General features: G+C 40.7%; 58 protein-coding genes. 41 read left to right on the forward strand and 17 right to left on the reverse strand.

Going from position 1 to position 57,671, the window contains the following annotated elements; translation table 11 throughout:
- Positions 1 to 217: 217 nt before the first annotated feature.
- Positions 218 to 937, reverse strand: coding sequence for a glutamine amidotransferase (locus ACE01U_RS13460; protein WP_395579696.1), 720 nt, complete (start codon positions 935 to 937; stop codon positions 218 to 220).
- A gap of 106 nt (positions 938 to 1,043) precedes the next feature.
- Positions 1,044 to 1,616 carry a TetR/AcrR family transcriptional regulator gene (locus ACE01U_RS13465; RefSeq protein ID WP_086210176.1) on the reverse strand — a complete coding sequence of 191 codons (573 nt, stop codon included), beginning with the start codon at positions 1,614 to 1,616 and terminating at the stop codon, positions 1,044 to 1,046.
- Between the two features lie 94 nt (positions 1,617 to 1,710).
- On the opposite strand from ACE01U_RS13465, the gene ACE01U_RS13470 reads away from it, so the two are divergent.
- Both ACE01U_RS13470 and ACE01U_RS13475 read left to right on the forward strand, forming a co-directional pair.
- Complete coding sequence (locus tag ACE01U_RS13470) at positions 1,711 to 2,478, forward strand: SDR family oxidoreductase (protein ID WP_151707437.1); 768 nt, start codon at positions 1,711 to 1,713, stop codon at positions 2,476 to 2,478.
- Between the two features lie 11 nt (positions 2,479 to 2,489).
- Positions 2,490 to 3,080 (forward strand): 2-hydroxychromene-2-carboxylate isomerase, encoded by a 591-nt coding sequence (locus ACE01U_RS13475; protein ID WP_086210242.1) that lies wholly within the window; start codon positions 2,490 to 2,492, stop codon positions 3,078 to 3,080.
- 49 nt (positions 3,081 to 3,129) lie between these two features.
- Here the strand turns inward: ACE01U_RS13475 and eutC are convergent, their stop codons facing one another.
- The 4 genes from eutC to exaC form a co-directional block, all read right to left on the reverse strand.
- Positions 3,130 to 3,945: an ethanolamine ammonia-lyase subunit EutC gene (eutC, locus tag ACE01U_RS13480; protein WP_395579698.1), complete on the reverse strand. Its 816-nt coding sequence runs from the start codon at positions 3,943 to 3,945 to the stop codon at positions 3,130 to 3,132.
- 10 nt (positions 3,946 to 3,955) lie between these two features.
- Positions 3,956 to 5,341, reverse strand: coding sequence for an ethanolamine ammonia-lyase subunit EutB (locus ACE01U_RS13485; protein WP_110975885.1), 1,386 nt, complete (start codon positions 5,339 to 5,341; stop codon positions 3,956 to 3,958).
- Positions 5,342 to 5,355: 14 nt separating this feature from the next.
- Complete coding sequence (eat, locus tag ACE01U_RS13490; RefSeq protein ID WP_395579700.1) at positions 5,356 to 6,798, reverse strand: ethanolamine permease; 1,443 nt, start codon at positions 6,796 to 6,798, stop codon at positions 5,356 to 5,358.
- Between the two features lie 211 nt (positions 6,799 to 7,009).
- Positions 7,010 to 8,521 carry an acetaldehyde dehydrogenase ExaC gene (gene exaC, locus ACE01U_RS13495; RefSeq protein WP_395579701.1) on the reverse strand — a complete coding sequence of 504 codons (1,512 nt, stop codon included), beginning with the start codon at positions 8,519 to 8,521 and terminating at the stop codon, positions 7,010 to 7,012.
- Between the two features lie 198 nt (positions 8,522 to 8,719).
- Between exaC and ACE01U_RS13500 the strand changes: the two genes are divergently transcribed.
- Positions 8,720 to 9,895, forward strand: coding sequence for a helix-turn-helix domain-containing protein (locus tag ACE01U_RS13500; RefSeq protein ID WP_086210169.1), 1,176 nt, complete (start codon positions 8,720 to 8,722; stop codon positions 9,893 to 9,895).
- Between the two features lie 45 nt (positions 9,896 to 9,940).
- On the opposite strand, the gene ACE01U_RS13505 is transcribed toward ACE01U_RS13500, so the two are convergent.
- Positions 9,941 to 10,912, reverse strand: a complete 972-nt coding sequence (locus ACE01U_RS13505) for an alpha/beta hydrolase (protein WP_395579702.1) — start codon at positions 10,910 to 10,912, stop codon at positions 9,941 to 9,943.
- A 192-nt stretch (positions 10,913 to 11,104) separates the two neighbouring features.
- Entirely contained in the window at positions 11,105 to 12,316 is a 1,212-nt protein-coding gene (gene mdh, locus ACE01U_RS13510; protein WP_086210167.1) for an iron-dependent methanol dehydrogenase, read from the reverse strand.
- A gap of 238 nt (positions 12,317 to 12,554) precedes the next feature.
- On the opposite strand from mdh, the gene ACE01U_RS13515 reads away from it, so the two are divergent.
- The 3 genes from ACE01U_RS13515 (at position 12,555) to ACE01U_RS13525 (ending at position 17,445) form a co-directional block, all read left to right on the forward strand.
- Positions 12,555 to 14,528 (forward strand): hypothetical protein, encoded by a 1,974-nt coding sequence (locus ACE01U_RS13515; RefSeq protein ID WP_395579705.1) that lies wholly within the window; start codon positions 12,555 to 12,557, stop codon positions 14,526 to 14,528.
- 116 nt (positions 14,529 to 14,644) lie between these two features.
- Positions 14,645 to 16,360, forward strand: a complete 1,716-nt coding sequence (locus ACE01U_RS13520) for an AAA family ATPase (RefSeq protein WP_395579707.1) — start codon at positions 14,645 to 14,647, stop codon at positions 16,358 to 16,360.
- Between the two features lie 101 nt (positions 16,361 to 16,461).
- Complete coding sequence (locus ACE01U_RS13525; protein ID WP_395579708.1) at positions 16,462 to 17,445, forward strand: ion transporter; 984 nt, start codon at positions 16,462 to 16,464, stop codon at positions 17,443 to 17,445.
- A gap of 87 nt (positions 17,446 to 17,532) precedes the next feature.
- On the opposite strand, the gene ACE01U_RS13530 is transcribed toward ACE01U_RS13525, so the two are convergent.
- Entirely contained in the window at positions 17,533 to 18,753 is a 1,221-nt protein-coding gene (locus ACE01U_RS13530) for an MFS transporter (protein WP_395579710.1), read from the reverse strand.
- A gap of 248 nt (positions 18,754 to 19,001) precedes the next feature.
- Positions 19,002 to 19,460, reverse strand: coding sequence for a DUF441 domain-containing protein (locus tag ACE01U_RS13535; RefSeq protein WP_086210162.1), 459 nt, complete (start codon positions 19,458 to 19,460; stop codon positions 19,002 to 19,004).
- Positions 19,461 to 19,595: 135 nt separating this feature from the next.
- On the opposite strand from ACE01U_RS13535, the gene ACE01U_RS13540 reads away from it, so the two are divergent.
- The gene (locus tag ACE01U_RS13540) at positions 19,596 to 20,333 is read left to right on the forward strand and encodes a pseudouridine synthase (protein ID WP_395579712.1); all 738 of its coding nucleotides are present in this window, start codon (positions 19,596 to 19,598) and stop codon (positions 20,331 to 20,333) included.
- A gap of 8 nt (positions 20,334 to 20,341) precedes the next feature.
- Here ACE01U_RS13540 and ACE01U_RS13545 read toward each other — a convergent pair whose 3' ends face one another.
- From ACE01U_RS13545 to ACE01U_RS13555, 3 genes are all read right to left on the reverse strand, one after another.
- Positions 20,342 to 20,782: a GNAT family N-acetyltransferase gene (locus tag ACE01U_RS13545; RefSeq protein ID WP_086210160.1), complete on the reverse strand. Its 441-nt coding sequence runs from the start codon at positions 20,780 to 20,782 to the stop codon at positions 20,342 to 20,344.
- Between the two features lie 94 nt (positions 20,783 to 20,876).
- On the reverse strand, positions 20,877 to 21,212 hold the full coding sequence (locus tag ACE01U_RS13550; protein ID WP_086210159.1) for a type II toxin-antitoxin system RelB/DinJ family antitoxin: 336 nt from the start codon (positions 21,210 to 21,212) through the stop codon (positions 20,877 to 20,879).
- A 113-nt stretch (positions 21,213 to 21,325) separates the two neighbouring features.
- Positions 21,326 to 22,240: an RluA family pseudouridine synthase gene (locus ACE01U_RS13555; RefSeq protein WP_395579714.1), complete on the reverse strand. Its 915-nt coding sequence runs from the start codon at positions 22,238 to 22,240 to the stop codon at positions 21,326 to 21,328.
- Between the two features lie 123 nt (positions 22,241 to 22,363).
- Here ACE01U_RS13555 and tsaE point away from each other — a divergent pair, with 123 nt between their 5' ends.
- The 4 genes from tsaE to hfq all read left to right on the forward strand — a co-directional run bounded on the left by tsaE (position 22,364) and on the right by hfq (position 26,330).
- Positions 22,364 to 22,840, forward strand: coding sequence for a tRNA (adenosine(37)-N6)-threonylcarbamoyltransferase complex ATPase subunit type 1 TsaE (gene tsaE, locus ACE01U_RS13560; RefSeq protein WP_395579716.1), 477 nt, complete (start codon positions 22,364 to 22,366; stop codon positions 22,838 to 22,840).
- Entirely contained in the window at positions 22,833 to 24,773 is a 1,941-nt protein-coding gene (mutL, locus tag ACE01U_RS13565; protein ID WP_395579717.1) for a DNA mismatch repair endonuclease MutL, read from the forward strand. The genes tsaE and mutL overlap by 8 nt, the downstream gene beginning before the upstream one ends.
- Before the next feature lie 6 nt (positions 24,774 to 24,779).
- Entirely contained in the window at positions 24,780 to 25,724 is a 945-nt protein-coding gene (gene miaA / locus ACE01U_RS13570; RefSeq protein WP_110973924.1) for a tRNA (adenosine(37)-N6)-dimethylallyltransferase MiaA, read from the forward strand.
- Between the two features lie 93 nt (positions 25,725 to 25,817).
- Entirely contained in the window at positions 25,818 to 26,330 is a 513-nt protein-coding gene (gene hfq, locus ACE01U_RS13575; RefSeq protein WP_086210155.1) for an RNA chaperone Hfq, read from the forward strand.
- 63 nt (positions 26,331 to 26,393) lie between these two features.
- Here the strand turns inward: hfq and ACE01U_RS13580 are convergent, their stop codons facing one another.
- Together ACE01U_RS13580 and ACE01U_RS13585 are read right to left on the reverse strand one after the other, a co-directional pair.
- Positions 26,394 to 27,698, reverse strand: coding sequence for a peptidylprolyl isomerase (locus tag ACE01U_RS13580; protein ID WP_086210154.1), 1,305 nt, complete (start codon positions 27,696 to 27,698; stop codon positions 26,394 to 26,396).
- Positions 27,698 to 30,157, reverse strand: coding sequence for an LPS-assembly protein LptD (locus ACE01U_RS13585; protein WP_110973926.1), 2,460 nt, complete (start codon positions 30,155 to 30,157; stop codon positions 27,698 to 27,700). The genes ACE01U_RS13580 and ACE01U_RS13585 overlap by 1 nt, the downstream gene beginning before the upstream one ends.
- Before the next feature lie 120 nt (positions 30,158 to 30,277).
- Here ACE01U_RS13585 and ACE01U_RS13590 point away from each other — a divergent pair, with 120 nt between their 5' ends.
- From ACE01U_RS13590 to pyrF, 28 genes are all read left to right on the forward strand, one after another.
- Positions 30,278 to 31,291, forward strand: a complete 1,014-nt coding sequence (locus ACE01U_RS13590) for an aminoglycoside phosphotransferase family protein (protein ID WP_395579720.1) — start codon at positions 30,278 to 30,280, stop codon at positions 31,289 to 31,291.
- Positions 31,288 to 31,977, forward strand: a complete 690-nt coding sequence (gene murU, locus ACE01U_RS13595; protein ID WP_119063419.1) for an N-acetylmuramate alpha-1-phosphate uridylyltransferase MurU — start codon at positions 31,288 to 31,290, stop codon at positions 31,975 to 31,977. The genes ACE01U_RS13590 and murU overlap by 4 nt, the downstream gene beginning before the upstream one ends.
- A gap of 84 nt (positions 31,978 to 32,061) precedes the next feature.
- Positions 32,062 to 32,694, forward strand: a complete 633-nt coding sequence (gene rsmG, locus ACE01U_RS13600) for a 16S rRNA (guanine(527)-N(7))-methyltransferase RsmG (RefSeq protein ID WP_119063420.1) — start codon at positions 32,062 to 32,064, stop codon at positions 32,692 to 32,694.
- 24 nt (positions 32,695 to 32,718) lie between these two features.
- Positions 32,719 to 33,501 carry a ParA family protein gene (locus tag ACE01U_RS13605; RefSeq protein WP_086210149.1) on the forward strand — a complete coding sequence of 261 codons (783 nt, stop codon included), beginning with the start codon at positions 32,719 to 32,721 and terminating at the stop codon, positions 33,499 to 33,501.
- On the forward strand, positions 33,498 to 34,385 hold the full coding sequence (locus tag ACE01U_RS13610) for a ParB/RepB/Spo0J family partition protein (RefSeq protein ID WP_086210148.1): 888 nt from the start codon (positions 33,498 to 33,500) through the stop codon (positions 34,383 to 34,385). Before ACE01U_RS13605 ends, ACE01U_RS13610 begins: the two co-directional genes overlap by 4 nt.
- A gap of 36 nt (positions 34,386 to 34,421) precedes the next feature.
- Positions 34,422 to 35,072, forward strand: coding sequence for a MotA/TolQ/ExbB proton channel family protein (locus ACE01U_RS13615; RefSeq protein WP_395579723.1), 651 nt, complete (start codon positions 34,422 to 34,424; stop codon positions 35,070 to 35,072).
- Positions 35,073 to 35,080: 8 nt separating this feature from the next.
- Positions 35,081 to 35,503, forward strand: a complete 423-nt coding sequence (locus tag ACE01U_RS13620; protein ID WP_086210146.1) for an ExbD/TolR family protein — start codon at positions 35,081 to 35,083, stop codon at positions 35,501 to 35,503.
- Positions 35,503 to 37,230, forward strand: a complete 1,728-nt coding sequence (msbA, locus tag ACE01U_RS13625; protein ID WP_395579725.1) for a lipid A export permease/ATP-binding protein MsbA — start codon at positions 35,503 to 35,505, stop codon at positions 37,228 to 37,230. The genes ACE01U_RS13620 and msbA overlap by 1 nt, the downstream gene beginning before the upstream one ends.
- A 3-nt stretch (positions 37,231 to 37,233) precedes the next feature.
- The gene (gene lpxK, locus ACE01U_RS13630; protein WP_086210144.1) at positions 37,234 to 38,238 is read left to right on the forward strand and encodes a tetraacyldisaccharide 4'-kinase; all 1,005 of its coding nucleotides are present in this window, start codon (positions 37,234 to 37,236) and stop codon (positions 38,236 to 38,238) included.
- 8 nt (positions 38,239 to 38,246) lie between these two features.
- Entirely contained in the window at positions 38,247 to 39,008 is a 762-nt protein-coding gene (gene kdsB, locus ACE01U_RS13635; RefSeq protein WP_110973932.1) for a 3-deoxy-manno-octulosonate cytidylyltransferase, read from the forward strand.
- A gap of 19 nt (positions 39,009 to 39,027) precedes the next feature.
- The gene (locus ACE01U_RS13640; protein ID WP_395579728.1) at positions 39,028 to 40,011 is read left to right on the forward strand and encodes a DNA polymerase III subunit delta'; all 984 of its coding nucleotides are present in this window, start codon (positions 39,028 to 39,030) and stop codon (positions 40,009 to 40,011) included.
- Between the two features lie 14 nt (positions 40,012 to 40,025).
- Positions 40,026 to 40,367: a PilZ domain-containing protein gene (locus ACE01U_RS13645; protein ID WP_086210141.1), complete on the forward strand. Its 342-nt coding sequence runs from the start codon at positions 40,026 to 40,028 to the stop codon at positions 40,365 to 40,367.
- Positions 40,368 to 40,393: 26 nt separating this feature from the next.
- Entirely contained in the window at positions 40,394 to 41,167 is a 774-nt protein-coding gene (locus ACE01U_RS13650; RefSeq protein ID WP_110973935.1) for a TatD family hydrolase, read from the forward strand.
- A 46-nt stretch (positions 41,168 to 41,213) separates the two neighbouring features.
- Positions 41,214 to 41,828, forward strand: coding sequence for a TetR/AcrR family transcriptional regulator (locus tag ACE01U_RS13655; protein WP_086210139.1), 615 nt, complete (start codon positions 41,214 to 41,216; stop codon positions 41,826 to 41,828).
- Positions 41,829 to 41,840: 12 nt separating this feature from the next.
- Positions 41,841 to 42,410 (forward strand): type II secretion system protein, encoded by a 570-nt coding sequence (locus tag ACE01U_RS13660; protein WP_395579730.1) that lies wholly within the window; start codon positions 41,841 to 41,843, stop codon positions 42,408 to 42,410.
- A 49-nt stretch (positions 42,411 to 42,459) separates the two neighbouring features.
- Entirely contained in the window at positions 42,460 to 42,921 is a 462-nt protein-coding gene (gspI, locus tag ACE01U_RS13665) for a type II secretion system minor pseudopilin GspI (protein WP_395579732.1), read from the forward strand.
- Complete coding sequence (gspJ, locus tag ACE01U_RS13670; protein WP_395579733.1) at positions 42,918 to 43,538, forward strand: type II secretion system minor pseudopilin GspJ; 621 nt, start codon at positions 42,918 to 42,920, stop codon at positions 43,536 to 43,538. Before gspI ends, gspJ begins: the two co-directional genes overlap by 4 nt.
- Positions 43,539 to 43,616: 78 nt before the next feature.
- Positions 43,617 to 44,567, forward strand: coding sequence for a type II secretion system minor pseudopilin GspK (gene gspK, locus ACE01U_RS13675; RefSeq protein ID WP_151706391.1), 951 nt, complete (start codon positions 43,617 to 43,619; stop codon positions 44,565 to 44,567).
- A 122-nt stretch (positions 44,568 to 44,689) separates the two neighbouring features.
- Positions 44,690 to 45,286 (forward strand): 6-pyruvoyl trahydropterin synthase family protein, encoded by a 597-nt coding sequence (locus ACE01U_RS13680; RefSeq protein WP_086210135.1) that lies wholly within the window; start codon positions 44,690 to 44,692, stop codon positions 45,284 to 45,286.
- 41 nt (positions 45,287 to 45,327) lie between these two features.
- Positions 45,328 to 46,041, forward strand: coding sequence for a uracil-DNA glycosylase (gene ung, locus ACE01U_RS13685; RefSeq protein ID WP_395579735.1), 714 nt, complete (start codon positions 45,328 to 45,330; stop codon positions 46,039 to 46,041).
- Positions 46,038 to 47,159, forward strand: a complete 1,122-nt coding sequence (locus tag ACE01U_RS13690) for an enoyl-CoA hydratase/isomerase family protein (RefSeq protein ID WP_086210133.1) — start codon at positions 46,038 to 46,040, stop codon at positions 47,157 to 47,159. The genes ung and ACE01U_RS13690 overlap by 4 nt, the downstream gene beginning before the upstream one ends.
- A gap of 4 nt (positions 47,160 to 47,163) precedes the next feature.
- Entirely contained in the window at positions 47,164 to 47,661 is a 498-nt protein-coding gene (gene tadA, locus ACE01U_RS13695) for a tRNA adenosine(34) deaminase TadA (RefSeq protein WP_086210132.1), read from the forward strand.
- Between the two features lie 79 nt (positions 47,662 to 47,740).
- The gene (locus tag ACE01U_RS13700; protein WP_110973944.1) at positions 47,741 to 48,172 is read left to right on the forward strand and encodes an SRPBCC family protein; all 432 of its coding nucleotides are present in this window, start codon (positions 47,741 to 47,743) and stop codon (positions 48,170 to 48,172) included.
- A gap of 17 nt (positions 48,173 to 48,189) precedes the next feature.
- The gene (cmk, locus tag ACE01U_RS13705) at positions 48,190 to 48,873 is read left to right on the forward strand and encodes a (d)CMP kinase (RefSeq protein WP_086210130.1); all 684 of its coding nucleotides are present in this window, start codon (positions 48,190 to 48,192) and stop codon (positions 48,871 to 48,873) included.
- 112 nt (positions 48,874 to 48,985) lie between these two features.
- Positions 48,986 to 50,662: a 30S ribosomal protein S1 gene (gene rpsA, locus ACE01U_RS13710; protein ID WP_086210129.1), complete on the forward strand. Its 1,677-nt coding sequence runs from the start codon at positions 48,986 to 48,988 to the stop codon at positions 50,660 to 50,662.
- A 161-nt stretch (positions 50,663 to 50,823) separates the two neighbouring features.
- Positions 50,824 to 51,126, forward strand: coding sequence for an integration host factor subunit beta (locus ACE01U_RS13715; RefSeq protein ID WP_086210128.1), 303 nt, complete (start codon positions 50,824 to 50,826; stop codon positions 51,124 to 51,126).
- A gap of 20 nt (positions 51,127 to 51,146) precedes the next feature.
- On the forward strand, positions 51,147 to 51,512 hold the full coding sequence (locus ACE01U_RS13720; protein WP_086210127.1) for a lipopolysaccharide assembly protein LapA domain-containing protein: 366 nt from the start codon (positions 51,147 to 51,149) through the stop codon (positions 51,510 to 51,512).
- Positions 51,513 to 51,751: 239 nt separating this feature from the next.
- Positions 51,752 to 52,432, forward strand: coding sequence for an orotidine-5'-phosphate decarboxylase (gene pyrF, locus ACE01U_RS13725; protein WP_086210126.1), 681 nt, complete (start codon positions 51,752 to 51,754; stop codon positions 52,430 to 52,432).
- A gap of 354 nt (positions 52,433 to 52,786) precedes the next feature.
- Here the strand turns inward: pyrF and ACE01U_RS13730 are convergent, their stop codons facing one another.
- Positions 52,787 to 53,695 (reverse strand): LysO family transporter, encoded by a 909-nt coding sequence (locus tag ACE01U_RS13730; protein ID WP_395579738.1) that lies wholly within the window; start codon positions 53,693 to 53,695, stop codon positions 52,787 to 52,789.
- Positions 53,696 to 53,740: 45 nt separating this feature from the next.
- On the reverse strand, positions 53,741 to 55,252 hold the full coding sequence (locus ACE01U_RS13735; RefSeq protein WP_395579739.1) for a flavin-containing monooxygenase: 1,512 nt from the start codon (positions 55,250 to 55,252) through the stop codon (positions 53,741 to 53,743).
- A gap of 149 nt (positions 55,253 to 55,401) precedes the next feature.
- Here ACE01U_RS13735 and ACE01U_RS13740 point away from each other — a divergent pair, with 149 nt between their 5' ends.
- Both ACE01U_RS13740 and zapE read left to right on the forward strand, forming a co-directional pair.
- Positions 55,402 to 56,409 carry an AraC family transcriptional regulator gene (locus tag ACE01U_RS13740; protein WP_395579740.1) on the forward strand — a complete coding sequence of 336 codons (1,008 nt, stop codon included), beginning with the start codon at positions 55,402 to 55,404 and terminating at the stop codon, positions 56,407 to 56,409.
- 85 nt (positions 56,410 to 56,494) lie between these two features.
- Complete coding sequence (gene zapE, locus ACE01U_RS13745; protein ID WP_086210121.1) at positions 56,495 to 57,646, forward strand: cell division protein ZapE; 1,152 nt, start codon at positions 56,495 to 56,497, stop codon at positions 57,644 to 57,646.
- Positions 57,647 to 57,671: the final 25 nt, after the last annotated feature.

The raw sequence follows: 57,671 nt of genomic DNA on the forward strand, positions 1-57,671 counted from the left end.
CAGTATTCTGATGTGACAAAACCTGAATCCTTGTAGTTGAAGTGTTTGTTCGCACTTATATTTTAACTACTTTGGACTCAGGTTTTTTTATTTAACTCTAACTATGGGACAGCAGTGATTCAGAGGTGCTTTTTTATAGCATGTCAGATAAGCAATACTAAAAGAATGTGTAACGTATCACTATACTCTATAAAGTTTTAACTCATTTTCATTTGTATTAAGAAGCAGTTTTCACTTCAACCAGCTGTTGCATGTACGTTGCTATAACCTGACCTGAGACTTGCTCTAAGGGTGCTGCAAAACGTAGATTGTCTGCACGTAGGGCTGGAATATTAATCCGTGCTTGGCGCAGCTCTGCGGTATGCCCGATCAACCATTTTTCTAAACCATCGGCGGCGACTTCAGGGTGGAACTGTAAACCGAGAATGTTTTTGCCTACACGAAACGCTTGGTTAGGATAAACCTCTGAGCTGGCTAAAAGTTCAGCCTGCGCAGGGAGGTCAAACGTATCCCCATGCCAATGCAGGACTTCAGTTCCTTCAAGTGCTTGTAATGGATTATGCTCAAGAGTATGGAGCTGTAACTGACTCCAGCCAATTTCTTTATTATGACCTGCATACACTTTTGCACCCAAAGCATGTGCGATTAACTGTGCACCGAGGCAAATGCCTAAAGTGGGTAAATTTTTTTCTAAACGCACTTTCAGTAGGTCTATTTCTTGTTGTAGAAATGGGTAGTCTTCGGTTTCATATACCCCGATAGGGCCACCTAAGATGACGGTTAAACCGTCATAACTTAATGCTTTAGCTAAGTCATCTTTACCTGCTTCAAAATATCGTACCCGATAACCCAATTGATATAACACATCTTCCCATGCGCCTAGATCTTCAAACGCAAGATGCTGAATGGCGTAAATAGTATCAGGTAATACAGTCATGACAGGCTCGTTTATTGGTACTAAGGAGCCTAAAAATGTACAGGGAAATGAGCCGAAGTTGAAGTCAAGAACGAAGAAAATATGTAGAAAAACACGACAAATGAAATCATTCACTTTGTTTAAGTTGCAACATATTTTTAATCATCCATTTACTTGAGTTTAAGATCTCATGTTGTAAATGTTCATCAGCCATGCTGCGTGCCATGACAATAGCTCCGACCAGTTGGCACAGTACAGCCCAAGCTTGTGTTTCACTGCCCAGATGCTGTGTAAATAAAGCATGACCACGAAGCATTTCCTGTTGAAAGCATTGTTTTGTGCTTTCGCTACTACGTGCAACTTCTGTTGCCAAGGCGGGAATGACACAACCATGATCTGGGCGCAGGACATGAGAGAAAGCTAAATAGCGATCTAGTTCAAAATCAATCCAGTCAGATAGTTTTTCATGAGGATTGGCTTGCCATGCCTGAAAACTGTGTTGTAGCTCTGACTCAATGAGTGCTTCAAATAATTCGTGTTTTGACGAAAAATGTGAATAAAAAGCGCCGCTGGTCATTTGAGCGGCTTGCATAAAGCTATCGACACCAGTACTGGCAAAACCTTGTTTTTTGGCCAGTTGGCCACTGATTTTAAGTAACTCTTTACGTTTTTCTTCTTTATAGCCTGTTTTGTAGCGCATAGTGATTTCATCAAAATATTATTGACTGATTTTGAAAACTATAACATAGTGATCGTTATAATAACGATCGTTATTTTATAAAAGGAAAATATTTATGGATAGAACACAGCAAGAACAACAGTCGCAATTGACCGAAGCTAAAAAGAAAGTGGCATTGGTGATTGGTGCAGGCGATGCAACAGGGGGGGAAATTGCCAAACGTTTTGCCCGTGGCGGTTATATCAGCTGTATGACGCGAAGAAATGCCGAAAAGCTCCAGCCCTTAATTGCGGACATAGAGGCTGAAGGGGGGATTGCGTATGGTTTTGCTTCCGATGCACGTAAAGAAGATCAAGTCATTGCTTTGGTGGAAGAAATTGAAGCCAATATTGGTGAAATTGATGTTTTGGTGTTTAACATTGGGGCGAATGTGCCGTGTAGCATTTTAGAAGAAACTGCACGTAAGTATTTTAAAATTTGGGAGATGGCATGCTTCGGTGCATTTTTGACAGGGCGTGAAGTAGCGAAGCGAATGGTACTACGGGAACGAGGGAGCATTATCTTCACAGGGGCAACCGCAGGAATAAGAGGTGCAGCAAACTTTGCCGCTTTTGCAGGTGCAAAGCATGCATTACGTGCCTTAGCCCAAAGTATGGCGCGTGAATTGGGACCTAAAAATATTCATGTAGCCCATGTGGTGGTTGATGGTGCAATTGATACAGACTTCATCAAAGACACTTTCCCAGAGTTGTATGCACGTAAAGAGCAGGATGGCATTTTAAACCCTGTACATATTGCAGAAAATTATTGGCATTTGTCGCAACAACCGCGTGATGCATGGACGCATGAGTTGGATTTAAGACCTTGGATGGAAACGTGGTAAAAGGACAAAGCATGAAAACCGTAGAATTTTATTTTGACTTGGGCAGCCCGTATAGTTATTTGGCCTACTATCGGTTACGGCAAATGGCCGAGCAACAAAGTTTTCAAATCATATATAAACCTATTTTATTGGGTGGCGTATTTAAGGAGACAGGGAATAGAAGTCCGATAGAGATTCCGAGTAAAGGTATTTATTCCATGTTAGATATGCAGCGTTGGGCGGATTATTACGGCATTCCCATGCAAATGAACCCACATTTTCCCATGAATACTTTAACCTTGATGCGTATTTTGACAGGCGTTCAATTGTTGCATTTAGAAAAGTTTGAGCAAGTTTTAAAACTTTTATTCGATGCGATGTTTGGTACACCCAAAAACCTTAATGAACCTGCTGTCTTAGCAGAGGTGTTAAAACCAAGTGGCTTTTCTGTAGATGACATCATGAGTATGGTTCAGTCGGATGTGGTGAAGCAAAAACTGATCACTGAAACGGAACTGGCCATTCAACGGGGCATTTTCGGTGCACCGACATTCTTTGTGCGGGATGAGATGTACTGGGGACAAGATCGCTTACATTTTGTTGAGCAAGCACTGCAAAAGTAAGTTAGATAGAGAGCAGATTAGCCAAAGTAATTGCTAATCTGCTTCAGAATTAAAATAAACGTTTAGGGGCATGCGCAGTGTCCAGACTCACCATTTCGTGTTCGTCTTTTAGCTCAACCCCAGAATAGCCAAGTTTTTTTGAACCACGCATGAGCGACATTAGTCGTTGTGTTGCAATTAGAATACTTAAACCCGCAGGACGAACATTAGAAATACAGTTTCTTTTTGCGTCTAGGGTACCAGTACTAGCTTTCCATGTGTAATAAATCCCCATGCTGTCTGGTGAGCTGAGACCAGGGCGTTCTCCAATCAGCATGACCAACATTGTAGCGTGTAGGCATTCGGCAACTTGGTCACCCAAAGCAACTCGGCTGCCTGTTGCAATAACGATAGGAGCAATAGACCAATGCTCAGCTTGCAAATGCGGGATGAGGTGCTGAATAAACGGTACGGCATTTTCTTCAATTGCACGTGCAGAAAGACCATCCCCAATCACAATACAAACATCATAAGCTTGTGGGTTACTTGCTTTAAACATTTGTAAGCCACGATAGGATTCACTATTAAGCAAACGCCCTAGATCTGGACGTTTTAGATATTCCTGCTTGTCTTCGGCTTGGCTATGTACGGTTAAACTATCCAAACTTTGGGTTTTAAAACTAGAGACCAATAGATCGACATCTAAAGCTTGATGTACTGCATCCTGTGCTTCAGCATGGGCCAGTTGGAATTTCAGCATTTCATGCGTAGGAATACTACAACCTGCACGTCCGATTGCAATTCGTGCATCGGTAAATTTTTTAAGATTTTCCCAAACATCCTGATGCTGTTCGGATTGATAGTTTTCGAGAGGAACAAGTGACATAGGTTGCTCCTTATATATGTAAAAGTTTTTCAAACTGAGGTGGCATGTGTTCAGGCCACTGAATGTATTGTTGCTGTTGTTTAAAAATTCCTTGTTCGGCGAGCCACGTATCAAATTCAGGTGCGGCTTTTAGACCCAGAAGCTGTCTTAAATACAAGGCATCATGAAACGATGTGGTTTGATAGTTCAGCATGACATCGTCTGAACCTGGAATGCCCATAATAAAGTTCAACCCTGCTGCACCAAAGAGGGTGAGTAATACATCCATGTCATTTTGGTCAGCATCGGCATGGTTGGTATAGCAAATGTCACATCCCATTGGTAAGCCGAGAAGCTTGCCACAAAAATGATCTTCTAAACCTGCTCGGATAATTTGTTTGCCATTATATAAATATTCTGGACCAATAAATCCAACCACGGTATTGACCAACAGTGGGTTAAATTTACGTGCGACTGCATAAGCGCGAACTTCTATGGTTTGTTGATCAACGCCGTGATGGGCATTGCTGGATAAAGCACTGCCTTGACCCGTTTCAAAGTACATCACGTTTTGTCCCACAGTGCCGCGTTTCAAAGCGAGTGTCGCTTCATAACCTTCACGGAGTAACTCAAGATTAATCCCGAAGCCGTCGTTGGCAAGTTGAGTTCCTGCAATAGATTGAAACATCAGATCAATCGGCACATTTCTTTCAGCCAGTTGAATGCCTGAACTGATATGGGTTAGCACACAAGATTGGGTTGGAATTTGATGCTCTTGAATAATATGATCAAGGAGTTTTAAGAGCTCTGATAAATTTTGGAGGTTATCCGTTGCGGGGTTAATCCCTATTACTGCATCACCATTGCCATACATCAGTCCGTCCAAAATACTGGCCGATATCCCCAAGAGATCATCTGTAGGGTGATTGGGTTGCAAACGAGTGGAAAGATGCCCTTTTAAACCGATGGTGTTGCGAAATTGGGTGATGACTTCACATTTGCTGGCCACCAAAATCAAGTCTTGATTACGCATAATTTTACTGACAGCGGCTACCATTTCAGGTGTTAAGCCTAAGGCAAGTTGCTGTAACTTTTCTGTACTTGCATCTGCACTGAGCAACCAGTTGCGAAAGTCACCTACAGTGAAATGTGAAATAGGGGCAAATAAATCACTACGGTGCTCATCAATGATTAAGCGTGTGATTTCATCTTGTTCATAGTCAATTAATGCCTCAGTTAAAAATTGTTTGAGTGGAACCTCTGCCAAAGCCATTTGTGCAGCAACACGTTCCGTTGCATGTTCAGCTGCAACACCTGCCAATTGATCTCCCGATCGCAATGGTGTTGCCTTTGCCATAAGCGTTTTTAAGTCATTAAAAACATAATGTTGATGTCCAATCAAAGTTTTATAAGCCATTTTGAAAGGTCCTCTTATAATTCTTGCTCAGCCTTGCGAATATTTTCAAACTCTTCTTCAGGTGTTCCTTGCACCAGTTTATGCCGACTATAAAAGATGAAGTAAGCAATAAATACCACATAGATACCAGCCGCCATAAACCAAACTTTAGGGTCAACCACAAAGCCTGCAATTACTGCGATACTGGCTAAAATTAAGGCAATAGATGAAGTCGCAATGCCACCTGGTGTTTTGTATGGGCGTGGTAGTTCAGGGCGACTGATGCGGAGTTTGATGTGGGACAGCATCATTAAAACATAGGATATAGTCGCACCAAACACGGCCATTAAAATGAGTAGATCACCTTCACCAGTTAGCGACAGTAAAAAGCCAATGATGCCAGGGATGATAATGGCTAAATAAGGTGCTTTATTTTTATTTGTGAGTGATAGGGATGTCGGTAAATAACCTGCACGAGATAAGGCAAAAATTTGGCGTGAATAGGCGTAGATAATAGAGAAGAAACTTGCAATTAAGCCGGCCAAACCCACAAAATTGACAAAACTAGCAAGCCACGTATTTGGTCCATAGACTGCAACAAGTGCATCGACCAATGGGGCACCTGATTCTTTTAATTGATCTGCACCAGCTGCTCCAACACCAAGGAACAAAATGAGCATGGCAAATGCAGCAAGGATAAGCATAGAACCGATTAAACCACGCGGGAGTGATTTAGATGGATCTTTAGCTTCTTCTGCTGCAAGTGGTACACCCTCAACGGCTAAGAAGAACCAAATTGCATAAGGCACGGCAGCCCATATCCCAATATAGCCCATAGGTAAGAAATTGCTTGCCCCAATATTTTCAGTTTGAGCAATATTAAACAGATTGGCACTGTTGAAATAGGGTGCCATTGCGACGAAAAATACAAATAAGGCCACAGCAGCAACTGCGGTAATCACAAAGATGATTTTCAGTGCCTCACCCGCACCTTTGAGATGAATGCCCATAAAAATCAGATAGCAGATCAAATAGATGATCCATCCACCGATACCAAATAATGATTCACAATAAGCACCAATAAAGCACGCAATAGCAGCAGGTGCGATGGCATACTCGATTAAAATTGCAGTACCTGTGAGATAACCGCCTAAGGGGCCGAAAGCGGTGCGGGCGAAACTATAACCTCCACCAGCCGTGGGAAGCATGGTCGCCATTTCAGACATGGCAAGGCACATACATAGATACATAATGGCAACTACGACTGTTGCAATGAACATACCGCCCCAGCCACCTTGAGCTAAACCGAAGTTCCAGCCTGCAAAGTCACCAGAAATGACATAAGCCACGCCTAAACCGACTAAAAGTAGCCAGCCGACAGCACCTTGTTTAAGTTGTCTTTTTTCAAAATAATCGTCAGAAGTTTGCACTGTTTGTGTTGATAAAGATATTGAATCTTTAAGCGGAGAGTCTGTCATAGGAAGCTCCATATCTTAAGTTTTTATAGATGGCTTGGTTCATACAATGTTTAAGCAATTTCAGTACCAAGCAATCAGACATCCTGTCTAATTTTGTGTGTAACGCAGAGATAAATTATTATTTTTGAAGGTTGAAGGTTGAAGGTTGAAGGTTGAAGGTGTTTAGGGTAACGAATCACCCTAAACACATCATGCACAAATATATTTATGCTTAGAAGAAGCCCATTGGCTTAGTGGCATAGCTTACAAGCAAGTTTTTAGTTTGTTGGTAATGATCAAGCATCATTTTGTGGTTTTCACGACCAATGCCAGATTTTTTGTAACCACCAAATGCCGCATGCGCAGGGTAGATATGATAACAGTTGGTCCAAACACGACCCGCTTCAATTGCACGACCCGCGCGATAAGACGTATGAGCAGAACGTGACCATACTCCTGCACCTAGACCGTAAATGGTGTCATTTGCAATTTTAATCGCATCATCAAAGTCTTTGAACGTTGTAACCGAAAGCACTGGTCCAAAAATTTCCTCTTGGAAAATTTTCATGTCGTTTGTGCCTTTGAAAATGGTTGGTTCGATATAGAAACCTGTACCCACTTCATTACGTTCACTACCACCCGTCAGTAATTGAGCACCTTCATTACGTCCTGTTGCGATACAGCCTAAAATTTTCTCTTGTTGTTCTAAAGAAGCTTGTGCACCAATCATCGTTTCAGTGTCTAGTGGGTGACCTGTTTTGATGCGTTTGACACGTTCAATTGCTTTTTCCAAGAATTTATCGGCTATGCTTTCTTGAACTAATGCACGTGAAGGGCAAGTACAAATCTCACCTTGGTTCAACGCAAACATAGCAAAGCCTTCAAGCGCTTTGTCAAGATAATCATCGTCTTGATCCATAATATCTTCAAAGAAGATGTTAGGAGATTTACCACCAAGCTCTAAAGTTACTGGAATAATATTTTCAGTTGCATACTGCATAATCATTTGCCCAACAGCGGTTGAGCCTGTGAATGCAATTTTTGCAATACGTGGGTTAGTTGCAAGTGGACGGCCTACTTCAACTCCATAACCATTTACAATGTTTAAAATGCCTGGTGGGAGTAAGTCTTGAATCAGTTCAACCAAGACTAAAATACTTACAGGCGTTTGCTCAGCTGGTTTAAGAACAATACAGTTACCTGCTGCAAGGGCTGGAGCAATTTTCCATGTTGCCATTAAAATTGGGAAGTTCCATGGAATAATTTGTCCCACAACACCTAATGGCTCGTGGAAGTGATAGGCAATAGTGTCTTCATCAATTTCAGAAATACCACCTTCTTGTGCACGAATACAACCTGCAAAATATCGGAAATGATCAATTGCAAGTGGAATATCTGCAGCTAAGGTTTCACGTACTGGTTTACCGTTATCCCAAGTTTCAGCTACAGCCAATTTCTCTAGATTTTCCTCTAGACGATCAGCAATTTTAAGGAGTAAATTAGAACGTGTAGTTGGAGAAGATTTATTCCATTGTGCTTTAGCTTTGTGTGCAGCATCGAGAGCAAGCTCAATATCTTCAGCAGATGAACGTGGGATTTTAGTAAAGGCTTTACCGTCGACAGGAGAGATATTTTCAAAGTATTCACCTTTTATTGGAGCAACCCACTCGCCACCAATAAAGTTTTCATACTGTGCTTTAAATTCTACTTTTGAACCAGGTTGGTTAGGGTCTACGTAGCGCATATTGAAGTTCCTTTGCTTATTGATTTTTTAAAAGCATCTACAGCTTTGGTATAAGGTACATCAGTACAATATTTAAGTAGCATACCTAATATAAGGTTGGAAAAAGGTTGGAAGGATGCAGGTTTACAAGCTTCCGACAAATGTTTACAACCATGCAATACAGTGGATGTGTATCAGGAATTGTTTTGAGAATAAGGAATGATGGCAATGCAACATTTAATACAGAAAAGACAAGAAATAGAAAAGCTTAGAACCAGCAGCAGTATTTCGACGGTACAAGCTGAACAGCTCGGAAAAAGCATTGCAAGTTCGTGGCAGCGTTCTAATTCGGCAGAGATTCCTAAGGATCGTTTTGCAGCGCCCATTTCTGAAGGTTCGATGTCACAAGGTTCAGCATTACAACATGCTTTAAGTTACTGCGCGGATGAGCTCAAGCATATTGCACAGCAGTCCTCAATGGTCGTTGCTGTGGGTGATATTGGTAGTACGATTATTTGGAGTGCTTCAAGTAAGCAAATGCGTAATGCTGCGGAAAGTGTACATTTTGTAGAAGGCGGGCAGTGGAGAGAGGAGTTGGTGGGGACTAATGCATTGGCATTGTCACTTAAAACCCAACAATCGAGTTGTGTGTTTTCTAATGAACATTATATGAGTTCCATCCATGATTGGGTTTGCTATGCAGCACCAATCATCGACCCTTATTCAAAACATGTTTTGGGGGTAATTGATTTATCGACCACATGGAAAAATCATAATAGCCTTGGTTTACTGGCAGCAGAGCGCTGTGCATCTATCATTCAAACAGCATTATTGGAATACCAGCGTCAACAACTGTATATTCGTGCTTTTGGTGTGCCACAAGTGCTTTTTAATGGCAAAGTGATGGTGCTCACACCACGTCAAATTGAAATTCTGACTATTTTAGCGCTATGTCCACAAGGTATGACTTTAGATACCTTACATCAGGCTTTATATGGTGAGCGAAAAGTGAGTATAGGCACACTTAAAGCAGAAATGTCGCAATTAAGGGATCTGTTGGGGGGAATGTTGGGATCTCGTCCTTACCGAATTTTGGCGCATATAGAAGCAGATTTCCTACAAGCAGAGCAGGCATTAGATGCTGCATATATCGAGACGGCTTTAAAGCTTTGCTCAGGTGTATTATTGCCTAAAACAGAAAGTCCGTTTCTTTGCGCATGGCGCGACTGTTTGGAGTCACGTTTAAGTAGCGCGATTTTTAAAGCCAATGAAACTGATATGCTCTTTAAGCATGTAGCACGCTACCCAGAAGCAATTGATGCTGTTGAACGACTTATTGAGCTGACACCGAGTGGACACCCGGCGCATCAGCTACTTGAGAAATACAAAATTTAATAGTTTTGATTTGAGTTATGGAATAGGTTAATAAAAATTCTGCGATTAAATATTCTTTTGTTCTAGCCACTGAAATAGCTTGGTATAGACTTCGGCACGAACATCTGGTGCAGATAAGACTAAGTCGTGTAAACCATTTTGAATGGTCTCGACACAGATGTCACCTTGTAGATTTTTCGCCTGTTTTTCAATGTCTTTGACATCTAAAATTACATCACTGGTTTGTGCAGCTACGCCCCATTTTTTGGGGTTGAGTGTTTGATGTGAATGCATAATCAGTGCAGGAACAGAAAGCTTTAAACCGCCACGATGAATTTCTTTTTGCGCTTCATGGATTGCACGGACAAAACTGATGCGAACCATAGAATAACTTGGTTGTTTCCACTGCAAATCAAAGTTCCACTCGCCGTGTTCACTTTGATGTAGGCTTGGTACATACCACTTATTCAGTTCACTTGGAAATTTTAAGTCTGGGAAATGCTTTGCAAGTCGGCTGAGTTGTGGCACGCCAAGTTTGCGTTTAATTGGATGCATATTAAAATCATAAAAAGGACTGTTGGCCCATAGCGCTTTGATTAGAGGGTGTTGTGGATGGTGCGCTACATATAGTGTGGTAATCAAACCACCAGTCGAGTGTCCTGCCAGTACAACAGAAAGATGACCTTCAGCACCAATAATCTCAAGAGCTTGAGTAATTTCATCGTCATATTCGCGCAGATCACGGACATTGTAGTAGTTTTGGTGGCTTAAACGGGAGCGACCATATTTTCTTAAATCAAGTGCGTAAAAGTCGTAACCATGCTGATTGAACTGTTCAGCCATTTCTGTTTGGAAGAAGTAGTCAATAAATCCATGAATATACAGCACTGCTTTGGTTGTGGTTTGCGTGGCTTTTTTACGAATGAGAGTTGCGCAAACTTCACCTTCGTAGTCATTAGCAAAACTGAGTTTGAGTTGTTCGTAGTCTTCACCAAGGACATCTGGTTGATACGCAAGCGGGTTTTGTAGTGCTGACATAGTTCACTCTGGTTGTTATTGTCATGAGTTCCCTTATCCTTGATGAAGTCAGAATTTTTGTCAACCACAAATAAAAAAAGACAATTTAAGTGCAAAGGTAAGCAAGGATTAGGCTTACCCGAATGAAACAGTATGGACGTCTGTTTCATTCCACTTAAATTGTCAAAGCAAACAAAGTGTTAAGGAGAGAACTTAGACAGCCGCTTTAAAATCTACTACTGAAGCACTTGATTTGAGCGCCGCTTTAAAGATGTCAACCACTTGAGCATGGGTTGCTTTACGAGGGTTAGTCAGCATGCAGGCATCTTTTTGCGCGTTTTCAGACATAATGCCCAAATCTTGTTCTTTTACACCCAGTTCAGACAAGCTTGATGGAATACCAATAGATGCAGATAATTCACGAATCGCATCAATGGCAGCATAGCCAGCTTCTGTCACAGTTAAACCTGCGGTGTTGACTCCCATCAGTTCTGCAATACGTGCATAACGATCAGGGCAGGCAATTAAGTTGAACTCACATACATGTGGCAGTAAAACTGCGTTACATACACCGTGTGGTAGGTTATAGAAGCCACCAAGTTGGTGTGCCATTGCATGAACATAACCTAGAGATGCATTGTTAAATGCCATACCTGCTAAGTATTGTGCATAACTCATGGCATCACGTGCTTCAAGGTTCTCACCGTTTGCAACGGCTGGGCTTAACCACTCACTGATCATCGAAATGGCTTTCTCGGCACAAGCATCGGTAATTGGGTTAGCAGCTGTTGATACATAAGCCTCTACCGCATGGGTTAATGCATCCATACCTGTTGCTGCTGTTAAGCTTGCAGGTTTTGCAATCATCAGTTTAGGATCATCAATTGCAATAAGAGGAGTACAGCGCCAGTCTACAATCGCCATTTTTACATGAGTATCTGTATTGGTAATAATACAGAAGCGCGTCATTTCTGAAGCTGTACCTGCTGTTGTGTTGATTGCAATCAGAGGAGTCATTGGAACGGTGCTTTTATCAATCCCTTCGTAGTCACGAATATGACCACCACCAGCAGTGACAAGCCCAATACCTTTTGCGCAGTCATGAGATGAACCACCGCCTAAAGACACGATAAAGTCACAACCTTGCTCATTATAAGCAGTTACACCGTTATGTACGTTAATGTCAGTTGGGTTTGGTTCCGCACCTGGGAAGATATGACTATCAACACCAGCATCTTTGAGATATCCTGCGATGGTGTCTGCTACGCCAAATTTGAATAAGCCAGCATCGGTTACGATCAGTGCTTTCTTCGCACCGAGGTTTTGTGCTTTACCACCAATTTCTTTGGCACAGCCTGGGCCAAACAGTGAAACACAAGGGATATAAAAACCGTTCGTTTGATCTGCAATATTTTTAAAAGCCATGGTGCGATTCCTTCTACCATATTTATGTTGTTATCGGTGCTCATTACCGTTTTTAGAGTATCGAATGATTCAAAAAACTTGTGTACCTACCAAATACCTACCATGCGTAAGGAAATGGAAAATACTGATTCTAAATCGAAAAAATAGCTATGATGAAAAGGCGTAGCCTGCATGTGTGGAATTGTTTATATTGGTTTTGAAGCGGGATGAACGTCGCCAAATTCGATGAGGATTCACTGTGGACAGAAACGCTAGGATTAAGCAATATCAAAACTTTGCCGTCGTGTTAAGACAAGTTGTTCCGAGTGTTCAGCAACTTTATCATGAGCAGTCTATGTTTCTCTCCACGCTCAGTGTGCACAATGTTTTGGGGATTGATGCACAGCAACGCCAGATTCAAATTTTAAACCATTGCTTTCATATTCAGTTCTATCCACCGACCGAAAACAAAACGATTTGTGTCCCACAGTTTATGTATAAGGGGCACTACGCTGAATCACTTGAAGAGTTTTGTTTACATGACATTGTCTTCTGGGTGGGTGAGCAGACTCCACAGCATTCTTTGTATTTACGTAATAAAGTAAAACAGTTACGCCAGTTGTTATTGCAACAGGTTTTTGTTGTGGTTGGGGGGCTAAGCCGGATCCAAACGATTTTGACTGAAATAGAGCAAAGCCATGCAGAGCTCTTTCAGCAACTGTGTCAATATGTGGGCAGAATAGAACTTTCAGCAACGGATAACAATTTGCTGACTTTACTTGAGCAGTTATGTTACTTAGATGCAGATCAAGCAGAGGATATTCTGCCTATTCAGTCCTTGATGCATAGTTATGATGAGCTGTGTTTTAGTGCCAAGCAATTTCTAGAACCACATGTTTATCGCATCGTAGAAACAGCATTTCCTGAACGTTTTTGTTTACAAGAGCTGATTGATCATGGGCATGATATTTATTTATTGTATCCGCATGCGAAAGAGCAGCCTGAACTGCTGGGTTTTGCACGTTTAATGAATCGTGATCTTTGGTCATTGCCTGATTTGCTGGCAAAGCAACATTTTTTAGAGGTGCAGACCAAAGTTTGGCAAAAAAAAGTTGCTAAACTCCCTATTTTCGATGAAAAACGTACAGTGAATTGGCTATTCAAACAAAAAGCTGTCGTGACAGACTGGGTTAGCCACAACATTCAACATAGTAGTGTACGTGTTGCTGTGACTGCTTTGAGTTATTTGGATACACAGTCTTATCATCCTGAAATTATTTTAGTAACTTTAAGGTACTTTCAGCATGTTGCAGCACGTTTGTTTATCCAAAGCTGTTATGAACATGCTATAGAACAGCAATGGTTTGAGTTGGAAGCCAACCAGCATGTCGTCTTAAAAAATAGACGCCAAGATATGGATGATCAGCGTATAGCAATCAGCCCGTCGATTTTGTATTTGGATGAATGGTTAGAACTACTGCACCGTGTAGTACAGCAGCAACCCGAATGGGGTAAAAAAGTTTATACAAAATTGAGTCGAGTCATGCAGGCTTACATTCAGCATTTAGATAAAATTGCACAAAAACTACCTGTTGAATTAGCGATTTATTTTAGTGAAGAAAACCAACAACATCGTGATTTTTATCGCCAATTGCAGCAGTACAAACTGCCTATCGAAAGCTTTAGACAACTTTTTTATCTGAATCATCCGCCATTGCGGGTTTCGGTGTTTGATGCTTATGTCCGGGATTATTTACCTGAACATTTCGAGACGCAAAAGGATGTTTTAAAAAATGTCACATGGAATGGCCTATTTCATCAGGCTGTGCAATGGCATGATCAATTACATAGCCAAGAGTTACTTGCTGAACTGAAACGGAAAGTCGGTCATGTGTCATGGCAACCGATCAGTCATGAAGCTTATTATTTTATTGAAAGTTGGGTATTTGAGGAGCTTAAAGATATTGATCGCATCATCGCAGAGTCTCGTCGGTTTAGACATTGTTTAGCGGCAAGCTTTGCTGAACGAATTATTGTCAATGAATACGTGGCCTTTCATATGAGTCATACTGATGCACAGCGCCACTTAACACTTGGCTGCTATTATATCGCGGGGCAGTTGTTATTTGATCAGTTGGAATATCCAAACAACCAAAAGGCACTTCCTGACGATGTGTTAGTGGCAGAGCAGTTTATTGCGATGCTCAACCAAGAACGACAAAAGGGCTGTTAAAATTTCAACAACACTCGACTTAATTTGTCGCACAAGAACTTCTATATGACGAGATCTGCTTAACTTTTTAGCAAAAACTCGGTAGGCTATAGCCGTTCATCAATGGTATAGGTCTTATGAAGCAAGAAACTGCACTCAAACTTCTAAAAGCGGGCGAAAATGTCTTTTTAACTGGTTCCGCTGGTGCAGGAAAAACCTATACATTGAACCAATACATTAATTACTTAAAAGCCCGTAAAGTGCCTGTGGCGATCACAGCCTCTACAGGTATAGCTGCAACACATATGAATGGTATGACGATTCATACTTGGGCTGGTATAGGTATTAAAGATGCGTTAGGGGAAGATGAACTCAAACGCATGAAAGAACGTAAATATTTAAAAGAGCATTTAGAAAATGCCCAAGTGTTAATTATTGATGAAATTTCGATGCTACATGCGAAACAGCTCAATTTGGTCAATAAAGTTTTAAAATTCTTTAAAGAAAGTGAAGAACCATTTGGTGGAATTCAGGTCATTGTTGCAGGGGATTTTTTCCAGTTACCACCCGTGGGGAAAAATGAAGAACGCAATCGCGATAAGTTCTGTTTTATGTCTGATGCTTGGGTGGAAGCCAAGTTTCGTGTGTGCTATTTGACCGAACAGCACCGTCAGGGCAATGACTACCTCAACGATATTTTAAATGCTATCCGTAGCCAAACGATCCGCTCCGAGCATTTGCAAGCTTTACAAGCCACACGTCAGCAGGATATTGGTGAAATATTCACACGTTTATACACCCATAATATGGACGTGGACACCATCAACTTCAAACATTTGAATGAAATTGAAAATGAAGGTCGTCAGTTTGAGGCGGTGTGTGATGGCAATGACAAGCTTATTGAAACGTTAAAGTCGTCTGTACGCGCACCTGAAAACCTCACTCTCAAGAAAAATGCCAAAGTGATGTTTGTAAAGAACAACTTTGACGTGGGGTATATTAACGGTAGTTTGGGTGAGGTGGTTGGCTTTGAAGAAGATGATGATTTCGGAGTCTTACCAAAAGTAAAACTGACTGATGGTACAGTACTGGTGGTTGAGCCTGAAACATGGTCGGTGGACAATGATGCAGGTAAAACCATTGCCAGTTTTCAGCAGATTCCATTGCGCTTAGCGTGGGCCATCACCATTCACAAATCTCAAGGCATGACTTTAGCAGCAGCAGAAATTAACCTGAGCCATACTTTTGAAAAAGGACAGGGCTATGTGGCTTTGTCACGGTTAAAGACTTTGGATGGTTTAAGACTACTGGGTTTTAATGAACAAGCCTTAGAGCTAGACAGTCTTGCCATTAAAGCAGATCGCCGTTTCCAAGAACTTTCCGATGAAGCCGAAACACACTTTGAGGTCATTGATCTAGAGCCACAACACAAGGCCTTTATTCGTCACTGTGGCGGAACGCTCAATGAAGTTGAGATTGAGCGTAATGAAAAGAAAATTGCCCGTAATGCAGGTAAAGCCAACTATGCTTCTGCAACACTCGATGAAACACGTGAACTTTTTGAAGGTGGTTATGAAATTGCCGATATCGCCCAAGAGCGAGGGTTGACGGCTGCAACGATTATCAACCATTTGGCGAAGCTACATAAAGAACAGGGCTTAGACATTTCTGTAGCTCATCCAGGCGAAGAAGTGGTAGAGCAAGTGCGAAAAATTTATAAACGTCTCATGAAACGTCAGCAAGCTGAACACTTTAGTGAAGATGGCGCAATTAAACTACGTCCGATTGTAGAGTTAACCAATCCGCGTATGGGCTATGACCAAGTGCGCTTGGCCTTACTCTATATTGAATAATGCTGCCGCAGTTGTACGATTCGTACCGAAATTTCTTACTTACTTTGCTGTTAAGTTCGGTTAAACTGAATTTTAAGGGATAAGAATAACGTAAAATCGTAATGAAATTGACAGCTTGGTACATGTTACGCAAATTTGTTTATAACAATTTGCATAATGAAGACTATGAGACACCCTTAAGCCGAGGGCTGAACTATTTCCTCATTGTACTGATTATGAGTAATGCTGCTGCTGTGCTGTTGGAGTCGGTACAGAAGTACTATGTGTTGTATCAAGACTTTTTCTATTATTTTGAAATCTTCTCGATCATCGTTTTTACGATTGAATATCTCTTACGTTTTTGGTCAATTACTGAAGCTAATAGTTTTGAGTCGGATTGGAAAAACCGCCTAAATTGGGTCAAAAGTGGCGGGGCAATTATCGACCTCTTGGCGATTTTACCTGCATATTTAAACTTCTTTGTTCAGTTCGATTTACGTTTTTTAAGAATCGTTCGTTTGCTCCGACTTCTCAAGTTAACCCGCTACTTTGTCTCTCTACAAATTCTATTGCGGGTCATTGAGCGCGAAAAAGGCTCATTTCAAGCGGTTATTTTCATTTTAATGATTATGATCATTATGGCGGCTGCGGGGGTATATTTAATTGAAAGTCAGGCACAACCTGAGGTTTTTAGTTCTATTCCAGCTTCCATGTGGTGGGCTGTGGTTACACTGACCACCGTAGGGTATGGCGATGTGACACCTATTACACCGCTAGGACGTTTCTTGGGTGCGATCATTACTATTTTAGGTGTAGGTTTAGCAGCATTACCCGCAGGTATCTTGGCAAATGGTTTGGCCAATGAACTAGAGCAGCGCAAAGAACAACTAGAACTCAGATTTCGAGAGTTAATCCAGAATAGCGACATTGACTTTGTCCTAGAAACAGAAAAAATTGAGGAAGTTCGTAAAGAGGTTGGACTGACCAAAGAACAAACACAAGATATTATTTTGCAGCTTATACGTGAGCAAAAAGAAGAGTCATTAAAACAAGAGCGTGATCAGTATGCGTATTGTCCACATTGTGGGAAGAAGCTACCTGAATAAATCGGTGTAAAGAGGCATGTGTATCAACGTTCAAATCGAATGTTGATACACATGCCTTACTTTATCTGAATAGAAATCTAGATTGGTCTAACAGGTTTGATTTACATCATCTTTAGATATAGACATTGACTTTTTTTCATGCTGAAAGGCGAGTAGCAAGATGATTAGACCGCCTAGACTTAATAAGGTACCTACCCAAATCGGTGCTAACCAGCCCAGATTTTGGCTAATGAGCCAGCCACCAATAAAAGCACCAAAAGCATTGGCAATATTAAAGGCAGAGTGATTGAGTGAAGCAGCTAGACCTTGGGCATGACCAGCAACATCCATTAAGCGGGTTTGCAGTAAAGGTCCTAGACCAGCAATACTGAAACTCACTAAAAATAGCGCAATAAGAGCCGTCGCAAGATGATCCATTGATAATGCACAAAGCACATAAGAACAGGCATTGGATATCAATACCCAAATGATGGCTTTGTTTAGGTTTTTATCGGCAAAGTGTCCTGCAACAGCACCTCCAATTACTAAACCTAGCCCGATACATGCCAGTGCAAAAGGAACAACTTGAATGCTGGCATGGGTATATTCAGTCAAAATGGGTGATACATAACTATAAACCGAAAAGAGTCCACCAAAACCAATTGCCCCTACAGCAAGAGTCATCCACATTTGTGTATTTTTAAGTCCGCGGAGCTCATTTTGAATGCTTGCAGTGTGATCACGTTGCATTTGGGGTAGGCCAAAACAAATCGCGACAACAGTTAAAAATGCGATAGATGCCGAAAACTCAAAACCTGCCCGCCAACCATAGAGTTGTCCGAGCCAAGTTGCAAGAGGTACGCCAATCACGGTCGCGACATTTAGGCCCATCATCAGCATTGCAACAGCAAAAGCACGCTTTTGTTTACCAGCAAACTCTGCAACCACGAGAGCAGCAATACCAAAGTATGCGCCGTGTGGAAAGCCTGCGATAAAACGAGAAATAAGCATAGACTCATAACTATTTGCAAGTGCGGTGCTTGCATTGGCAATGCCATAAAACAACATGAGTCCAATTAAGAGTATTTTTCGTGGCACTTTTGCAGCCAAAATGGCAATGACAGGCGCGCCAATTGTCACGCCCAAAGCATAAGCACTAATAAAATGCCCTGTGATAGGGATACTAAGCTTGAAACTCTGCGATATCTCTTGGATGAGTCCCATCGCAACGAATTCAGTCGTACCAATACAAAAACCACCGAGTGCCAAGGCTAAAATAATGACAGATAAGTGACCTGTTGATGGGCTGCTATTTTTTTGAATGGACATAAATAGAGAGTGAAATGAAAAATATTATACGTTCTTTATCACATAAAAATTAGGTTGTTCAAAAATATTATAAGTTAATTCAATAACACTAAAATCTATGCGATGCCTGAGTATTCTTAAATACAGTATCTATTGGTTTGTCTACATTTAATTGATTATTCCATAAAGTCATGCCTAATTTAGATAAAGCAAAAATAGCGCCAACTCAGTGAATATTTGAAATGTGACTTCAGCTACGATACATGTATTTAAGATTGTCCCGTCCCAATTAATAAGGTCAGTAGACCTGCGGCAATTAATGGGCCCACAGGTACACCACGCAGTAATGCAACCCCTGCTACAGTTCCAACCAACAGACCTGCAACTACATCTGGTTGATTCGACATGAGTTTCACACCGCGTCCACCTAACCATGCAACTAAAACGCCAATCGCAATCGCTAGTAATGATTTAAGGCTTAAGAAAGATTTAAAAATACTTTCACCGCTAATTTTACCACTGGCAATAGGAACTAAAACGGCAATCGTTAAAATAATAATGCCGATATTTAATCCATGTTGTTGGATTAGCGGGAAGTATTCGCTCAGTGGCGTCATGCGTAAAATAATGAGTACAGCCGCAGCAATGGTTACCGCAGAATTGTGACTGAAAATACCGCAAGCCAGCAGGATGAGGAGGACGATCAGGTTCAAATCTAAGTTCGGCATAGGGGGGAGACTGGTCAAAAAAACATGTGCATTGTAACGTTTTTTTAGCCAGTCTGCCGAATGATACGAGTCCTTTGATTGATGTTCCTGTATTTCAGTATAAAATGAGCCTTTATTTGAAAAAGTGGTGTGCTGATGCTGTTGGAAAAAATGTTGCAGTCGCAAGGATTCGGTTCGCGGAAGCATTGCCAACAGTTGATTAAAAATGCAACCATCGAAATTGATGGGCAGATCATTACAGACCCTAAACATAAACTCAAATTAGATGGTTTGCACTTTAAAGTACATGATGAGAGTTTTGAATATCGTGAAAAAGTCTATATTGCCTTAAATAAACCTCAGGGTTATGAGTGTTCACATCAGGCAACACACCACTTTAGTGTTTTTGATTTGTTTGATGATGTGCTCTTGAATCGTGGTATTCAGTGTGTTGGACGTCTGGATCAAGACACGACTGGCTTGTTGTTGCTTACTGATGATGGTCAGTTTTTACAGGCATTGACACATCCTAAAAAGCATGTGGCCAAAGTGTATCGCATGCAAACGGCTGATCCTATTACAGATGAACAAATCCAGCAGTTAGAACAAGGCGTTGAGTTACGTAATGAAAAAGGGATATTTGCAGCAACAGGGGTAAAACGATTAGCTGAATGTGAACTGCAAATGACGGTGCATCAGGGAGTGTATCATCAAGTAAAGCGTATGCTTGCAGCTGTCGGCAATAAGGTGGAATGTTTGCATCGTCAGCAAATTGGAGAACTCGACTTAATCACATTGTCTGATTTAGTCGAGGGAAGATGGGTGTATTTAAATGAGGAACAAGTCGCTTTAGCCAAGACTCGTCTTAGCAGCCCTCATGAAAACGGCATATAAATCAGTAGCTATAAGAAGCAGTGATAGGTTTTGAATTCGCTATCCGCTACAAAACCCATAGCCTCATATAGGCTGTGGGACTGGTAGTTATTTTTTTGCGTTTCAAGTGTTATGCGAATCGCTTTTTCATGACGAGCAAACAAAATTGCGGTATCAATGAGTTGTTTTGCAGAGCCATGACGACGATGTGGCGGTGAGACATAGACATCATCTAAAATATAATACGTTGCACAAGCCACGGAAGAAAAGCCTAAGTATAATAAGACAAAACCAGTAATCACATCGTCTTTGACATGAATAAAAATCACGCTTTGTTCATTTTCAAGACGAAGTTTGAGGAACTTTTGGGAAAGGCTTAAGTTGGAAGATGCGCCATAGAATTGGCGATATTCATCGAATAATACAGCAAGTTTTTCTAAGTCTTCTAAGGTGGCACGTCTTACAATCATGTATTACTCCATGCTGTTTTTTATAATGTTTACATGAAGCATACCGAAGTTTTGAACAGGATATTTCTAAAATTTGTTTAGAAATGCAACACTGTTAAGTTTTGTCACTTTCACCCAAAATTGCAGCTAATTCTTCAAATAGATCAATGTGTTCATCATCGGCAAATAAATCATTAGTGGCTGTAGAGTCGGGGCTTGTGATTTGTTCGACTGCTTTTTGTTCTTGCTTGAGCTTACGTAGCTTAATCAGCTGTTCAAGATTGATGTTCTGATTTTCAATTGAAAATGGGATAGATTTGGTTAAAACCACTTGTTTGAAGAACAAACGAACGGCTTGTGCAGGTGTAATCCCCAATTGTTTAAACACGGCAAATGCTTGTTTCTTTTCTTGGGAATCGAGTCGAATTTGATAGACTTCTGTTTTTCTCATGATTTATTAAATAATTTGAATCACTTAAAGGGTAGAAGTTATTTTAATCAATTCCATTGTAATTTCAATATTCACACAATGGAATTTTAAATTATTTTGTAATGACAATTATATTACAGTGTCAATTCAAAGTGAGAGTTGAACAGCATAAGTTGTTGAGTTATTGGGTCTTTAAATGATAATTTCTTGGCTAAAAGCTGTAATGGTTGGCTGAAATCATCGTCGGTTTTGTGTACAACTTTAGGATAGAACGGGTCATTTTTAATCGGGCAGCTTAAAGAATTAAGGTGTACACGCAGTTGATGCTGTTTTCCTGTATGTGGTTTAAGCTCGTATTTTGCCCATGTTGAGTCATATTCCAACAACGAAATATCTGTTTCACTATTGGGTGCTTTGTCTAATACCTGCATAGTGTAGAACGGTTCACCTTTTTGCATGTGTAACCTTACAGTTCGTGGGAAATTAAGTTCTGGGTTAAAAGGTGCAATTGCATGGTAGGTCTTTTGCACCCGCCGTTCCGCAAACATTTGTTGATAAGCCCCACGCGTTTCAATGCGCTTGGAGAAAAGTACTAAGCCTGCAGTTTCACGGTCTAAGCGATGGATAGGGGTTAAATGCTCAATACCTGTCTGTTGTTTTAGGCGAACTAAAAGAGTTTGTTGAACATATTGTCCCGTTGGGCTGATAGTTAGAAAATGTGGCTTATCTACCACTAAGAAATGATCATTTTCAAATAAAATCTCATGCTGAAATGGTACTTCAATTTCATGCGCTAAAAAGCGGTAATAAAACACATGTTGATTTTCAAGATATGCCGAATCTGTGCTGAGCACATTACCTACAGCGTCATAGACCAAGCCATCCAAGAAACGCTGTCGCCATTCCGCAGCTTCAATGTGCTGAAATTGCGCACATAAATAAGCAAATATGCTTTTAGGTATAGGTTGAAGTTTAGGTAAGTACACCTTACTGGCACTGACGCCTTTGAGCATAGGTGGACAAAATTCAGAAGTTTGGTGGTTGGACATGTTTTTTGTAGGTAATATCTAGGCGGTTGATACAGGAAAATACGAGTTTTCAAACTTGCGACTTGGGCATTTTATGGGTGCGATGCTATCATAATTACTCTTTTGCCACTTGTCGTGAGTATTATGCAGTATTCATTTAATTTAACGCTCAATAATGAACAAGATACCCAAAATTTAGCGAAAATTTTGGCACAGCATTTTACGACGGGTGTGGTGTATTTGATTGGGGATTTGGGGGCAGGAAAAACCACCTTAACACGTCATTATTTACAGCATTTAGGGCATCAAGGTTCCGTGAAAAGCCCAACCTATACCTTGGTTGAACCTTACCAAGTGCAAGGGCATGATATTTTCCATTTTGACTTGTATCGTTTAAACGATCCGTATGAGTTGGAGTTAATGGGCATTCGTGACTATTTAGAAACACCCAATGCACTGTTTTTATTTGAATGGCCATCTAAAGGGGGAGATGAAATCCCTGAGGCGGACTTAATTATTGATATTCAAAAATCTGAAGATGAGCTGACACGACATGCCACATTGAGTTTTCAGTCAGTAGCATTATTACAAGCTTTAGAGAGCCAATTAAACAATGCGTGATGATTTAAAGATACGTCGTATTCAGACTCTGAATCCTGCTTTAGCCAACCAAATTGCAGCAGGTGAAGTTATTGAACGCCCTGCGTCTGTGGTCAAAGAGTTACTCGAAAACTCGATTGATGCAGGTGCGACAGAGTTGATTATTCGGGTAGAGCAAGGCGGCAGTACTTTAATTGAAATCATGGACAATGGTCGAGGGATTCACGCTGAAGATCTCCCTTTGGCGGTGATGCGCCATGCGACCAGTAAAATCCAAACTGTAGAAGATTTACATGCAATTGTCAGCTTGGGTTTTCGTGGAGAGGCTTTAGCGTCTATTGCAGCAGTTTCGCGTTTAACCTTGACCAGTAGTCAAGCGGATGATGGGATTGGCTATCAAGTCGAAGTTAATGGAACTGCGTTTGACCATCAAGAGATTCAGGCTGTAGCTGCACCGAAAGGTACGCATATTCGGGTACAAGATTTATTTTTTAATGTGCCTGCACGTCGCAAATTTCTCAAAAAACCTGGCACAGAGTTTGGTCATATTGAAGAAATCGTTCGACGTTTAGCATTGACTCATTTCGATATTCGTTTTGTGCTTGAACATAATCAAAGCATCAAGTTGAACTTACCGATTGCCGATAGTGGTGAGTTACGTTTTCAGCGCGTACAACAGTTACTCGGTCGTGCATTTACTGAAAATGCGTATTGGATGGATGCGGATAGTATCAACATGCGTTTAACAGGTTGGTTGGGACATCCTTCTGATGCTCGTGCGCAAGCAGACTTGCAGTATGTTTATGTGAATGGTCGAATTGTTAAAGATAAAACCATCTCTCATGCGCTACGTATGGCTTATGACGGTATTTTACATGGTCATCAGCACGCGGGTTATTTGTTGTTTTTAGAAGTCGATCCTGAAAATATTGATGTCAATGTACATCCGACTAAACATGAAATTCGCTTTTTAAATCAGCGTGAAGTGCATGAGTTTGTCCGGCACTATGCCAAAGAGACTTTATCGCAGTTTCAAACGGCAACCGCAGATTTATCTGATGCAATGAAGATTGCAGAGGATCAAGCTTTGATGTCTGTGCAGCCTCGCTATCAAGAGCCTTTGCAGTTGCATCGTCATGTTGAGTCTGAACAAACTGGTGAGCAAGCCCCATCGGATGTGCTCACTGACTTTAGTTCAAATCAACCGCAAGGTGTTCATTATTCTACGCAAACTTCGCGTTATCAGGGTTCACAACAGCTTAATAATGCCTTGCAAAGCTATTTAGCGCCTTTGCGTGATACGTCATCTAGTGTTGATCAAGCTCAGCCTTTGGCTGATTTTACAGTGCAAAGCCCTAAAGTTGATGAACATCCGTTGGGAATTGCCATTGCACAATTGCACGGTATTTATGTGTTGGCTCAAAATACAGAAGGGCTGATTATTGTTGATATGCATGCAGCCCATGAACGTATTCTGCTACAGCAAATGAAGTCCGCATGGGATAAACCAGAGTTCTGGACTTCTCAGCAGTTACTCATTCCCAAAGTGATTAATATCACACGGATGCAAGCGACACGAGTGGAAGAGCTTAAAGATCAATTGGCGCGTTTAGGTCTTGAAATTGATCAATATGGTGATGAGCAGGTGATTGTTCGTGGTGTACCTGCGATTTTACATAAAGCCAACTTTGAAGCGCTGGTACCTGAATTACTTAACGATTTGGATCCAAATGATGAAGCGCAGGGCTTACTGCAAAAGCGTGATCAAATTTTAGCGGGTATGGCCTGTCATGGTGCTGTCCGCGCGCATCGCATTTTAGGTCTTTCTGAAATGAATGCCTTGCTTCGTCAAATGGAACAAACTGAATTTGCCAGCCAATGTAACCATGGTCGCCCAACTTGGCGTGCGTTTCCATTGGCTCAACTAGATAAGCTTTTTGCTCGAGGAGAGTAGTTGTACATGTCAACTCAATTGCCGGTCATCAATTTAATGGGGCCAACTGCAAGTGGTAAAACTGCTTTGGCATGTCAGCTCTATGAGCAAGGGAATTTTGAACTCATTTCTGTAGACTCAGCACTGGTCTTTAAGGATATGGATATTGGTACAGCTAAGCCAACCAAAGAAGAGTTGTTACAGTATCCACATCATTTGATTGATATTATTACACCTTTAGAAGTGTATTCCGCTGCAAATTTTGTTGAGGATGCTTGTCGCTTGATTGACGATATGCATTTACGTGGCAAAACTCCGATTTTAGTCGGTGGAACCATGCTCTATTTTAAAGCACTATTAGAGGGGCTTTCGAGTAATTTACCTAGTGCTGATTATGCTGTTCGTGCTGAGATTGAGTCTAAAGCTGAAAGTGAGGGCTGGAACGCAGTTTATGCAGAATTATGCAGTGTGGACCCTTTGGCGTGCGATAAATTTAAAGTGAGTGATAAACAACGGATTATTCGTGCTTTAGAAGTTTATAAGTTGACTGGGCAGCCCATTACTAAGCTTCAGGCAGAACAGCCTAAAAATGTACCTTATCGTTATAGTTTTCATAATTATGCCTTAGTGCCAGATCGAGCTGAATTGCACCAAAGAATTGCACAGCGCTTGAAAATTATGTGGGATATCGGATTTTTGAATGAAGTGGAAGCTCTTATGAAAAAATACGATTTAAAGGAAAATTTACCTTCTATGCGCTCAGTTGGGTATCGACAAGCACTCGAATTTTTACAAAAAGGAGATAAAACTGTCGAAAAACAACAAGAAATGGAGGATAAAGCACTTTTTGCGACACGACAACTTGCCAAACGTCAATACACTTGGTTAAGATCTTTGCAAGAAGTACATAAATTTACAACCTATTCAACGATCACGCAGGCACAAGAAGACTTGCGAAACTGCTACGGATAAAGCAAAATTTAGCTACTGTCTTTTTTATAATTTTTAATTGAAAAATAAAGATAGTTTTTTGCGCTGATTTTTAATTTTTTTTGGAGTTATAACATGTCTAAAGGTCAAACTTTGCAAGATCCGTTCTTAAATTCTCTCCGTAAAGAACGTATTCCTGTATCTATCTTCCTTGTGAATGGTATTAAATTACAAGGTCATATTGAATCTTTCGACCAATATGTTGTTTTATTAAAAAATACGGTAAGCCAAATGGTTTACAAACATGCAATTTCTACTGTTGTTCCTGCACGTAATCCACGTCCTGCTGGTGCGCCTGCTGGTGCTGGTCAACAAGGCGGCTTTGGTGGTCAACAAGGCGGCTTTGGTGGTCAACAAGGTGGCTTTGGTGGTCAACAAGGTGGCTTTGGTGGTCAAGGTGGCTTCGGTGGTCAAGGTGGCTTCGGCGGTCAAGGTGGCTTCGGCGGTCAAGGCGGCTTCGGTGGTCAACAAGGTGGCTTCGGTGGTCAAGGCGGCTTTGGTGGTCAAGGTGGCTTCGGTGGTCAATCTGCAGGTTTTGATGGCGAATCAAAATTTGAAGACTCTCAAGATGACGAAAACAATCGTTAATTGATAAAAAAAAGCCTCTCTGCTGAGAGGCTTTTTTTATTTAAAATTTTTTTGTGACACATTTTAAGACTTGTTATTTTTACGGTCTAAATTTGGATCTTTGATCTCAACATAAGCTTTATTTCGAATTTCACGTAACCAACTATCTAGTTCAGCATCAAATTGACGCTCACCTAAAACTTGACGTGCCATGCGCTCTTGGTATTCAGTCGTCATATCTTGCTGACGTGTTTCTGTCACTTGTAGGATATGCCAACCAAACTGAGTCTGGAATGGTTTGCTAATTTGTCCAACAGGGGTATTCTTCATGGTTTCTTCAAACTGAGGCACCATGACGCCAGGGCTAACCCAACCAAGACTACCACCATCACGTGCTGAACCTGTATCGTTTGAATAGGTCGAAGCTAAAATTGCAAAATCTTCCCCCTTTTCTACACGATTATACAAGTTGTCGATCATTTGTTTTGCGTTTTCAGGGCTAACCACTTCTGATGGCTGAATAAGAATGTGACGTACTTTATATTGGGGTACAATGGCTTTTTGCTCTGCACCTTTACGTTCAACTAACTTTAAAATATGTACGCCATCACGGACTGTAATAAGGTCAGTGGTTTGTCCAACTTGGAGTGGACTCACACGTGCAGCAAGTTCACTTGGAATATCAGAAAGTGCTCTAAAGCCCATATCTGCACCTTCAACTTTGGTGTTGGCTGTGCTGAACTTTTTAGAAATTGCAGCTACATCATTGTCGCTTGCGAGAACGTTTTTGACTTGTTTCGCCACAGCGTCAGCATTGTCACCAGAAACACGCACATGTAAGACATGTACTTGATTGCCTAATGCGGCTTGACCTTGTGGGGTATTTAAGAAGTTCTTAACGTCTTGATCTGAGATTTGAATACGAGAGGTGACGATTTGTTGGCGTAAACGGCTAATCGCTAAATCTTCAGCAATACGACTACGCAAAGAGGCATAGGTTCCTGGTGCCATTTTGTCCAACTTTTGTTGAAATGCTTCTAGGCTTGTTGTTCCAGATTGTTTTGCGACATTTAAAACAGCATCATTCAAGCTTTTCTCATCAGGTTGAATGTTGTAGCGTTTAACCTGTTCAAGCTGGGTTTGACGAATAATCAGTTGTTCTAAAGCTTGCTGTGCTAAATACTGCTCAGGTGGAACTTGTTTTTTCTGACTTTCAAGTTGGTGCTTAACTTCAGCCATGCTTGCTTCTAAGTCACTTTTTAAAATAACACTGTTATCGACAACAGCAACAACTTCATCCGACGCGTGTACAAAAGTTGGAATAGCGGTTGCGAGAGCTAAAGCTAAAGCACTCGCTTTAAAAAATTGTTTGAACTGTTTTGTCTTCATTAACGGTCTGTCCAAGTCTGATTAATATTGTTAAAGCCTAGAATACGATTTTCTAGTAATGATGAAAGTTTGCTGTTTAGTCCTCCTAAGCCTTTTAGGGTGACTTCAGCCATAATTGCACGGTTTGGTTTTACACTTGAATCGCTAACGTCATCTAAGTCGTTGTAATACTCGCGCCCATACACCGAGATACCCCAGCAACATGCTTCATAATTGACGCCTAGTAAGTATTCGCGCGCGACATTATTGTCAAGGTCATACTGAGCATGGCCCATAATACGCCAGTTGTTATGTACAGGTTGTACAAAAGATGCAACCACTTGATCGTAGTGCTCTTGGCGGTTCGCGATTTCTTTGCGGTAGTAATAGCCCACATTGTATAAATTGCCTTTATCCCCTGTGTAATACAACTGTAAATCGCGTTGAGCATTGTCGCCATTTGACATCCAAGCCGAATTAGCACCAAGGGTAAAGTTTTGTGAGAGTTGGCTTGATACGCTAACAATTGGACCAGTATGTTTTTCGTTATCAAACAAATCTGTGGTTTGATCAAGAGTCACACGACGGTCTTCAAAATAATAGCTTTGACCAACACTTGCTTTTAAGCGTTCCAGACCGACAGTATCAAATAAGCTATAACTGAGCCCTAACGACAAGAAGTTATTGTCTTCTAAGCGGTCATGACCGTAGAAACGATTAGGGCTAAATAGTTGATCATAGTTAATGGATGCGGCTACAGAGTCAAAGTTTGGTGCACCATCTTGATTTTTATATGGAGCATACGCATAGAACATGCGCGGACTGAGGGTTTGTAAGAATGTGCCTTCTTTTTCAAAGGTTAAGCCAGCATCAAAGGTAATTTGTGGAACAGTATATGATTTGTCTTTTGATGAACGATTCGTGCTATCAAATTCATTTATCGTGTCTTGGTCATAGAATGTATTTACATTACGGATAGAGATCTGTGGGATCGCAAATGCCCAAGGTGTACGATAGTTGTAACGTACAGAAAAGTCATTGTAGACACGTGTACCACTTGGTTCGAAACTGTCGTTGGTATCGCCATCAATCGTACCAAAATCCTTTTTAAAGTAGGCTGTATCATTATTAAATTCGTATTCTAAGCCTAAAGCATTACCAGTTTTATAGTTGAGTAAAAACTGAGGTAAGCGGGCATAAGGACGGTCAACGTAGGGTGTTGTTTCATCCAGTGTTTGGAAGTCTTCAATTTTAAGCTGAGCTTTTAAGCCTGGGATCCCATTTTTATAGTTGAGTTCCCATGCACGACGAAGATTTAGATCTGTTTTTGTATTTGGATTATTACTTAAGTCCGTAAAATAGTCTTTATCTGATGCGTAGTTATATTCGAGGTTTGTCGAAAATTGTTCGTTAATTTGCCAGTTATGTAAAAAGTGTAAGTCTTTACGGTCTTGATCATCATACTTGCGATCAGATGAAAGGAAACCACCCCAAATTTGGCCAGAACCGAAATTTTCAGTGAGATATCTAAACTCACCTTCAATCATAGGTCCGCGGTCACTGATGTAACGAGGCGTAATGGTTGCATCGTAGTTTGGTGCTAAATTTAAATAAACAGGGACTGCAAGTTCGATGCCTCCATCATTGGTGAAGCCGAAACTTGGTGTCAAGATACCTGTAGTGCGTCGGTCATCAATAGGGAAGTTGAAATAAGGAACTGCGAGTACAGGCACATCTTTAATATAAAGTTTGGTACCACGCGTTTCACCACGGCCTGTTTCTTGATTGAGTTTTATTTCATCTGCTTGAATTTTCCAAGTCGGTGCTTTTTCTGGCGGACATGTACTATAAGTTGCATTTTTTAAGGTAGTGGTTGTTTGCGACTGACGTAAAATTTGTTCTGCACGTCCATGCGCATGTTGTTCTTCAGCAATATAAAAACTATTTTTTAAGTCACCTTGCTGGGTTTTGAGGTTGTAATTGATTTGATCACTTTGAGCCAATAATCCACTTTGCGCCATTTGCACACGACCTTCTGCATTGGCAAAAGTCTGTGTCTGATCAATGGTGATTTTATCGGCACGAATTTGACGCCCTTCTTGGTCAATAAGCACATTGCCTTCAAGAACAGAGTCGCCTTGTGGATTATAATGACCATAATCCGCAGTGATTGTAGAGGTTGCATTGGCAGCATCAACAGCTTTGGTTTCAGGGCTTACAGGCGTCAACCATGTTCCTTGACAATAGGCTGAGCTTAAATACTTACCTTGCCGTTGCTGAGCTTCAGGAGACGATTTATCAACATAGTATTGCTCGTAGAACTTTTGCCCTGGATAGCTTTCTTGTAAAGCTTGTTTCAGTGATTGTTGTTCGTCTGAAATAGAAGTAGACGATGTTGCAGCATAGCTTGTGATTGAGCTACCACAAAGAAGGGTAAATATCGCAGTCGCTAAAGGATTAAATTTAAACTGATGCTTCATGTGTCTCATTTACCAAGTATGCTTAATCGCAATTAATTATTGTCGCATCATAGAGAAAAAGTTGATAAGTGGCTACACTTAGCACTTTAAAAACTCAGCCTGTATTAGAATTTATCGCAAATGAATACACAACGTGAACAATTGATACAAACTTGGATTTCATCTGTACTTGGTTCAGATCAATTTGAAATTAACTTTTTAGCAGGCGATGCAAGCTTCCGTCGTTATGCAAGAATCAAATTGAATAATAAAACATTTATGCTCATGGATGCACCACCAGAAAAAGAAGATTGTGTGCCTTTTGTGACGATTGATGAATTTTTCGATGCTAATGGTGTTCGGGTACCGCATATTGTTGCGAAAGATTTAAATCAAGGCTTGTTGTTGCTTGAAGATTTTGGTGATGTTTTGCTGTCCACACAGTTGGATGATAATACGGTCGATGCTCATTATGAGCAGAGCTTTAAGCAGTTGATTCAATTGCAATCCATTGATGGTAAAGGGCATTTTCCTGCATATTCTTATGAAAAATTAATGACGGAAATGAGTCTGTTGACTGACTGGTTACTGCCTAGTTTACAGATTAAACCCTCCGATGCTGAATCTGCGCTGATTAAACGTACCTTTGCGATTTTAGCCAATGCTGCTTTAGCACAGCCACAAGTGATTGTGCACCGTGATTTCCACAGTCGAAATTTGATGCTTTTGGCCGATGAGCAAGAGCAAGGTGTGATTGACTTTCAGGATGCGGTGATTGGTGCGGATACTTACGATCTGATTTCAATTACACGCGATGCATATGTACAGTGGAATCCTGAGCGGGTTTATCAGTGGTTTAAAGTGTTTTATGGCTTGTTGCCTGCTACAGCAAAAGAAGGGCGTGACTTTGAGCAGTTTAAGCAAGATGCTGATTTAATGGCGATTCAAAGACATATTAAAATTTTGGGCATTTTTGTACGTTTATCTGAGCGTGATGGCAAATCAGGTTATCTCAAAGATTTACCACGGGTGATGTGGTATTTACTTGAAGAAAGTAAACCTTATGCAGAATTACAACCTTTTATGCAGTTTATGTGCGATAAAGTGATGCCGAAGTTTGAAGCAAAATATGGCAAATATGAGGTTGTTGCATGAAGGCGATGATTTTGGCAGCAGGGCTAGGCAACCGTATGCGCCCCCTCACACTGTATAAACCTAAACCCTTGCTCGAAGTCGGTGGTAAGCCCTTAATTGTTTGGCATATTGAGAAGCTCAAACAAATTGGGGTCACAGAAATTGTGATTAATTCAGCTTGGCTGGCGAATATATTGATTGGTGCTTTGGGTGATGGGTCACAGTTTGGGGTCGATATTCGCTGGACTCGTGAGGAAGAAGGGTTGGAAACGGCAGGTGGCATCATTAATGCTTTGCCACTTTTGGGTACACAACCTTTTATCTTAATCAATGGTGATGTCTGGACGACTTTTGACTTTGCATCATTACTCAATGTTGATTTGGGAGAGGATTTAGCCCATTTGGTTTTTGTTGCCAATCCAGTGCAGCATCCCAAAGGGGATTTTATTTTAAATCAAGGACGGGCTTATACCTTTGAACAAGAGCAGTCGGGTGAGGCGCTAACTTATAGTGGTGTTGCTGTGCTTCATCCACGTATGTTTGATGGACTAGACGCAGGTAAGAGACCATTGGCACCTTTGTTAAAAGAAGCGATGTCGGCCGGTAAAATTTCTGCTGAAAAAATGCAGGCAACATGGGTAGATGTTGGCACACCTGAGCGATTAAGTGATCTAGATCTACAGATTCGTCAAGGTAAGTACGTTTAAGTGCATAATCACTAAGCGTTAACTACTGTTCCACGGCTTAGAAATCGGTATACTTCAGTTTAATTTTATTGAGATGTCTTCTTTATGCATCCATTTTTTCAAGACTTAAAGCAAGGTAGTCAAAAGCTTGGCTTAGATTTGAGTGAAGAAGCATTAAATCTATTGCTGAAGTATCAAGATGCCCTTGTGCTGTGGAACAAAGCCTACAATTTAACAGCGATTCGTGATCCTAAAGAAATGCTGGTAAAGCATTTATTAGATAGTTTAAGTATTTTAAGAGATTTACCGCAGGGCCGTTTACTGGATATTGGGACAGGTGGTGGCATGCCAGGCATGATTATTGCTCTTTGCCAACCTGAGCGTCAATGTGTTCTGCTTGATTCAAATGGTAAAAAAATTCGTTTTTTAAAGCAGTTTATTGCAGACTTAAAATTGACCAATGTAATTGCAGTTCAAACGCGTGTTGAGAATGAAGAGAGCATTAACGAGCTTGGGCAGTTTGATGTTATTACCAGTCGCGCATTTGCATCTTTAACGGATTTCATCAGTGCATCTAAACCATATATGCATCAAGACAGCATTATTGCGTCGATGAAAGGTTTGATTCCACAGGATGAAGTCGAAGCATTTAAAGGTGAATTTAGCTGTGAAATTATTGCGTTAAAGGTTCCACGTTTGGACGAACAACGCCACTTACTTTTATTAAAACGTATCTAAAAAATTCAAAGGATTGGGCGGGTCATGGCACAAATTATTGCGATTGCGAACCAAAAAGGTGGTGTTGGTAAAACCACAACCGCAGTAAATTTGGCTGCATCTTTAGCAGTACTGAAAAAGCGGGTGTTATTGGTTGATATGGACTCGCAAGGTAATGCGACCATGGGTTCAGGCATTCAAAAAAATGACTTACTATATTCAGTGACCGATGTGTTGCTGGGCGAAGTGCCGATTGAAACTGCAATTACCAAAGCTGAGGTTGGCTATAAAGTTTTGGGTGCAAACCGTGATTTGGCTGGCGTAGAGTTGGCGATTGCTGAGCAAGAAGGTCGCGAGTTTATCCTTCGCGAGGCACTGAAAGAGGTCGAACAAGCATTTGACTACATCATTGTAGACTGTGCACCAAGTTTAAGTCTGATTACGGTCAATGCTTTGGCCGCAGTGGATGGTGTGATGATTCCAATGCAATGTGAATACTACGCTTTAGAAGGTTTGGCTGATTTAACACAAACGATTGATCGTATTCAACAAGCATTGAACCCAGAGTTAAAAATTATTGGTGTATTACGTACTATGTATGATGCACGTAATGCTCTGACACGGGATGTATCTGAAGAATTAGAACAATACTTCGGTAAGAAACTCTATGACACGGTCATTCCGCGTAATGTGCGATTGGCTGAGGCGCCAGCACATGGTTTACCTGTGATTTATTTTGAAAAAAGCTCAAAGGGCGCAGTGGCTTATTTACATTTGGCTGCTGAAATGATTAAGAAAAGCAAAGTGAAAAAAGGAAGTAACGCATGACCGTTAAGAAACGTGGACTAGCAAAAGGTCGTGGTTTAGATGCCTTACTTGGCTCAATCCAAAAAGAGAAATTACAACTTGAAGCACAAGCGCTTGATCATGGTCAACTCAAGCAGATTGATGTTCATTTATTACAACGCGGTGCATATCAACCACGTCGTTTTATCAATGAGCAAGACTTACAAGAGCTAGCTGCATCTATTGAAAAACATGGGGTGATGCAACCGATTGTGATTCGTCCAATTGACAATGAACAACATCCTTATGAAATTATTGCGGGTGAACGTCGTTGGCGTGCGGCGCAACTTGCAGGCTTAACAGAAGTTCCTGCTATTGTGAGGGACTTGAGCGATCAAGTTGCCATTGCACTGGCTTTAATCGAAAACATTCAGCGCCAAGATTTAAACCCTGTCGATCAGGCGATGGCATTACAACGTTTTCATGATGAATTTGGCTTGAGCCATCAGGAAATCGCTGACACGGTTGGTAAGGCGCGTACCACAGTAAGTAATTTACTTCGTTTATTGAGTCTTGCTGAACCTGTGAAAGATTTTATGCAACAGGGCTTACTCGATATGGGGCATGCGCGTGCCATTTTAACATTGAAGGCAAAAGATCAGCTCAAAGTTGCAGAGTTAGTAATTGAGAAGAGTTTGTCTGTACGTCAGACTGAACAATATGTTCGTGATTTTAATGCACCTAAGCAAGAAAAAGAAAAAACGGAAATTGCGCCTGATATTCAGCAGTTGACGCAACGTTTGACGGATCGTTTTAGCGCAAATGTCAAAATTGATCATAATAAACAAGGCAAAGGTAAGCTCACGATTCATTATCATTCACTCGATGAGTTGGATGGTATTTTGAATATTTGTTTGGCTGAATAATTTTATTTTCAATTTATAAATACTTGGGGAAGTGTTATGTGGGAATTGGTAAAAGCAGGGGGGTGGCTCATGCTCCCCCTTGTACTCTGTTCAATCTTTACTGTTGCGATTAGCTTGGAGCGTTTTATTCGCCTGAAAAAATCGACGGTTCTACCTAAAGATTTACTTTTGACTCCAACACAAAGCATACAAAGCATTTTGCCTAAACTTAAACAGTCTGATTTACAGACGACAACATTAGGGCGAATTTTGGAAGTGGGTTACCAAAGTAAAACTCAAGGTGAACAGTTTGCACGTGCACAGATGGAAGCAACAGCGTCTCAGGAAATTGGCTATCTTGAAAAAAATATTAATTTTCTAGGTACACTCAGTGCTGTTGCTCCGTTGTTAGGCTTATTAGGAACAGTACTTGGTATTATCGAGTCGTTCTTAATGATTGATATTGGTAACAGCAGTAATCCAACTTTGATGATTCCAGGGATTTCAAAAGCTTTGATTACGACAGCGGCAGGGATGTTCATTGCGATTCCAGCACTGTTTGCTTACCGCTATTTTCAGCGTTTAGTACAAGAATATATTGCTGAACTGGAACAGCAATCGACCTTGTTTCATGCTGCTTTATTTTATAAGCAATCTGAAACGTTGCTTGAAAATCATGATGATGTTGTGGTTAAACAAGCGAGCTAAGGTGAACGATGAAATTCAAGCGCACACAAGTTGAAGATATTCATATCAACCTCACACCAATGATTGATTGCTTATTGTTTATTTTGGTGTTTTTATTGCTGACCACCACATTTAATCAATTTAGCCGTATGAATTTAACCTTGCCCGATGCGCAGGGAGTTCCGCCCAAGACATTTGATCATAAAATTGAAGTTGTTGTTGATTCCACAGGACACTATTCAATCAATGGTCAGTCGATTGCATCGAAAGATACATCAGAATTAAATACCGCAATTAAACAGATTTCTAATGACCGTCGTGATCTAATGTTTGTGATTGCTGCTGATGCTAAAGCAACTCATCAAGATGTTATTCGTGTAATGGATGTGGCCGGTCAGCTTGGATTTGTAAATGTCAATATTAGTACGAAAGTGCCTTCCCGAGGTTATTAGTGAAACACGATTTTAAAGTTTATCTACGTCTACTGAGCTATTTAAAACCGTATTGGGGCGTAGCGATTCTTGTATTTATTGGTTTTGCTATAAATGCAGCGACAGAAGTTTCTGTCGCTAAATTGCTTGAAAAAATTATTGAGGCAATTCAGCATCGTGATCAAAGTTTCACTTCGCTATTTCCATTATTGGTTGTACTGGTGATGTTTTTTCGTGGGCTAGGTTTGTTTATGGGTGGCTATTTTACAGCCGTGATCTCAAGAAACTTGGTTTTTAACATTCGCCAAGTCGTCTTTGCTAAATTATTACGCTTGCCCTCACAGTATTATCTCGATAATAACAGTGGTCATATCACTGCAAAAATCATGTTTAATGTTGAGCAGTTAACGGCTGCATCTTCAGAGTCCTTAAAAACCATTGTTCAACAAGGCTTGATTACCATTGCTTTACTTGGCTATCTCATTTATAGCAATTGGCGTTTGACTTTATGTATTTTGATTTTTGCCCCGCTGATAGGTCTGCTTATTCGTAAAGCTGCGAAGCGTATGCGTAAGTTATCTATTCAAGTACAAAATACCATGGGTGATGTGAACCATGTTGTACAAGAAACAGTCAATGGTCACTTGGTGGTCAAAGGTTTTGGTGGTCAGACTTATGAGCAACAGCGTTTTAAAGATACGTCTATGGAAAATTTGCGACGTGGCTTAAAAATGGTGGTTGTACAACAATTAAATAGTCCGATTGTACAGCTTATTATGTCCATTTCGCTAAGTGTAGTGATGTGGATTGCGTTGCGTCCAGAAATCATGCAAGACACCAGTGCGGGCCAATTTGTGGCTTACATTACTGCAGCAGGTATGTTGAGCAAACCGATTAAAGCACTGACAGATGTGAATGAGAAGATTCAGCGTGGTATGGCTGCGGCACATTCTGTTTTTGAAATTTTAGACTTACCAGAAGAGAGAAATACGGGCACTTTAACGCCTGCGCTAAGAGGTAATATTGACTTTAAAGATGTGAATCTGGTGTATACCGATGGTCATCATGCGCTACATGATTTTAACCTCAGTGTAAAAGAGGGTGAAACTGTTGCGCTGGTGGGGCGTTCTGGTGCTGGTAAAACGTCTTTGGTAAATTTGTTAGTTCGTTTTCAAGACATGACATCAGGCCAGATTTTATTTGATGGCATTGATATCTACGACATTGAAATCAATAGTCTGCGTAATCAAGTTGCAATGGTTAATCAACAAGTGGTTTTATTTAACCGTACTGTGCGTGACAACATTGCCTATGGTCAGCTTGAAAATGCCTCTGATGAAGAGGTTGTTGCGGCAGCAAAAGCTGCGTATGCACATGATTTTATTATGGCATTACCGCAAGGTTATAACACCAAGTTGGGTGCACAAGGTCTTAATCTATCAGGTGGACAACGTCAACGTATTGCGATTGCTCGTGCAATTTTGAAAAACGCGCCTGTATTAATTCTAGATGAGGCAACCAGTGCACTTGATAATGAGTCTGAGTATTTTATTCAGCGTGCTTTTGATGCAGCTATGCGTGACCGTACAACGATTGTGATTGCCCATCGTTTATCGACGATTGAAAATGCAGACCGTATTGTGGTGATGGATAAAGGGCGTATAGTAGAGCAAGGTAGCCATGCCGAGCTTATTGCAAAACAAGGTGCCTACTATCAGCTCCATCAGCGTAATTTTGAGGAAAACTAAGCCATGTCAGGTGCGCAGTTTATTCAGGATGCTTGGAACTCACAGGCAAAGTGGTTAATTGTGCTTCGACCCTTGTCTTGGTTATATCGAGGTGGTTTTCTTCTGAACCGAAAACTGTATCGGTGTAATATTAAAAAAGCCTATACCGCTCCTGTTCCTGTGATGGTGATTGGCAATATCACTGTAGGCGGGAGTGGAAAAACACCGCTGTTGATTCATCTCGTCAGTTATTTGCAAAGTAAAAATATTCGAGTCGGAGTCATTAGTCGTGGTTATGGTGCAAAAGGGCCTTTTCCAGCACTGGTAGACTTAAACTCGGTGCCCGAATATGTCGGTGATGAGCCTACTTTGATTGTGCAGTCAACAGATGTACCTATGGCTGTGGGACCAAACCGACAAGAAAGCATAGAGCTCCTTTTATCGCATTCTCCTATTGATCTAATTATTAGTGATGATGGTCTGCAACACTGGGCATTGAACCGTCAAATTGAATGGATTGTGTTGGATAATAATCGTGGTTTAGGTAATGCGAAATTATTGCCTGAAGGTTATTTGCGCGAACCAAAGTCAAGGCTCAATGAAGGAACAGTAATTGAGCATGCCGATCATCCTACATATAGGATGCATATGCATTTAGAGGTCGCAGAGCCTTATTTGTTGAACAGCACTGAAGCCAAAGTATTTAATCGGCAAGATGACTTTTATGCTGTGGTGGGGATTGGATTTCCTCAGCGCTTTTATCGCACTTTAGAAGGGATGGGCGTGCAGCAGTTCCAGTGTCATGAATTTGCTGATCATCATGAATATGAATTAGAAGATTTGGTCTTTGATGATGCCAATCCGATCATTACTACTGAAAAAGATGCTGTTAAAATTTTAGCTTTGCTGAAACAAAACCCAAGTTATTCTCGTGATATTTGGGTTGTTCCTGTCGATGCTGTTTTGTCAGCCACATGTTATGACACTTTGCATCAACAACTTGCCTCTGTTGGTATTAAAATTTCTTAAGGTTTTTTATGAAACACATTGTTATCCCTGCGCGCTTTGCGAGCACACGTTTGTCTGGTAAACCTTTGCTTAAAATTCATGGTCGTGAAATGATTTTACGAGTGGTTGATCAGGCTAAAAAGGTAGAGGGTTTTGATGATTTGTGCGTCGCAACAGATGATCAGCGAATTTATGATCTCTGTAAAGCTGAAGGGGTGGATGTGGTGTTAACTTCGACAGATCATCCATCTGGTACAGACCGCCTAAGTGAAGTGGCAAAAATTAAGGGCTGGGCCAGCGAAGATATCATTGTGAATGTTCAAGGTGATGAACCGCTATTGCCTGCAAGTTTAGTTAAGCAAGTTGCACAGCTTTTAGAGACTCAGGTTGATTGTTCAATGTCGACTTTGTGTGAGCCCATTCAGCATCTAGATGAGTTTAAACGTGACAGTATTGTTAAGGTTGTGATGTCGAAATATAAGCAAGCACTATATTTCAGTCGTGCCACTATTCCTTATGACCGTGATGCAGCAAAACAAGCAGAACCAAGCTTACATCATCAAGCCTATCGCCATTTGGGGCTGTATGCTTATCGTGTGAAATTGCTTCAAGAGTATGTGACATGGGACATGGGGTCACTTGAAAAACTTGAAAGCTTAGAGCAACTACGTGTTTTAGAAAACGGTCATCGTATTGCGATAGATGTTGCAGAAGCGAATTTACCGCCAGGTGTCGATACTCAGGAAGATTTAGACCGACTCAATGCCATGGATGTGGCTCATTTTGCATAATTGGACTTAGGTTTTAGACATGAAACAAACCCTGCCTGAGCAGATTTATCCGTGGCATCAAAGTGTTTGGGAAACGTTGACGACACGATTTCCCAATATTGGTCATGGCTTATTGTTTTATGGCAGAAAAGGTTGTGGTAAAGAAACTTTTGCTGAGCAGTTTTTGGCTTGGGTGTTGTGTGCTAATCGACAAGCTAAGCAATTAGCCTGTGGTGAGTGTGGAAGTTGTCAGTGGTTAAAGGCGGATACACACCCTAACTATGTTCACATCACCACAGATGAAGACAATAAAAAGCAAAATGCCAAAATCAAAATTGAAAAAATCCGTGATCTTTTGCCTTTTGTACAACAAACCGTGGATGGTTGGCGTGTTGTCATGATTGAGCCGGCCGAAGCATTGAATATTGCATCAGCCAACGCGCTACTAAAAACGCTTGAAGAACCGGGTGATCGTGTTGTTATCATCTTATTGGCAGACCACTATTTAAAACTGCCTGCGACGATTCGTAGTCGTTTACAACACTTCGCTTTGGATCGGATTCAACCGCAACAAGCAGAGCAATTTTTAAATCAACATTTGCCCAATAGTGACTTAGCACAGCTACATTTGCTGATGAATTTATCTAACCACATGCCTTTGCAGGCTATTGCATTATCTGAGAGTGAATGGTTGGCTCAACGGGCTGAATTTTTAAAAGATTGGCAAAAGTTGGTGGTGGATAAAAATATGCCAATGGCAATTGCGACCAAGTGGAATAAAGTGCTCGCATTCAGTGATTTTATTCAAATGTTTGAGTACTTGTTGTCAGATTTGATTTGTGTCAAGCTAAATCAACAGTTGAAAAACACTGATTTGGATTTCAGTGTGCTAGCAGAACAGTATTCACTTGAAACGGTGTTTTCAATTTATGCTGAGCTACAACAGTCAAAACAATATATTGAACAAAATGTACAAACTAATTTAGTGCTCGACCAATTGTGTATTCGGTTGATGGATGTTTAAAACAGGGGAATTTTATGCAACCACGTATGGGCGGAATTATTCAAGCCAATATTCCAGATAAAGCAACGTTATATGCTAGTTATATGCCTTTTGTTGTAGGTGGTGGTTTGTTTATTCCATCTAAGCAGCCTGTGAAATTGGGCGAGGAAGTCTTTGTTTTGGCAACATTGCCAGAACAGTCGCAAAAAATTCCACTAACGGGCAAAGTTATTTGGGTTTCTCAAAAACAAAATGGAATCAAACTTCAAGGATTTGGGATTCAGCTTTCTGGAGAGAAAGGGGTTTATTACAAATCTGAGGCGGAAAAATTGCTTGCAGGTCTTAAGTCTGAAGGTCGAACTAGTTACACTATGTGATTATGTAAGTGAAGTAGGAAACGCCTGTGTTTGTAGATACGCATTGCCATTTAACCATGTTGGATTTAACGCCTTATGATGGGAGTTTAGATTTAGCATTAGCGCAGGCACGTGAAGCTGGCGTTCATCGCTTTATGAGCATCTCGGTTGATATTGATGACCATATTGAATTGGCAAAAATAGCGGCTCGTCATAACGATGTAGGTTATAGCGTTGGTGTGCATCCTTGTGAAGATCCTGAAACTATGGCGCGTGCAAGTACAGATTATTTAATTGAACTTGCACAACCTGAAAAGGTATGGGCGATTGGTGAGACTGGGCTTGATTACTTTCATAGCACAGATTTTATTGCAGAACAAAAAGACTGTTTTGCACGACATATTCATGCTTCACAAGCCGTAAAAAAACCAGTTGTTGTGCACACCCGTTCGGCGAAACAAGATACTGTGGATATTATTCGTGCTGAAAAATCAACGCATGGTATTTTGCATTGTTTTACTGAAGATTGGGAAACAGCCAAAGCAGTTTTAGATTGTGGTTATTATGTGTCATTTTCAGGTATTGTCTCTTTCAAAAATGCGCAAGACCTGCGTGATGTTGCAAAACAAGTTCCTTTAGACCGCCTCTTGATTGAAACGGATAGCCCCTATTTAGCGCCTATGCCGTATAGAGGAAAGTCTAATGAACCAAAGTACGTTCCTTATGTAGCAAAAGCCTTGGCAGACGTATATGATAAGTCCTTGGAAGAGATGGCTTTCATCACAACGCAGAATTTTGAAAACCTTCTCAAGATGAAGTAAATAAAATTGAAACGATAAAAGCGTATAAGAGAGTGATAGGGTGAAGATGGATCGTCAGGCTCAGTTTCGAGCGAGAGAAGCGTTAATTTTTCAAGTGGCTGAACAGTTGCTTTTAGAAAATGGCGAAGCAGGAATGACCCTTGATGCATTGGCAGCAGAATTGGATCTGGCAAAAGGTACGCTTTATAAGCATTTTCAAAGTAAAGATGAACTGTATATGTTGCTTATTATTCGTAATGAGCGCATGTTACTTGAAATGATTCAGGACACGGATAAGCAGTTCCCTGAACATTTAGCTTTTTTTATGCTTCATCATTTGCATCATCCTGAACGGACGGTGTTATTTCACCAAATCGAAGAGCGATTATCGACGACTGGTGTTGGGATCTACCATTTATTTACCGAGCTTTATCAAGTGCGTAAGCAACGTTTGCGTTTGATTATTCGTATGACGGAGCGGTATTTAGAGTCGATCGACAGCCAAATGACGGTACGCGATTATTTGGCTTCTATTTGGTCTTTAACGCATGGTGCGGCAGCCATTTTAAACTCTAGTTTTTATCAACGTTATTTGGGTTCGCGTGATACCTTGCGTGTTGCTTATATTGACCAAGCTTTGGCGATGCCTAAACAAATGGGTGCCGCGGGATATCTTGCTTAGCGGATTAGATCTATGAAACAGAAACCACCTTCAAGGATTCAAGGATTTACACTGGTTGAATTGATGGTGGTGATTGTGATTATGGCCATTATGGCATCATTGGTGATGTTGAATATCAATGGGGTTGATCAACGTAAAGCGGCGCAAGCCCGTGATTTTTTCATAATGGATGTGCAGAAAATTGCACGAGAAGCCAATGATCAGGCACGTGTGTTGGCATTAGAAATTCATCCTGCAACTGATGTCGCCGATTTTTCATATAATGTGATTGAATATAAAAATCCACAACTAACAGCTTTTACACCACAACAAAATAATACGATGCAAAATCAGCAAAAGTGGCAAGCATATATAGAGTTTCCTCAGCAAGTTTTAGCCAAGAATGTTTCTTTCGCAGTGCAATCTTTAGATTATGACGCTTCGAAAGCGGGAAATAATGATTTAATCCAAGAAAATGCCCCTAAATTGATTTGGCTGGGAAATGGGGAGGCTAAGCCTGTACGCGTTCAATTTTATTATGCGAATGAACCAGTGGGGGCGGAAATTGAAATTGATCATTTAGGTAAGATTAATGCGAGCTAAAAGTTTACAATATTGCCTGCATTCTTGTGCTCGGATGAAACAGTATTTCATGACTCCTCGTCCCTCAAACATAGCTTTGAGTCTTTCTTGCGAGGCAGTGCCCCTTAGATCGAATCTTGCTCGAATTAACCACTTCTCAGGATTTACATTGTTGGAGGTGATGGTTGCTCTGGCTATTTTTGCTACCGCAGCGGTCGCTTTAACCAAAGTAGGTATGCAATATACCCAGTCTACTGCACATGCAATTTTACGAACCAAAGCTCAATTTGTTGCTTTGAATGAAATTTCCATGATGGAAATCAATCGTGATTGGTTACAAGGTACAGCCTCTAAACAAATCACTCAGCAAGGAGAAACTTGGCAAATTGATAAATCGGCTCAGGCAACGATTAGTGCCAATGTCCAACGCGTCAATGTTCATGTGAGCTTGGTGAATACTGAAACTGGAAAAGTGGATTCAGGTGTTACGAGCTTGGTCTTTTTTAACCATCGTGATGGAAGCCAGCCATGAAACAACGCTCAGGCTTCACTTTGGTTGAGTTATTGGTGGCGATTGCAATTTTTGCTGTATTGTCCGCTTTGGGCTGGAAAGTGTTTGATTATCTAATCAAGATCAAAGATCGAAATACGCAACATGAGCAACGTTTAGGGCAGTTGCAAGAAGCTTATCAGCAATTGCTACGTGACTCGGTACAAATTGTTCCAATTACAGCCAATGTGGCTGATCAAATTCAGCCTGCTTTGGTACTGCAAGATGGGCAGCTTAGTTTTAGTAAAACGGGTGTGACAGATCCTTTAATGCAAGGTATACCACCTGAAGAACGGGTTGAATATGTTTACAAAGCAGATGAAAAAAAACTGTATCGTTATAAATATAAAAACTTAAATCAAATAGGTCATGACCAACCTGAAACCAGTGTCTTAATGGAGTCGGTCGATCAATTTCAAGTGATGGTGCTCAATCCAAATGAATTAGCACAGTGGCCTGAAGCAACATTAAATGATCATGATCTAGCACAGGCCAAGCTGTTGCCTCGAGGTTTAAAAATAAACCTCACAGTCAATGATGAGCGTTATGAATGGATATTTAGTTTGTTAAATACCGACTTTTTAAAACAAAAAGATTAAGTTGTAGGACATGAAACACGCGGGCTTTATACCAAACCATTTGTTTTTAAATATATTCGTTGCGAATAGGGGCACCTTTTGATGCGGTTTCAGCGTGGTATTGCATTGATTACGATTTTGGTGATGGTGGCTTTAGCAACTATCCTCGCTGCGACTATTGCGAAACATCAGCGCAATACGGCTGAGAGTACTGCTTATCTAATGAGACAAAACCAAGCCTTGTTATATGCAAAAAGTGCTGAAGCTTTTTTTGCTGAATTGTTGGTGGATGATGCACAGAATGCTGCGGATGTTGATCATCTACAAGAAACGTGGGCAAAGCCTATGCCTGCTTTTCCAGTCGAGGATGGTTTTGTTTCAGGGCGTTTGGAAGATCAGTCGGGTAAATTTAATTTAAATGGGCTGCTTAAATCAGATGGAACAGTCAATGAAGCTGCAAAACTCTGGTTTGAAAAATTGTTAGAGCGTGTTGGATTGCCTGCACAACTTTCAGAAGCAGTCATTGACTGGCAAGATGAAAATGACGAAGTCGGTGGGTCGATGGGCGCAGAATCGACTTATTATCAAAGTTTAGCTCAAGGTTATTTACCAGCAAATCGACCTTTTTATAATATCGAGCAGTTGAAGTTGGTTCGTGGTTTTGAAGGTCGTAATTATCAACTTATCGCACCTTATGTCAGTGCATTATCGAGCAATGCCTTAAAGGTGAATATAAATACAGCACCTGCGTTGGTATTGGCAAGTATTGACCCGAAACTGGATATATCAGCTATTCAAAACATGCAAAAACAACAACAGGCCAGTCTTAAACATTTTTCTAATGTCAGTGAGCTGTGGGAAATTGATCCGTTTAATCAGATTGAAGAAGAGCAGCGGGCTGCGGTTAATGATTTTCTGGGTGTTCAATCCAATTATTTTAAAGTAAGAATAGACGTGATGCTCAATGAGCGTAAACGTCAATTTAGTAGTGATTTGGTGCGAAAAGAACAAACTGTTTATGTGGCATATCGAAGTATGGCACCGTTTTAAACGTCGTTGGGCAGGTTGATATGATTTGTCAATCGACTTCAACAATAAAATAAATGAGCATCTATTAACTTTTGCTTTATAATTAAAGTTAATCCTCAGAAAGTTTGATTGCATTACGACATATGTTAATTCGTAAGTTATTTAAGTTTGAAAATGCCCATATTGTACGTAATTGTACTTCGGATCGTTGTAAGCGTTCGATTCATGGTCATAGCTACAAAGTAGAATTACTTCTCAAAGCCTCTAAATTGGATCATGGTCAAATGGTCTATGACTTTGGTTTGCTCAAAGGTGTGATTAAAGATCTTTATGATTCTTTTGATCATGCAATTTGTTTTTGGCAAAACGACGATCCTGAATATATTCAAGCCTGTAAAACATTTAGTGCGCGTTGGGTATCTTTACCAGTTTCACCATCCGCTGAGCAATTTTCGCGTATCTTCTTTTACCTTGCCCAACAAGTACTTGCTTCGACTGTAACTCAAAACGGTGAGGGTGACGTGGAAGTGTATTCTGTGATTGTGCATGAAACAGATACGGGTTATGCGCAAAGCTTTATTGAAGATATTGAAAATGAGCAGATGGGACTTTTAGCTCTTAATGAAATAGAATTTTCAGAGCAAATTCAAGCAGAATGGAATGATACTGAAATGTATAGCAGGTTAAAAGAAGGTATCAAATTTCATAATCCGAATGTAGAATTGCAAGTCAAATTGTGAAATTTGTCACAGAATGTAAAGTCAAGGAATAAGGCGCAAGTATGTCTTTAACAGAACAACAGCAAACCAAGCTTGATAAAATTCAGCTGGATGCCAGTTGGAAATATGGATTAAGTGATTTTTTACTGAGTCCAAAAATGGATGCGTTAAAGCAATTTCTTGTTACAGAAATCAAGGCGAATAAAGTGATTTATCCGCCAAATGCACTGATTTTTAATGCATTTAATACAACACCATTGTCAAGTGTAAAAGTAGTGATTCTAGGACAAGACCCATATCATGGACCCGATCAGGCGCATGGACTCAGTTTTTCCGTACAAAGAGGGCTTGCTTTACCGCCATCTTTACGTAATATTTTCCATGAGTTAAATAAAGATTTAGGTATTGAAATACCTAAACATGGGGATTTAACTCGTTGGGCGCAGCAAGGTGTTTTGCTGTTGAATAGTGTATTAACCGTTGAAGCTGGTCAACCGACATCACATCAAAAACAAGGTTGGGAAGACTTTACTGATCATGTGATTGATGTGTTAAATGAACAGCGAGAGCATATTGTTTTTATTCTTTGGGGAGCATATGCGCAGCGGAAAGGACAACGGATTGATCAAGAAAAACATTTGGTGTTAAAGGCGGCACATCCGTCACCTTTGGCAGCAAACCGTGGTGGATTCTTCGGTTGTAAAGTTTTTTCAAAATCCAATAATTATCTTAAACAACATGGCATTGAGCCTATAGACTGGCAGCTGGACGCATGACATATTCTCCCGTTTCTAAAAACTACCATCCAGATTTGATTGTAGAAGAAGCAAAAAATGGTTGGCGCATTGTTCGTCTGAATCGACCAAAATCACTTCATGCTTTGGATGAAACGATCGTTTCTGCTCTATTTGAAGTATTTCAAGACTTTCATAATGATGATGCTGTTAAAGCCATTTGGTTAGATTCTACGACACCAAAAGCATTCTGTGCGGGTGGTGATGTGCGTAAGCTGCGTCAATTGGTGATTAATGACGAAGTAGCGACAGCAAATAAATTCTTTGAACAAGAATATGCACTGGACCTACTATTGCATAATTATGCAAAACCAGTATTGGTGTGGGGCGAAGGTTATGTGATGGGTGGTGGTTTAGGTCTGTTTATGGCTGCGCCATTCCGTTTGGTCACACCGCATTCACGTTTGGCGATGCCTGAGATTAATATCGGTTTGTATCCAGATGTTGGCGCAACGCGCTTCTTGGCAGATCGTGGTGCTATTGGCTTGTTTACTGGCTTAACGGGTTCAATTATGACGGCAGCTGGCGCATATGGTATAGGCTGGGCCACCCATATTTGTGATACGCAACGTAGTACCGTGCTTGAAAAGTTGATCAATATTGATTGGAGCCATTATCCAGCAGGTGACTTTAGAGCGATTGATGATACCTTAAATAGTATGCACCGCCCAGTAGGTCCAGGCCCACTACAAAACTCGTTGGATGTGATTCATAGTGTATGTCGTGGTGTGAACTTCGAGCATGATTATGATGCTATTGTTGGTTTAAGTGATGCGCGTAGCGATTGGCTTCGTCAAGCCAGTGAGAACTTGCAAAAAGGTTCACCTACAACTGCAGCATTAACATGGCTGTTATGGCAGTGGGGCAAGCAAGTTCATTCATGGAATGAAGTTTTTGAGCTTGAGACACAAATTTCTGACTGGAAAATTCGCCATGCAGATTTCGTTGAGGGTGTACGTGCGCGCTTAGTGGATAAAGATTTGTCACCAGCATGGAAACAAGGGGTTAATAATAGCTTAAAAGGTATTTTTGCTGGAAACCCGCCAACGACAACTATCGCAAGTTGGAACGAACTTCTTAAGCATTACGATCTAATTTGACTTTATGACAGATGTTTTAAAAACGGACAGTGAATGGATGCAGCTTGCTTTAGAGCAAGCTGCAGTTGCCGCTTCAAAAGGAGAAGTTCCTGTTGGGGCGGTCATCGTGAGCCAGAATAAGGTTATTGGTTCAGGCTTTAATGCCCCTATTTCATTGAATGACCCTACCGCACATGCAGAAGTTCAAGCTCTTCGAGATGCTTGTCAAAATATACAAAATTATCGTTTACCTGATGATGCGGTCATATATGTGACGCTTGAGCCATGCACCATGTGTGTGGGCGCTTTAGTGCATGCACGTGTTGCAAAAGTGGTTTTTGGAGCAACTGAACCCAAAGCAGGCTCTTTAATCAGTGCCCGTAAACTATTTGAAACAGGGTATTATAATCATCAGTTTTTGTTTGAAGCAGGTTGCTTGCATGAGCAATGCTCGTTGCAACTTAGTCAATTTTTTAAAATGCGTCGCGAGCAAAAACGACTATCTCGTTTACAAGAAAAGTGACAGAGATGTTTGTATAATGCTCATTTCATGTAAAATAAAATGACAATTAAAATTGTCAAATAATATATTGGAATCGACCATGAATCATATTCAGATTAAGAAAGAGTTTAGTGCGCCTTTAGAGCAGGTGTTTGATTTACTGTCTAAACACTCCACTTATAACGTTGCATTTGCACCAGTCCAAGTGGTTCGGGTAAAAGACTCGGCAGATCCAGAACGCCCTGATGGTCTAGGTTCTGTTCGTCGTATGGGCTTCGGTCCTATTAAGCCTTTACAAGAACAAATCACACTAATGAAAGTGAATGAGCGGATTGAATATAAAATTATTAAAAATCCACTTATCAAGCATCATCTCGGGATTATTGAGTTCGAAGCAATTGATCCAAATAAAACTTTAGTGACCTATACGATTGAATTACAGGCACGTGCACCTTTTGTCAGTAAATTAATCCTTGCACAGCTTAAATCTGCGATTAAACTAGGTTTTTCAAAACTCGCTAAATCTGTATAACAAACTTTGGGTAAGCAATGACAGTTCAAATTATTACGATTGATGGTCCAAGTGGTTCGGGCAAAGGCACGCTCGCTGCAAAAATAGCAGCGCATTATCAGTTTCATTTGCTCGATTCAGGTGCACTTTATCGTCTGTTGGGATTGTCCTTACATCAGCATGATTTGTTAGATGTTGTGGCGACAGAGTTGGCACAATGTGTGGAAATTGCTACACATTTAGACATACAATTTTTAAGCACTGCGCAAGGCACACAAGTCTTGCTTAAGGGTGAGGATGTTAGTCAAACCATTCGCACTGAGCGAGTTGGTGAGTTTGCATCAAAAGTTGCAACGATTCCTGAACTTAGAGCTGCACTGGTTGATCGCCAGCATGCTTTTGCGCAGCCCCCTGGTTTGGTTGCAGACGGCCGAGACATGGCTACATCTATCTTTCCTGAAGCACAAGCGAAGATTTATTTAACTGCTTCAGCCCAATCTCGTGCTGAACGAAGAGTAAAGCAGTTGCAGGGTATGGGGCTGGATGCTAAAATAAACGATATTTTAGCTAATATTGAGGCGCGTGATAAACGTGACATGGAGCGAGAAGTTGCTCCACTCAAACCAGCGGCTGATGCTTATCTCATTGATAGTTCTGAATTGAACATTGATGAGGTGTTTCAGCTCATGACGGCTTATATAGATAAGCAATTAGCAAATTAACGAATTTTATATTCAGCAGAAGCATAGCTTGATCAGTTCAATATGGACTATGTAGACGCTTAACTAAACCGGCCTTGTCTGATCCAAGACCGCTGACTTTATCAGGTATATCATGACCGAATCTTTTGCAGCCCTCTTTGAAGAAAGCGAATTAAACCTCAACGTTGAAAAGGGTGCTGTCATCCAAGGCGTTGTAGTAAACATCGATTCTGACTGGGTAACAGTTGACACTGGCCTTAAATCAGAAGGTATTGTTGACCGCGCTGAATTCTTAAATGAACAACGCGAACTTGAAGTTCAAGTTGGCGACACTGTTGATGTTGTTGTTGAAGCTCTTGACAATGGCATGGGTCAAACAGTTTTATCACGTGAAAAAGCGAAACGTGCTGAAACTTGGACTAAACTTGAAAAAATCTTTGAAGACGGCGAAATCGTTACTGGTGTTATCTCTGGTAAAGTTAAAGGCGGTTTCACTGTTGACATCGGTCCAGTTCGTGCGTTCCTTCCAGGTTCTTTAGTTGATACTCGTCCTATTCGTGATACTACTCACTTAGAAGGTAAAGAGTTAGAATTTAAAGTAATCAAACTTGATGCTAAACGTAATAACGTTGTTGTATCTCGTCGTGCTGTTATGGAAGCTGAATCTTCAGCTGACCGTGAAGCTCTTCTTGCTCAGCTTGAAGAAGGTCAAACAGTTACTGGTACTATCAAAAATCTTACTGACTACGGCGCATTCGTTGACCTTGGCGGTATTGATGGTCTTCTTCACATCACTGACATGGCTTGGAAACGTATCAAGCATCCATCAGAAGTGGTTGAAGTTGGTCAAGAAGTTACTGTTAAAGTACTTAAATTTGACAAAGAACGTAACCGCGTATCTTTAGGTCTTAAGCAATTAGGCGAAGATCCATGGTTGGCGATCATGAGCCGTTATCCTAAAGGTTCTATCGTTAAAGCTCGCGTAACTAACTTAACTGACTACGGCTGTTTTGCAGAAATCGCTGAAGGCGTTGAAGGTTTAGTACACGTTTCTGAAATGGACCACACAAACAAAAACATCCACCCATCTAAAGTTGTTCAGATTGGTGATGAAGTTGATGTTATGGTTCTTGAAGTTGACGAAGAACGTCGTCGTATTTCTCTTGGTATCAAACAAACTCGTGCTAACCCATGGGAAGAGTTTGCTAAGAACCACGACAAAGGTGAAAAGGTTTCAGGTACTATCAAGTCAATCACTGACTTCGGTATCTTCATCGGTTTACCAGGCGGTATTGATGGTCTAGTTCACTTGTCTGATATTTCTTGGAACGAACAAGGTGAAGAAGCGATTCGTCGTTACAAGAAAGGTGATACTGTTGAAGCGGTTATCCTTTCTGTAGATGCTGAAGGCAACCGTATCAGCCTTGGTATCAAACAAATGAACAGCGATCCGTTCAACGATTTCTTAGCTGCTAACGAACGCGGTGCGCTTGTTAAAGGTACTGTAACTGCTGTTGACGCTCGTGGCGCAACTGTTAAGTTAGCTGACGAAGTTGAAGCGACTCTTAAAGCATCTGAAATCAATCGCGACCGCGTTGAAGATGCAACTAAGTTCCTTGAAGTTGGTCAAGAAGTTGAAGCTAAAATCATCAACGTAGATCGTAAATCTCGCTCTATCAACTTGTCTATCAAAGCGAAAGACGAAGCTGAAGAGAAAGAAGCAGTTGCTAACTTGAAGACAGCAGCTAACGGTCAAGACAATGGTCCTAAGACTATTGGTGATTTGATCAAAGCTCAAATGGGCAACTAAGTAGATGTTTAAATTGTATTGTTAATGTAAGTTAACTAATACTTTTTACACAAATACAATAAACGGTAGCGTAGTATTCACTTATTACGCTACCGTTTTGTATTTAAACAGGTTATTATCATTCTATCTACATGGTAGCTTGATAATTAAAGAGGTCGCAGATGACTACGGAAGCACTTAATAAGTCTGACTTAATAGAGCGTATTTCTCTAAAAAATCCACACTTAGCAGAGCCACTAGTGGAAGAAGCTGTTAAGATTATGATTGATCAAATGATTGCATCACTATCTTCTGATAGCCGTATTGAAATTCGTGGTTTTGGGAGTTTTGCACTTCACCATCGTGAGCCTCGTGTAGGTCGTAACCCTAAAACAGGTAAGTCGGTAGAGGTGGCTGCTAAAGCTGTTCCACATTTTAAACCAGGTAAAGCATTACGTGATGCAGTAAACGATTCTGCAGACTAATAAAATTTATCGGGGTGTTTATGCGTTACGTATTATTCGCATTATTAATTGTACTGTTTGGCTATTGTTTAGCTTTAGTACTGCAAAACGGAACTGAGCTTACTGTTGATCTGTTGTTTATACAGGTTCCAGCAATGCGTCTAGGTTTGTTGTTATTGTTAACAATGGCTCTAGGGATTGTTTTGGGTTTGTTGATTGGTGTTCAGGTATTTCGTGTATTCCAGAAAAGTTGGGAAATTAAGCGATTACGTAAAGATATTGATCACCTCCGTAAAGAACAAATTCATGCGGCGCAGTTGGCTGCTGCTGAAGCTGCAGCACATACAAGACATGAAAAAACGGTGTTAGATATCAATCCGAATGATCGTCCATCTACACCGCTTTGAGCCACAATATGAAGTAGGGTTTTTGTTTTACCAAATATTGAAGCTAGTTTGATTTAAACGCCTTTGGATATATGGCCAAAGGCGTTTTTTATTGTGCATTAATCTATTGATAATGATATAAAATTATATAAATAAAGAGCTTGGTTTGAATTTTGAATAGTTTTTAGAAAAAATAGTCTTGGTCGTTTTAGGCTTAATCCGTATAATGCCATAATTTTGTCAGTTTGAAGGGTCTCCTTATGAGTATTATCGTTGCCTTAGATGCAAAAAGTCATTATGACGCAATGACGATTGCTGGGCAATTAGACCCTCAATTATGCCGTGTGAAAGTTGGTAAAGAATTATTTACCCATGAAGGCTCATCTATCGTTAAAGCTTTACATCGTGAAGGCTTTGAAGTGTTCTTAGATTTAAAATTTCATGATATTCCAAATACCACTGCGCAAGCGGTGTGTGCTGCGGCAGAAATGGGCGTTTGGATGGTGAATGTCCATGCTTCAGGCGGCCGAAAAATGATGGAAACTTGTGTCGAACGTTTAAAAGCGGGAAATTATAATACCCAGCTCATTGCAGTAACGGTCCTGACTTCGATGGGTCGTGAAGATTTAGCCGATATCGGCCTCGATATTGAACCCTTTGAACAAGTCAAACGTTTAGCAAAATTGACCAAAGACAGTGGTTTAGATGGCGTAGTGTGTTCAGCACAAGAAGCAAAAATGTTACGTGAAACGCTTGGTTCAGAGTTCGCATTGGTAACTCCAGGTATTCGCCCTGAAGGTTCGAGTGCAGATGACCAAAAACGTATTGTAACGCCAAAGCAAGCCATGCTAGATGGCGCAACTCATTTAGTCATTGGTCGTCCAATTACGCAGTCTGCTAACCCATGTCAAACGCTTAAAGACATTCTAGCAACGCTCTAAATATAAAACTCTAAAAAGCCTTTCATTTGAAAGGCTTTTTTTATACATTCTTTTTTAAAAGAATCATTTGAGCTTAAGCTGACTATACCAAAGCAAAATACTGAATTACGCAGTGCGACTGTAAATGAAGCCGGATTTAAAAGAACAAGATGAAGACTCCACGAATTCATCTGCTTGGGTATCAGCCATAGCTGTTGTTCAGCTATCAATTAGGTGCAACAATGGTTGAGGCGGTGGGTGATCTGGTGAAAAAAATTGATATAAGCTGAGTCAGTTTATTTTAAAAGATGAAAAGAGAAATGTTGAGTGCAGTATCACACCTCATGTGAAGAGGCGTGATGATCGTGAGATGACTTATACTGCTGCCAAGACACTGACAACAATAGGCGCCAGCACAGACAAGATAAAACCGCTTACCATGGCATGAGGGATAAAATCATTTCCACATGCTTGTTTGACCATAGGTAGGGTAACATCCATGGCAGTAGCTCCTGCGGAGGATATGGCAGAGCGTGGATATCGCCAGCCAATAATGTACATGAACACAATTGCAAAGATTTCTCTAAACAGGTCGTTCATGAGGGCAATACTACCCAAATGTGCATTTTTTAATTCCGTGACTACAATCCCCGTCATCGAGTAGAAACCATAGCCTTGTGACAGCATAATTAGATCTTTTAATTGCAAATCAGGTACAAAATAAGCAGTCACAAATGCACCAATTAATGAACCAAGGATACAACCAAGTGGCACGAGCAGTATTTGCCAATTTAACCATGAGCGATCGAGTGGTGAATAGGCCAAATCAAGCCCAATGAGGAACATGAAAACCAAGAGTAAGTTCCATGTGCTGATATGAAGGGTATAGCCGAAACTTGATGATAGCTCTGCCAAAGCATAACCCAATCCTAATGCAATAAATGCATAACTGATATTGATTAAAGACTTAGTCACTAGACTCATGGACACTTTGCCATGACTTGGTTGATAACCTAAAAGTTTGAATAAGATATAGCAACAAACAAAAGCCCCGAGGCTGGTCATAACTGCTAAAAGAGCCGCATGATTAAGTATCTGCAAAGGTTGGGCAATGCTATGTAATGTGGTTGAGAATTCAACCGCAATTGCAATTAAGAGAATATAGGTAAAATAAGGCAGGATTTGAAACGCAAGTCGTTCAAGCCGTTTGGGTAAACGACGCGCCAAAACAAATCCAAGTGCTAAACAAACCAAAAGCTGGAAAATCAACCAAAAAGATTGCATGTCAAATAAGGTGTGAAAAAATACTGACTTATTATGACCGCGATCTTAATTGATTGCTTGACTATCTTGCTTGGAATTTAAAAAACGATAGTCTGCAGGATTAACCTTTCGTGTTTTCAGCCAATATTTCCAGGTATAGGTAGGCCATAAAGAGAAATTTTTCCCGTCCTCTTGTTGATACCAACTTACACAGCCAGATTGCCAAATGGTATTGGTAAATTGACTTTGTAGATGTTGATTAAACTGATCTTGAGTATCTGCTTTCACAACGATTGCTTGAGATTGGGTTTTTTGTGTCATCTCAATGAGCTGTAAAATGTAATTCACTTGTGACTCAATCATAAAAATAACCGAGTTATGACCTAAGACCGTATTGGGTCCTAAAAGCTGGAATAAGTTAGGGAAGCCTTTGGTGCTAATCCCATAGTAACTTTCGGCGCCATTTTTCCATGCCTCTGTCAGCTCGACATGATTTAGTCCAGTACAGCTAAAAGATTTGAGGTAAATACGAGGGTTGGTCACAAAACCTGTGCCATAGATGAGGCAGTCAATTGCACGCTTTTTCCCATCTTGGGTGATGATACTGTCCTCAGTTAACTCCAAAATATCATCGGTAATCAATTCAACATTTTTGCGGTTAAAGCTTGGATAATATTTGTTGGAGACCAGAATGCGTTTACAACCCATAATATAGTTGGGAATCAACTTATCTGCGGTTGCAGGGTCTTTGACTTGATGGCGAATATACGTTTCTGCTAGTTTTTGTGCATATTTCATGACCTGTGGTTTCATAATGGGAACTACACGAGATTCATTTGTCCAATAGAGTCGGGCACGATGAATTTTTCGAAACCAATCAAATCGATTAAACAGTCTTTTTTCAATGGGTAAATAACGACGTTCATCCCGAGGAATAACCCATGCAGCTGTCCTTTGTAGTACGTAAAGTTGCTTCACTTTTTCTGCAATTTCAGGAATATATTGAATCGCACTGCCGCCTGTGCCAATGGAAGCAACATTTTTATTGTTAAGGTCGTAATTATGATCCCACTGTGATGAATGGAAAACTTTGCCTGTAAATTTCTCAATGCCTGCAATATACGGGATTTGTGGTACATGCAATGGACCGGAGGCAAAAATCACAAATTGAGCAGTCAGTATTTCTGTTTGACTGAGTTTCAACTCCCAGATGCATTTATTTTCTAAGTAACGGGCTGAGCTGACTTCGGTATTAAAACGGATATAAGACTGCAATTGATGTTGAGTAGTCAGTGTTTGCATGTATTGATAAATTTCAGGTGCTTCAGCATAACGTTTAGACCAATCAGTCTTGGGTGAAAAAGACAGAGAATATAAGTGAGACTGCACATCGCAAGCAGCGCCTGGATATTGGTTCTCACGCCAAGTTCCGCCTATTTCACTGGCTTTTTCTAAAATGATAAAGTCTTGAATATTACTTTCTAACAGGCGAATCGCCATAGCTAAGCCACCAAAACCTGCGCCAATAATAGCGATCCGTGCATGAGGAGTGTTTAAGCTTGAATTTGCTGCCTGCATAAGAATTTCCTTTTTTGTTTTGATTGATTGTAGAGCAATGCTTAACAAGATCTATGATAGAGCTGACATTAAAATTGATAGATTCGGCAATTGTTGAGTGCTGGATGGTTGTAGTAAAACATAGCCCAATATTTTGCTTTTAATTGATTATGAAACGTTCTGTACTTGGCTTGATGTATTTGATTCAAGGAATGCGTAAAGCAGGAGTCGCAGTCGATCAAAAGTTACAAAGCATTGGTTTGCGTGTAGAGTCGCTTGATCCGAATGCGATCATCCATCCTGCTCTAGAGTGGGATATTTTGAAAATCATTGCAGAAGGTATTGAGCCTGAGCAGGGCTTGTTCATCGGTCAGCATTACGCTCTGGCAGGTTACGGTCCTTTACTCATGTTATTGATGACCAGTCCGACGACACACACAGCATTGGAACAGGGTATCCGCTATCAGAGTTTGACGCATTTAAGTGGCTTATTAGGTTTGAAAAAACAAAATGAGCAAGTGGCACTGTGTTATTTACCACGTGACTTGCAAACACCATTAGGACAGTTGCGAGCACATTCTGAAATCGCGGGAACCTATAAGTTCCTACAAGATATTTATAAGATGATTGGGTTAGAGATACCTGAGATTCGGATGACTTTACCTGTTGCACGACCTGAAGATGCGAAGAAGCTTGCGCTCTATCGGCAGGTTTATGGTCAGCAAGTGAGTTTTGGTACACAGCAAGCTGAATTTTGGTTTGATGAGCGTATGCTTAATATACCTATTCCTTCAGCAGATGCTATGACCTTCAACGTGTATGCGGGCAAATGTCAGGCAGAATTGCAACGTTTGGAAGAAACCGCTGAACAGCCAAGTTTGATTCAACGTGTACAAGATTATTTGGAGTTGCAGCGGGGGTTACTACCGACTATGGCAGAAACAGCACAAGCGCTGAACTTGCCAGAGCGAACATTGAGGCACCAGTTGCAACAGTTAAATAGCAGTTATAAACAAATTCGTGAGCAATTAATGAAAGATCGTGCACTACATTTGATGGAATATCAGGAATATTCCATTGAAATGATTGCAGAGTTATTGGGCTATTCAGAGCCAGCAGCTTTCAATCATGCGTTTAAGCGTTGGTTTGGTTATAGTCCACGACAATATGGGAAATAGCCTAAGCATAATCATGCCAAAGTGTTATAGATTAACTTTTCCACTCCGCTATAATTGATATAGCCTAAAAATAGTATTAAATGATATGTCAGATTTTAATTCACCTACCGCATTCAGCCCTTTATCTCCTGCCGAGCGTTATGCTCAAGCCTTAGCATCTGGACAGTTTATGCCCGATGACGCGCAAGCACAGGCCGTACACGAGTTGGATCGCGTTTGGCATGAATTAATTCAACGTTTTAAGGCATCAAAAAAGGCATTCCGTCGTTTCCGCCGTCAAACCTCTCCACGTGGTGTATATATGTGGGGTGGTGTCGGTCGCGGTAAAACATGGCTGATGGATCAGTTTTATGACTCAATTCCGTTTCGCCGTAAAACGCGTATGCACTTTCATCATTTTATGCAACACGTGCATCGTGAGCTCAACAAGCTTTCAGGTCAGCGTAATCCTTTAGATGCAGTTGCTGATCAAATTTATAAAGAAGCGGTGGTTATTTGTTTTGATGAGTTCTTCGTCTCGAATGTGACGGATGCCATGATTCTCAGTGATTTGTTCCAAAAGCTTTTTGCCCGTGGCATTACCTTGGTGGCGACCTCGAACATTGCACCAGATGGTTTATATAAAAATGGCATTCACCGTGATCGTTTCATTCCAACCATTGAAATGGTGAAACAACAGTGTGTGATTTTAAATGTAGATGCAGGCGTGGACTACCGTTTACGTGTTTTAAAACAGGCGCAACTCTTTAAATCGCCTTTAACACATGAACACCAACGTTGGATTGCACAGCGTTTTAGCGCATTGACACAAACCCAAACCATTTCAGATGAACCAATTATTATTAATAATCGTATTGTGGAAACGGTGGGACATACTGAAGATGTCTTATGGTGTGAGTATTCTGAGCTGTGTTTAAAACCACGGAGTCCTGCTGACTTTATTGAAATTGCAAATATTTATAATACGGTGTTGGTAAGCAATGTGCCGCACTTAACGGACTATCTTTCTGAAGGGACACGTCGTTTTATTTATTTGGTCGATGAGTTTTATGACCGTGGGGTAAAACTGATTTTAACCTCAGAAGATACGATTATTGATTTGTACTCTGGTGATAAATTAGCCTTTGAAATTGAACGCACGCGTTCACGTTTATTGGAAATGCAATCAGATGATTACTTGAATGAAGCGCATCGACAAATACAAGCTGAAGCAAGTAAACAACAAGAAGAAATCTAAAAGTTAAAGCATCCGAAAGGATGCC

This window comes from Acinetobacter halobius (assembly GCF_044130335.1).
Taxonomy (GTDB): Bacteria; Pseudomonadota; Gammaproteobacteria; order Pseudomonadales; family Moraxellaceae; genus Acinetobacter.

Coding starts and splice junctions, on each gene's coding strand:
- ACE01U_RS13460 (WP_395579696.1), bottom strand. CDS start 937: ATGACTGTATTACCTGATACTATTTACGCCATTCAGCATCTTGCGTTT.
- ACE01U_RS13465 (WP_086210176.1), bottom strand. CDS start 1,616: ATGCGCTACAAAACAGGCTATAAAGAAGAAAAACGTAAAGAGTTACTT.
- ACE01U_RS13470 (WP_151707437.1), top strand. CDS start 1,711: ATGGATAGAACACAGCAAGAACAACAGTCGCAATTGACCGAAGCTAAA.
- ACE01U_RS13475 (WP_086210242.1), top strand. CDS start 2,490: ATGAAAACCGTAGAATTTTATTTTGACTTGGGCAGCCCGTATAGTTAT.
- eutC (WP_395579698.1), bottom strand. CDS start 3,945: ATGTCACTTGTTCCTCTCGAAAACTATCAATCCGAACAGCATCAGGAT.
- ACE01U_RS13485 (WP_110975885.1), bottom strand. CDS start 5,341: ATGGCTTATAAAACTTTGATTGGACATCAACATTATGTTTTTAATGAC.
- eat (WP_395579700.1), bottom strand. CDS start 6,798: ATGACAGACTCTCCGCTTAAAGATTCAATATCTTTATCAACACAAACA.
- exaC (WP_395579701.1), bottom strand. CDS start 8,521: ATGCGCTACGTAGACCCTAACCAACCTGGTTCAAAAGTAGAATTTAAA.
- ACE01U_RS13500 (WP_086210169.1), top strand. CDS start 8,720: ATGATGGCAATGCAACATTTAATACAGAAAAGACAAGAAATAGAAAAG.
- ACE01U_RS13505 (WP_395579702.1), bottom strand. CDS start 10,912: ATGTCAGCACTACAAAACCCGCTTGCGTATCAACCAGATGTCCTTGGT.
- mdh (WP_086210167.1), bottom strand. CDS start 12,316: ATGGCTTTTAAAAATATTGCAGATCAAACGAACGGTTTTTATATCCCT.
- ACE01U_RS13520 (WP_395579707.1), top strand. CDS start 14,645: ATGAAGCAAGAAACTGCACTCAAACTTCTAAAAGCGGGCGAAAATGTC.
- ACE01U_RS13525 (WP_395579708.1), top strand. CDS start 16,462: ATGAAATTGACAGCTTGGTACATGTTACGCAAATTTGTTTATAACAAT.
- ACE01U_RS13530 (WP_395579710.1), bottom strand. CDS start 18,753: ATGTCCATTCAAAAAAATAGCAGCCCATCAACAGGTCACTTATCTGTC.
- ACE01U_RS13535 (WP_086210162.1), bottom strand. CDS start 19,460: ATGCCGAACTTAGATTTGAACCTGATCGTCCTCCTCATCCTGCTGGCT.
- ACE01U_RS13540 (WP_395579712.1), top strand. CDS start 19,596: ATGCTGTTGGAAAAAATGTTGCAGTCGCAAGGATTCGGTTCGCGGAAG.
- ACE01U_RS13545 (WP_086210160.1), bottom strand. CDS start 20,782: ATGATTGTAAGACGTGCCACCTTAGAAGACTTAGAAAAACTTGCTGTA.
- ACE01U_RS13550 (WP_086210159.1), bottom strand. CDS start 21,212: ATGAGAAAAACAGAAGTCTATCAAATTCGACTCGATTCCCAAGAAAAG.
- ACE01U_RS13555 (WP_395579714.1), bottom strand. CDS start 22,240: ATGTCCAACCACCAAACTTCTGAATTTTGTCCACCTATGCTCAAAGGC.
- tsaE (WP_395579716.1), top strand. CDS start 22,364: ATGCAGTATTCATTTAATTTAACGCTCAATAATGAACAAGATACCCAA.
- mutL (WP_395579717.1), top strand. CDS start 22,833: ATGCGTGATGATTTAAAGATACGTCGTATTCAGACTCTGAATCCTGCT.
- miaA (WP_110973924.1), top strand. CDS start 24,780: ATGTCAACTCAATTGCCGGTCATCAATTTAATGGGGCCAACTGCAAGT.
- hfq (WP_086210155.1), top strand. CDS start 25,818: ATGTCTAAAGGTCAAACTTTGCAAGATCCGTTCTTAAATTCTCTCCGT.
- ACE01U_RS13580 (WP_086210154.1), bottom strand. CDS start 27,698: ATGAAGACAAAACAGTTCAAACAATTTTTTAAAGCGAGTGCTTTAGCT.
- ACE01U_RS13585 (WP_110973926.1), bottom strand. CDS start 30,157: ATGAAGCATCAGTTTAAATTTAATCCTTTAGCGACTGCGATATTTACC.
- ACE01U_RS13590 (WP_395579720.1), top strand. CDS start 30,278: ATGAATACACAACGTGAACAATTGATACAAACTTGGATTTCATCTGTA.
- murU (WP_119063419.1), top strand. CDS start 31,288: ATGAAGGCGATGATTTTGGCAGCAGGGCTAGGCAACCGTATGCGCCCC.
- rsmG (WP_119063420.1), top strand. CDS start 32,062: ATGCATCCATTTTTTCAAGACTTAAAGCAAGGTAGTCAAAAGCTTGGC.
- ACE01U_RS13605 (WP_086210149.1), top strand. CDS start 32,719: ATGGCACAAATTATTGCGATTGCGAACCAAAAAGGTGGTGTTGGTAAA.
- ACE01U_RS13610 (WP_086210148.1), top strand. CDS start 33,498: ATGACCGTTAAGAAACGTGGACTAGCAAAAGGTCGTGGTTTAGATGCC.
- ACE01U_RS13615 (WP_395579723.1), top strand. CDS start 34,422: ATGTGGGAATTGGTAAAAGCAGGGGGGTGGCTCATGCTCCCCCTTGTA.
- ACE01U_RS13620 (WP_086210146.1), top strand. CDS start 35,081: ATGAAATTCAAGCGCACACAAGTTGAAGATATTCATATCAACCTCACA.
- lpxK (WP_086210144.1), top strand. CDS start 37,234: ATGTCAGGTGCGCAGTTTATTCAGGATGCTTGGAACTCACAGGCAAAG.
- kdsB (WP_110973932.1), top strand. CDS start 38,247: ATGAAACACATTGTTATCCCTGCGCGCTTTGCGAGCACACGTTTGTCT.
- ACE01U_RS13640 (WP_395579728.1), top strand. CDS start 39,028: ATGAAACAAACCCTGCCTGAGCAGATTTATCCGTGGCATCAAAGTGTT.
- ACE01U_RS13645 (WP_086210141.1), top strand. CDS start 40,026: ATGCAACCACGTATGGGCGGAATTATTCAAGCCAATATTCCAGATAAA.
- ACE01U_RS13655 (WP_086210139.1), top strand. CDS start 41,214: ATGGATCGTCAGGCTCAGTTTCGAGCGAGAGAAGCGTTAATTTTTCAA.
- ACE01U_RS13660 (WP_395579730.1), top strand. CDS start 41,841: ATGAAACAGAAACCACCTTCAAGGATTCAAGGATTTACACTGGTTGAA.
- gspI (WP_395579732.1), top strand. CDS start 42,460: ATGACTCCTCGTCCCTCAAACATAGCTTTGAGTCTTTCTTGCGAGGCA.
- gspJ (WP_395579733.1), top strand. CDS start 42,918: ATGAAACAACGCTCAGGCTTCACTTTGGTTGAGTTATTGGTGGCGATT.
- ACE01U_RS13680 (WP_086210135.1), top strand. CDS start 44,690: ATGTTAATTCGTAAGTTATTTAAGTTTGAAAATGCCCATATTGTACGT.
- ung (WP_395579735.1), top strand. CDS start 45,328: ATGTCTTTAACAGAACAACAGCAAACCAAGCTTGATAAAATTCAGCTG.
- ACE01U_RS13690 (WP_086210133.1), top strand. CDS start 46,038: ATGACATATTCTCCCGTTTCTAAAAACTACCATCCAGATTTGATTGTA.
- tadA (WP_086210132.1), top strand. CDS start 47,164: ATGACAGATGTTTTAAAAACGGACAGTGAATGGATGCAGCTTGCTTTA.
- ACE01U_RS13700 (WP_110973944.1), top strand. CDS start 47,741: ATGAATCATATTCAGATTAAGAAAGAGTTTAGTGCGCCTTTAGAGCAG.
- cmk (WP_086210130.1), top strand. CDS start 48,190: ATGACAGTTCAAATTATTACGATTGATGGTCCAAGTGGTTCGGGCAAA.
- rpsA (WP_086210129.1), top strand. CDS start 48,986: ATGACCGAATCTTTTGCAGCCCTCTTTGAAGAAAGCGAATTAAACCTC.
- ACE01U_RS13715 (WP_086210128.1), top strand. CDS start 50,824: ATGACTACGGAAGCACTTAATAAGTCTGACTTAATAGAGCGTATTTCT.
- ACE01U_RS13720 (WP_086210127.1), top strand. CDS start 51,147: ATGCGTTACGTATTATTCGCATTATTAATTGTACTGTTTGGCTATTGT.
- pyrF (WP_086210126.1), top strand. CDS start 51,752: ATGAGTATTATCGTTGCCTTAGATGCAAAAAGTCATTATGACGCAATG.
- ACE01U_RS13730 (WP_395579738.1), bottom strand. CDS start 53,695: ATGCAATCTTTTTGGTTGATTTTCCAGCTTTTGGTTTGTTTAGCACTT.
- ACE01U_RS13735 (WP_395579739.1), bottom strand. CDS start 55,252: ATGCAGGCAGCAAATTCAAGCTTAAACACTCCTCATGCACGGATCGCT.
- ACE01U_RS13740 (WP_395579740.1), top strand. CDS start 55,402: ATGAAACGTTCTGTACTTGGCTTGATGTATTTGATTCAAGGAATGCGT.
- zapE (WP_086210121.1), top strand. CDS start 56,495: ATGTCAGATTTTAATTCACCTACCGCATTCAGCCCTTTATCTCCTGCC.